This window comes from Pseudomonas sp. LFS044 (assembly GCF_047978245.1).
GTDB lineage: Bacteria > Pseudomonadota > Gammaproteobacteria > Pseudomonadales > Pseudomonadaceae > Aquipseudomonas.
In genome coordinates, this window is the sequence record NZ_JBFPFX010000015.1 from 1 (window position 1) to 57,671 (window position 57,671).

45 protein-coding genes and 3 pseudogenes are annotated in these 57,671 nt (G+C 63.5%); 32 read left to right on the top strand and 16 right to left on the bottom strand.

What is annotated here, in order from left to right; translation table 11 throughout:
* Positions 1–129 precede the first annotated feature (129 nt).
* The 3 genes from leuA to xseA all read right to left on the bottom strand — a co-directional run bounded on the left by leuA (position 130) and on the right by xseA (position 4,334).
* Positions 130–1,803, bottom strand: coding sequence for a 2-isopropylmalate synthase (leuA, locus tag ACNQPL_RS14345; RefSeq protein WP_346611901.1), 1,674 nt, complete (start codon positions 1,801–1,803; stop codon positions 130–132).
* Between the two features lie 320 nt (positions 1,804–2,123).
* Positions 2,124–2,951, bottom strand: a complete 828-nt coding sequence (locus tag ACNQPL_RS14350) for a peptidoglycan DD-metalloendopeptidase family protein (protein ID WP_416467091.1) — start codon at positions 2,949–2,951, stop codon at positions 2,124–2,126.
* 3 nt (positions 2,952–2,954) lie between these two features.
* Positions 2,955–4,334 carry an exodeoxyribonuclease VII large subunit gene (xseA, locus tag ACNQPL_RS14355; RefSeq protein WP_346611899.1) on the bottom strand — a complete coding sequence of 460 codons (1,380 nt, stop codon included), beginning with the start codon at positions 4,332–4,334 and terminating at the stop codon, positions 2,955–2,957.
* A 294-nt stretch (positions 4,335–4,628) separates the two neighbouring features.
* Between xseA and ACNQPL_RS14360 the strand changes: the two genes are divergently transcribed.
* The 5 genes from ACNQPL_RS14360 to tadA all read left to right on the top strand — a co-directional run bounded on the left by ACNQPL_RS14360 (position 4,629) and on the right by tadA (position 10,434).
* Positions 4,629–5,186, top strand: a complete 558-nt coding sequence (locus ACNQPL_RS14360; protein ID WP_346611898.1) for a sugar ABC transporter ATPase — start codon at positions 4,629–4,631, stop codon at positions 5,184–5,186.
* Between the two features lie 86 nt (positions 5,187–5,272).
* A complete protein-coding gene (gene guaB / locus ACNQPL_RS14365; protein ID WP_346611897.1) occupies positions 5,273–6,742 on the top strand; it encodes an IMP dehydrogenase in 1,470 nt (489 codons plus the stop codon).
* A 78-nt stretch (positions 6,743–6,820) separates the two neighbouring features.
* A complete protein-coding gene (guaA, locus tag ACNQPL_RS14370; protein ID WP_387525061.1) occupies positions 6,821–8,398 on the top strand; it encodes a glutamine-hydrolyzing GMP synthase in 1,578 nt (525 codons plus the stop codon).
* A gap of 174 nt (positions 8,399–8,572) precedes the next feature.
* Positions 8,573–9,955, top strand: a complete 1,383-nt coding sequence (locus ACNQPL_RS14375) for a multicopper oxidase family protein (RefSeq protein ID WP_346611895.1) — start codon at positions 8,573–8,575, stop codon at positions 9,953–9,955.
* On the top strand, positions 9,955–10,434 hold the full coding sequence (gene tadA / locus ACNQPL_RS14380) for a tRNA adenosine(34) deaminase TadA (RefSeq protein ID WP_346611894.1): 480 nt from the start codon (positions 9,955–9,957) through the stop codon (positions 10,432–10,434). The genes ACNQPL_RS14375 and tadA overlap by 1 nt, the downstream gene beginning before the upstream one ends.
* 110 nt (positions 10,435–10,544) lie before the next feature.
* On the opposite strand, the gene mltF is transcribed toward tadA, so the two are convergent.
* Entirely contained in the window at positions 10,545–12,002 is a 1,458-nt protein-coding gene (gene mltF / locus ACNQPL_RS14385; RefSeq protein ID WP_346611893.1) for a membrane-bound lytic murein transglycosylase MltF, read from the bottom strand.
* Between the two features lie 303 nt (positions 12,003–12,305).
* Here mltF and purL point away from each other — a divergent pair, with 303 nt between their 5' ends.
* Together purL and ACNQPL_RS14395 are read left to right on the top strand one after the other, a co-directional pair.
* A complete protein-coding gene (gene purL, locus ACNQPL_RS14390) occupies positions 12,306–16,205 on the top strand; it encodes a phosphoribosylformylglycinamidine synthase (RefSeq protein WP_416467092.1) in 3,900 nt (1,299 codons plus the stop codon).
* A gap of 3 nt (positions 16,206–16,208) precedes the next feature.
* Positions 16,209–16,520 (top strand): NGG1p interacting factor NIF3, encoded by a 312-nt coding sequence (locus ACNQPL_RS14395; RefSeq protein ID WP_346611891.1) that lies wholly within the window; start codon positions 16,209–16,211, stop codon positions 16,518–16,520.
* Between the two features lie 12 nt (positions 16,521–16,532).
* Here the strand turns inward: ACNQPL_RS14395 and ACNQPL_RS14400 are convergent, their stop codons facing one another.
* From ACNQPL_RS14400 to tatA, 4 genes are all read right to left on the bottom strand, one after another.
* Positions 16,533–18,650: an HET-C-related protein gene (locus ACNQPL_RS14400; protein WP_416467093.1), complete on the bottom strand. Its 2,118-nt coding sequence runs from the start codon at positions 18,648–18,650 to the stop codon at positions 16,533–16,535.
* Between the two features lie 96 nt (positions 18,651–18,746).
* Positions 18,747–19,496 carry a twin-arginine translocase subunit TatC gene (gene tatC / locus ACNQPL_RS14405; RefSeq protein ID WP_416467094.1) on the bottom strand — a complete coding sequence of 250 codons (750 nt, stop codon included), beginning with the start codon at positions 19,494–19,496 and terminating at the stop codon, positions 18,747–18,749.
* On the bottom strand, positions 19,493–19,783 hold the full coding sequence (gene tatB, locus ACNQPL_RS14410; RefSeq protein ID WP_346611888.1) for a Sec-independent protein translocase protein TatB: 291 nt from the start codon (positions 19,781–19,783) through the stop codon (positions 19,493–19,495). The genes tatC and tatB overlap by 4 nt, the downstream gene beginning before the upstream one ends.
* The gene (tatA, locus tag ACNQPL_RS14415; protein ID WP_346611887.1) at positions 19,783–20,019 is read right to left on the bottom strand and encodes a twin-arginine translocase TatA/TatE family subunit; all 237 of its coding nucleotides are present in this window, start codon (positions 20,017–20,019) and stop codon (positions 19,783–19,785) included. The genes tatB and tatA overlap by 1 nt, the downstream gene beginning before the upstream one ends.
* Positions 20,020–20,164: 145 nt before the next feature.
* Here tatA and gspK point away from each other — a divergent pair, with 145 nt between their 5' ends.
* Complete coding sequence (gene gspK, locus ACNQPL_RS14420) at positions 20,165–21,130, top strand: type II secretion system minor pseudopilin GspK (protein ID WP_416467095.1); 966 nt, start codon at positions 20,165–20,167, stop codon at positions 21,128–21,130.
* A 152-nt stretch (positions 21,131–21,282) separates the two neighbouring features.
* On the opposite strand, the gene ACNQPL_RS14425 is transcribed toward gspK, so the two are convergent.
* Positions 21,283–23,361: a PhoX family protein gene (locus ACNQPL_RS14425; protein ID WP_416467096.1), complete on the bottom strand. Its 2,079-nt coding sequence runs from the start codon at positions 23,359–23,361 to the stop codon at positions 21,283–21,285.
* A gap of 224 nt (positions 23,362–23,585) precedes the next feature.
* On the opposite strand from ACNQPL_RS14425, the gene ACNQPL_RS14430 reads away from it, so the two are divergent.
* The 18 genes and pseudogenes from ACNQPL_RS14430 to ACNQPL_RS14515 all read left to right on the top strand — a co-directional run.
* A complete protein-coding gene (locus ACNQPL_RS14430; RefSeq protein WP_416467097.1) occupies positions 23,586–25,226 on the top strand; it encodes a lipoprotein UxpA in 1,641 nt (546 codons plus the stop codon).
* Positions 25,223–25,648, top strand: coding sequence for a pilus assembly protein PilZ (locus ACNQPL_RS14435; protein WP_416467098.1), 426 nt, complete (start codon positions 25,223–25,225; stop codon positions 25,646–25,648). The genes ACNQPL_RS14430 and ACNQPL_RS14435 overlap by 4 nt, the downstream gene beginning before the upstream one ends.
* 21 nt (positions 25,649–25,669) lie before the next feature.
* The gene (gene gspD / locus ACNQPL_RS14440) at positions 25,670–27,610 is read left to right on the top strand and encodes a type II secretion system secretin GspD (RefSeq protein WP_387525323.1); all 1,941 of its coding nucleotides are present in this window, start codon (positions 25,670–25,672) and stop codon (positions 27,608–27,610) included.
* A complete protein-coding gene (locus ACNQPL_RS14445; protein WP_346612068.1) occupies positions 27,610–29,058 on the top strand; it encodes a GspE/PulE family protein in 1,449 nt (482 codons plus the stop codon). Before gspD ends, ACNQPL_RS14445 begins: the two co-directional genes overlap by 1 nt.
* Before the next feature lie 3 nt (positions 29,059–29,061).
* A complete protein-coding gene (gene gspF, locus ACNQPL_RS14450; protein WP_416467099.1) occupies positions 29,062–30,264 on the top strand; it encodes a type II secretion system inner membrane protein GspF in 1,203 nt (400 codons plus the stop codon).
* Positions 30,265–30,282: 18 nt separating this feature from the next.
* Entirely contained in the window at positions 30,283–30,717 is a 435-nt protein-coding gene (gene gspG, locus ACNQPL_RS14455; protein WP_416467100.1) for a type II secretion system major pseudopilin GspG, read from the top strand.
* A 3-nt stretch (positions 30,718–30,720) separates the two neighbouring features.
* Positions 30,721–31,158, top strand: a complete 438-nt coding sequence (gene gspH / locus ACNQPL_RS14460) for a type II secretion system minor pseudopilin GspH (protein WP_346611879.1) — start codon at positions 30,721–30,723, stop codon at positions 31,156–31,158.
* The gene (locus tag ACNQPL_RS14465; RefSeq protein WP_416467101.1) at positions 31,155–31,523 is read left to right on the top strand and encodes a type II secretion system protein GspI; all 369 of its coding nucleotides are present in this window, start codon (positions 31,155–31,157) and stop codon (positions 31,521–31,523) included. Before gspH ends, ACNQPL_RS14465 begins: the two co-directional genes overlap by 4 nt.
* Positions 31,520–32,110: a prepilin-type N-terminal cleavage/methylation domain-containing protein gene (locus tag ACNQPL_RS14470; RefSeq protein ID WP_346611877.1), complete on the top strand. Its 591-nt coding sequence runs from the start codon at positions 31,520–31,522 to the stop codon at positions 32,108–32,110. Before ACNQPL_RS14465 ends, ACNQPL_RS14470 begins: the two co-directional genes overlap by 4 nt.
* Positions 32,107–33,195, top strand: coding sequence for a GspL/Epsl periplasmic domain-containing protein (locus ACNQPL_RS14475; RefSeq protein WP_416467102.1), 1,089 nt, complete (start codon positions 32,107–32,109; stop codon positions 33,193–33,195). The genes ACNQPL_RS14470 and ACNQPL_RS14475 overlap by 4 nt, the downstream gene beginning before the upstream one ends.
* On the top strand, positions 33,192–33,578 hold the full coding sequence (gspM, locus tag ACNQPL_RS14480) for a type II secretion system protein GspM (RefSeq protein ID WP_416467103.1): 387 nt from the start codon (positions 33,192–33,194) through the stop codon (positions 33,576–33,578). The genes ACNQPL_RS14475 and gspM overlap by 4 nt, the downstream gene beginning before the upstream one ends.
* Positions 33,575–34,234 carry a type II secretion system protein N gene (gene gspN / locus ACNQPL_RS14485; protein WP_416467104.1) on the top strand — a complete coding sequence of 220 codons (660 nt, stop codon included), beginning with the start codon at positions 33,575–33,577 and terminating at the stop codon, positions 34,232–34,234. Before gspM ends, gspN begins: the two co-directional genes overlap by 4 nt.
* Positions 34,235–34,553: 319 nt before the next feature.
* Positions 34,554–38,786: an RHS repeat-associated core domain-containing protein gene (locus ACNQPL_RS14490; RefSeq protein WP_416467105.1), complete on the top strand. Its 4,233-nt coding sequence runs from the start codon at positions 34,554–34,556 to the stop codon at positions 38,784–38,786.
* Positions 38,780–39,196, top strand: coding sequence for an SMI1/KNR4 family protein (locus ACNQPL_RS14495; RefSeq protein ID WP_416467106.1), 417 nt, complete (start codon positions 38,780–38,782; stop codon positions 39,194–39,196). The genes ACNQPL_RS14490 and ACNQPL_RS14495 overlap by 7 nt, the downstream gene beginning before the upstream one ends.
* Positions 39,197–39,406: 210 nt before the next feature.
* Positions 39,407–39,646 (top strand): annotated as a pseudogene (locus ACNQPL_RS14500) (hypothetical protein); the annotation flags it as partial.
* Between the two features lie 323 nt (positions 39,647–39,969).
* Positions 39,970–40,485, top strand: coding sequence for an SMI1/KNR4 family protein (locus ACNQPL_RS14505; protein ID WP_416467107.1), 516 nt, complete (start codon positions 39,970–39,972; stop codon positions 40,483–40,485).
* Positions 40,486–40,615: 130 nt separating this feature from the next.
* Positions 40,616–41,044, top strand: a pseudogene (locus tag ACNQPL_RS14510) (hypothetical protein); the annotation flags it as partial.
* A 3-nt stretch (positions 41,045–41,047) separates the two neighbouring features.
* Positions 41,048–41,101 (top strand): annotated as a pseudogene (locus ACNQPL_RS14515) (RHS domain-containing protein); the annotation flags it as partial.
* Between the two features lie 144 nt (positions 41,102–41,245).
* Here ACNQPL_RS14515 and ACNQPL_RS14520 read toward each other — a convergent pair.
* The 4 genes from ACNQPL_RS14520 to ACNQPL_RS14535 all read right to left on the bottom strand — a co-directional run bounded on the left by ACNQPL_RS14520 (position 41,246) and on the right by ACNQPL_RS14535 (position 48,764).
* A complete protein-coding gene (locus ACNQPL_RS14520) occupies positions 41,246–45,772 on the bottom strand; it encodes a hemagglutinin repeat-containing protein (RefSeq protein WP_416467108.1) in 4,527 nt (1,508 codons plus the stop codon).
* A gap of 27 nt (positions 45,773–45,799) precedes the next feature.
* Entirely contained in the window at positions 45,800–47,479 is a 1,680-nt protein-coding gene (locus tag ACNQPL_RS14525) for a ShlB/FhaC/HecB family hemolysin secretion/activation protein (RefSeq protein WP_416467109.1), read from the bottom strand.
* A gap of 160 nt (positions 47,480–47,639) precedes the next feature.
* Positions 47,640–48,194, bottom strand: a complete 555-nt coding sequence (locus ACNQPL_RS14530) for a L,D-transpeptidase family protein (RefSeq protein ID WP_346611869.1) — start codon at positions 48,192–48,194, stop codon at positions 47,640–47,642.
* An 18-nt stretch (positions 48,195–48,212) separates the two neighbouring features.
* Complete coding sequence (locus ACNQPL_RS14535; RefSeq protein WP_346611868.1) at positions 48,213–48,764, bottom strand: NUDIX hydrolase; 552 nt, start codon at positions 48,762–48,764, stop codon at positions 48,213–48,215.
* A 126-nt stretch (positions 48,765–48,890) separates the two neighbouring features.
* Between ACNQPL_RS14535 and ACNQPL_RS14540 the strand changes: the two genes are divergently transcribed.
* From ACNQPL_RS14540 to purT, 5 genes are all read left to right on the top strand, one after another.
* Positions 48,891–49,490: a CoA pyrophosphatase gene (locus ACNQPL_RS14540; protein WP_346611867.1), complete on the top strand. Its 600-nt coding sequence runs from the start codon at positions 48,891–48,893 to the stop codon at positions 49,488–49,490.
* A gap of 42 nt (positions 49,491–49,532) precedes the next feature.
* Positions 49,533–50,057 carry a gamma carbonic anhydrase family protein gene (locus ACNQPL_RS14545; RefSeq protein WP_416467110.1) on the top strand — a complete coding sequence of 175 codons (525 nt, stop codon included), beginning with the start codon at positions 49,533–49,535 and terminating at the stop codon, positions 50,055–50,057.
* Positions 50,050–50,256 (top strand): DUF1289 domain-containing protein, encoded by a 207-nt coding sequence (locus ACNQPL_RS14550; RefSeq protein ID WP_346611865.1) that lies wholly within the window; start codon positions 50,050–50,052, stop codon positions 50,254–50,256. The genes ACNQPL_RS14545 and ACNQPL_RS14550 overlap by 8 nt, the downstream gene beginning before the upstream one ends.
* Positions 50,257–50,448: 192 nt before the next feature.
* Positions 50,449–50,916, top strand: coding sequence for a preQ0 transporter (locus tag ACNQPL_RS14555; protein WP_346611864.1), 468 nt, complete (start codon positions 50,449–50,451; stop codon positions 50,914–50,916).
* 76 nt (positions 50,917–50,992) lie between these two features.
* A complete protein-coding gene (gene purT / locus ACNQPL_RS14560; RefSeq protein ID WP_346611863.1) occupies positions 50,993–52,174 on the top strand; it encodes a formate-dependent phosphoribosylglycinamide formyltransferase in 1,182 nt (393 codons plus the stop codon).
* Positions 52,175–52,320: 146 nt separating this feature from the next.
* Here purT and ACNQPL_RS14565 read toward each other — a convergent pair whose 3' ends face one another.
* The 3 genes from ACNQPL_RS14565 to ACNQPL_RS14575 all read right to left on the bottom strand — a co-directional run bounded on the left by ACNQPL_RS14565 (position 52,321) and on the right by ACNQPL_RS14575 (position 55,917).
* Positions 52,321–53,619, bottom strand: coding sequence for an MFS transporter (locus ACNQPL_RS14565; RefSeq protein ID WP_346611862.1), 1,299 nt, complete (start codon positions 53,617–53,619; stop codon positions 52,321–52,323).
* 273 nt (positions 53,620–53,892) lie between these two features.
* Positions 53,893–55,098, bottom strand: coding sequence for a transporter associated domain-containing protein (locus ACNQPL_RS14570; RefSeq protein ID WP_416467111.1), 1,206 nt, complete (start codon positions 55,096–55,098; stop codon positions 53,893–53,895).
* A gap of 9 nt (positions 55,099–55,107) precedes the next feature.
* Positions 55,108–55,917: a cytochrome C assembly family protein gene (locus ACNQPL_RS14575; RefSeq protein WP_416467112.1), complete on the bottom strand. Its 810-nt coding sequence runs from the start codon at positions 55,915–55,917 to the stop codon at positions 55,108–55,110.
* A 204-nt stretch (positions 55,918–56,121) separates the two neighbouring features.
* On the opposite strand from ACNQPL_RS14575, the gene ffh reads away from it, so the two are divergent.
* On the top strand, positions 56,122–57,498 hold the full coding sequence (gene ffh / locus ACNQPL_RS14580; protein ID WP_172286731.1) for a signal recognition particle protein: 1,377 nt from the start codon (positions 56,122–56,124) through the stop codon (positions 57,496–57,498).
* Positions 57,499–57,671 lie beyond the last annotated feature (173 nt).

Here is a 57,671-nt window from a genome sequence, read left to right on the forward strand (position 1 = left end):
CCCACAGGTACTCCACGCGTCTTGAAACCTGTGGCGATCCTGTGGGAGCCGGCTTGCCGGCGATAGGGCCAGTACCGGCAATAAAAAAGCCCGCATCATGGATGCGGGCTCTTGATCATCAACAGCAGCTTACGCCGCCTTGGCCTCTTGCTGGCTCAGCGAGCGGTTCAGCGCACTGAACAGTGCCTTGAAGCTGGCAGTGGTGATGTTCTCATCGATGCCCACACCATGTACCGGACGGCCACCGGCCACACGCAGCTCGATGTAGGCCGCCGCCTTGGCGTTGGTGCCGGCGCCGATGGCGTGTTCGTTGTAGTCCATGATCTCCACGGCAATCGGCAAGCCAGCCACCAGGGCTTCCAGGGCGCCGTTGCCCTTGCCGCGCCAGTGCAGGGTGGTCTCGCCTTCACCGGCGACTTCCACTTCCACGGCGCTGTGGCCGTTTTCTTCCTGCAGGCGGTGGCTGACCAGCGCGTACGGGGCGTTGGCCTGCAGGTATTCCTTCTGCAGCAGGCTGTAGATCTGCTTGGCGGTCATTTCCAGCCCCAGGCGGTCGGTTTCGCCCTGTACCACCTGGCTGAACTCGATCTGCATGCGGCGCGGCAGGCTGATGCCGTATTCCTGCTCGAGCAGGTAGGTGATGCCGCCTTTGCCCGACTGGCTGTTGACGCGGATCACCGCCTCGTAGCTGCGGCCGATGTCGGCCGGGTCGATTGGCAGGTACGGCACTTCCCACAATTCGCCATCCTGCTGCTTGGCGAAGCCTTTGCGGATGGCGTCCTGGTGCGAGCCGGAGAACGCGGTGTGAACCAGGTCGCCGACATACGGGTGACGTGGGTGGACCGGCAGCTGGTTGCACTCTTCGACGACCTTGCGCACGCCGTCGATGTCGGAGAAGTCCAGTTGCGGGTCGATGCCCTGGGTGTAGAGGTTCAGCGCCAGGGTCACCAGGTCGACGTTACCGGTACGCTCGCCGTTGCCGAACAGGCAGCCTTCGGCACGGTCGGCGCCGGCCATCAGGCCCAGTTCGGTGGCGGCGATGCCAGTGCCACGGTCGTTGTGGCAGTGCAGGCTGATGATCACACTGTCACGGCGGCTGATGTTGCGGCAGAACCACTCGATCTGGTCGGCGTAGATGTTCGGCGTGGCGACTTCCACGGTAGCCGGCAGGTTGAGGATGAGCTTGTGCTCAGGCGTCGGGTTCCACACTTCAATGACCGCGTCGCAGACTTCCTTGGCGAACTCCAGTTCGGTCGCGCTGAAGGTTTCAGGCGAGTACTGGAAGGTCCACTGGGTTTCCGGCTGCTGGGCGGCGTATTTGACGAACAGCTTGGCTGCGTTCACCGCGATGTCTTTCACGCCTTGCTTGTCCTGGTTGAAGACGATGCGGCGGAACGACGGGCTGGTGGCGTTGTACAGGTGAACGATGGCCTTCTTGGCCCCGCGCAGCGATTCGAAGGTGCGCGCGATCAGGTCTTCACGGGCCTGGGTGAGCACCTGGATGGTGGTGTCGTCGGGGATGTGGCCGTCTTCGATCAAGGTGCGCACGAAGTCGAAATCGGTCTGCGAGGCGGACGGGAACGAGGCCTCGATTTCCTTCACGCCAACCTGCACCAGGGTCTTCCAGAAACGCAGCTTTTTCTCCGAGTCCATCGGCTCGATCAGCGACTGGTTGCCATCACGCAAGTCCGAGCTGCACCAGATCGGCGCTTCGGTGATGGTCTTCGACGGCCAGGTACGGTCAGGCAGGTCGATGGTCGGGAAAGCGCGGTACTTCTTCGATGGGTCTTTGAGCATGGTCATGGAAGCAATCCTTTTGTGTGCGGCCGAGATCGGGCCTGCCGAGCAGTAACGAGATAGAAGGGCGAGGCGACGCGATTCAGCCTGGTAGTCGAGCGCTGACCAGGCAGAGGCTGCGATGTTGTCGGAGCAGGATGAGGGTGCTGAAGGTTTTCATGCCCTAAACCCTAACCAGTGGGGTCAGGGATGGCAAGTGTTCGCGGAAAATTGAGAGGAATGCTTAAAAAGTGGAATCAACCGAGATTTTATTGCTGAATTTTTAAGGGGGCATCTTGTTTTTTGCGCGAGTCTTTTCACCCGCGCAACCCAGTGGCAGCCCATTTTCAGGGCTGGAACGCGCCAATGAAGATGGCCGGATCCACGCGGGCGTCATTGAGGCTGACGTTCCAGTGCATGTGGGGCCCGGTCGCGCGACCGGTCGAACCTACCTGGCCTACCACATCCCCCCGACGCAGCGTCTGCCCCACATTTACATCGATCTTCGACATGTGGCAGAACATGCTGATGAAGCCCTGGCCGTGGTCCACGAACACCGTGCGGCCATTGAAGAAGTAGTCGCCGACCAGGATCACCTTGCCATTGGCCGGCGTCTTGATGGGCGTGCCTGCAGGCACCGCGAAATCCAGCCCGGCGTGGGGGTTGCGTTCTTCGCCATTGAAGAAGCGACGCACGCCGAACTTGCTCGACAGTGGCCCGCTGACCGGCTTGTCGAGGACCAGATTGCTTGGCAGGTTGGGGCTGAAGCTGCGGTAGGCCTTGATCTGCTCGGCCAGCTCGCGGTCGATGCGCTTGAGGTCGGCCGGGTCGGGGTTGACCTGGCGCTTGTTCTTCAGGGTGATGTGCTGTTCCGGGTACTTCTTGCTGCCCACGCTGAACGGCAGGTTGCGCCCACCTTCAGTCAGCACTGCGGTGCCGGGCTTTTGCGTCAGCGGGATGCCGACGATGGCCAGCCAGTTGCCCTGCTCCTGCACCACCAGCACCGGCTTGCCATCGAAGCGCGCGCTGGGGGCGGCAGCCGCAGGGCCCAGGTCGACCACAGCGACGCCGCCGGGTACCGGTTTGTTGAGGGTGCGGGTGATATAGCTGGCCTGGGCGCCGCCGGCCAGCAACAACAGGGAAAGGGCGAGCAGGGGCGCGAACAGGCGGGGCATGTGTCAGTCCAGTAGAGAAAGGGTGACCGGAGTCAGGTGGTTGTCCTCGACCCGCACCTGCAGCTCACCTTCGTTCAGGCGGGCAGTCAGGCGTTGGCCGTTGCGTGTCTGCTCGGCGCTGCGAATGGCTTGGCCATGCTCGTCGAGGAGGATGCTGTAGCCGCGCGCCAGGGTCGCCAGCGGGCTGACCACCTGCAGCGTCTGCAGCTGGGCCTGGAAGCGTTGGCGGCGATCCTTCAGCACGTCGCGCATGGCGCGCGGCAGGCGCTCGGCGAGGCTGTCCAGGCGTTGGCTGAGCAGTTTCAGCGTACGCCCCGGATGCTGCGCGGCCAGCCGCGTGTCCAGGCGTGCCAGGCGCTCGCGGCGCTGGTTGAGGTTGAGTGCGAATGCCCGGCGCAGGCGCATGTCCAGGTCGTCCAGGCGCTGGGCCTGTTGGCGCAGGCGCTCGCCGGGGTGGCGCAGGCGCCGGGCCAGCGATTCCACGCGCAGGCGGTCGTGGCTCAGGCGGTTTTGCATGCGCAGCAGCAGGCGCCGTTGCAGGCCATCGAGGCGTTGCTGCAGGCCGCTGCTGTCGGGGGCCAGCAGTTCGGCGGCGGCCGATGGCGTGGGCGCGCGAACGTCAGCGACGAAATCGCTGATGGACACGTCGGTTTCATGGCCGACGGCGCTGACGATGGGCGTGACGCAAGCGGCCACGGCGCGGGCCACGGCTTCCTCGTTGAAGCTCCACAGGTCTTCCAGCGAGCCACCGCCACGGGCCAGGATCAGCGCATCGAAACCGAGGCTGTCGGCCAATTGCACGGCGCGCACGATCTGCGCGATGGACTCGCGGCCCTGCACGGCGGTGGGGATGAGGCTCAGCTCCACCTGCGGGGCGCGGCGGCCGAACACGCTGATGATGTCGCGGATCACTGCGCCGGTGGGCGAGGTGATGATGCCGATGCGCTGAGGATGGGCTGGCAGCGGTTTCTTGCGTTCGGTGCTGAACAGGCCCTCGGCGCCGAGTTTTTCCTTCAGCGCCTCGAAGGCCAGGCGCAGGGCGCCGTCACCGGCGGGTTCGACGCTGTCGAGAATCAGTTGATAGTCGCCACGCCCTTCGAACAGCGATACCTTGCCGCGCACCCGCACCGCCAGGCCGTCCCGCAGTGCCTGGCGCACGCGCGCAGCGTTCTGCCGGAACAGTGCGCAGCGCACTTGAGCGCCGCTGTCCTTGAGGGTGAAGTACATGTGGCCGGAGGCCGGGCGGGCGAGGTTGGAAATCTCGCCTTCCACCCAGACGCTGCGGAACACGTCTTCCAGCAGTACGCGGGCGCGGCCGTTGAGCTGGCTGACGGTGAGGACCTCGCGGTCCAGGCCGAGTCGTTCGAAGGGGTCTTTGATCATGGGGGCATGATAAGGGGGGAGGGTGAGGGCGCCAAGTGCATGGGGGAGATTTCTGGTTTTGGTGGGGGTAGGCGATGTCTGTGGGCGCACGCCTTCAATTTTTCAGGGCGGTTGAGATCGAGCGCCGCGCGGGCGGCGCTCGATCTTGAGGCCTCTATAAACTTCAAGGCATGCACCTGTTCGCCCACATACAATCCCGCGGCATGCTGGCCAGCCTGGCGCTGATCGGTCGCTACCTGAGCGCGTGAGCGGTAGAATCAGCCGATTACCGCAGTTGGCAGGCCTGTTTGACCCATGAACACCCAGAGCATCATCGTTCCGAAACTTTCCACCGTCCCGGTGCACGAGGCCCGCGCTCGGGCCATCCTGCGCTGGCTGGTGCGCGAAAAGGTGGTCGAGGAGCAACTGACCACATGCGGGCGCACCGGCAACCGCATGGGCCATGCCCTGGCAGAAGGCGCGCGCAAGGTTGCCTTGCACCCTGAAAAGTTGCCGTTTGGCGCACCGGTCAACGGGTTGGAAGTGATGCTCAAGCGCTGCATCTATACCCCAACTGCCGGGTTCCTCGAAGAAGCCGGTTGCCCCGAGTGCCGCCGCGAAGTGGGCGAGCCGTTGTTCGAAAGCCTGGAAGAATGGATGCCGGGGGTGAGCGACAACTTCACCTGCCCGTTGTGCGGCTTCGAAGACGACATCAATGGCTTCATTTACCTGCAGCCATGTGCCTTTTCCAACCTGGGGTTCATCTTCAACAACTGGGGCGAGGCCGGTTTTACCCAAGCCTTTCTCGACAGCTTCGCCGACTGGCTGGACCAGCCAGTGGCAGTGGTGCAGGTAAAACTGCCAGAACGCTGACCGAAGGCCCTTATTTTGCATTGAGCGGCGCGCCGTGGATGAGTATAATGGCGCGCTTCCATTTTTCCCGCCCGGGAGCCCCCGCGATGCTGCGTATCAGCCAAGAAGCCCTGACTTTCGACGATATCCTCCTTGTACCTGGCTATTCCGAGGTACTGCCCAATGAAGTCAGTCTCAAGACCCGTTTGACTCGTGGCATCGAGCTGAACATCCCTCTGGTTTCCGCTGCAATGGATACCGTGACCGAAGCGCGTCTGGCCATTGCCATGGCTCAGGAAGGCGGCATCGGCATCATCCACAAGAACATGACCATCGAGCAGCAGGCCGGCGAAGTACGCAAGGTCAAGAAGTTCGAGGCTGGCGTGGTCAAGGACCCGATCACCATCGAAGCCGACGCCACCGTGCGCGACCTGTTCGACCTGACCCGCCTGAACAACATCTCGGGTGTTCCGGTGCTGGAGAACGGTGACCTGGTCGGTATCGTCACCTCCCGTGACGTACGCTTCGAAACCCGCCTGGATGCCAGGGTGCGCGACGTGATGACGCCCAAAGAGCGCCTGGTCACCGTGCGCGAAGGCGCCGACAAGAACGAAGTCCGCGAGCTGCTGCACAAGCACCGCCTGGAAAAAGTCCTGATCGTCGACGACAAGTTCAGCCTCAAGGGCATGATGACCGTCAAGGACATCGAAAAAGCCAAGGCCTACCCGCTGGCCAGCAAGGACGACCAGGGTCGCCTGCGCGTCGGCGCTGCGGTCGGCACCGGCAAGGACACCGGCGAGCGCGTTGCCGCCCTGGTTGCCGCCGGCGTTGACGTGGTGGTGGTCGACACCGCCCACGGTCACTCCAAAGGCGTGATCGACCGCGTTCGTTGGGTCAAGGAGACCTACCCGCAAGTGCAGGTGATCGGCGGCAACATCGCCACCGGCGCTGCGGCCAAGGCCCTGGCTGAAGCCGGCGCCGACGCGGTCAAGGTCGGTATCGGCCCTGGCTCGATCTGCACCACCCGCATCGTCGCCGGTGTCGGCGTGCCGCAAATCAGCGCCATCGCCAACGTCGCCGCCGCACTGGAAGGCACTGGCGTGCCACTGATCGCCGACGGCGGCATCCGCTTCTCGGGTGATTTGTCCAAGGCCATCGTCGCCGGTGCTTCGTGCGTGATGATGGGTTCGATGTTCGCTGGTACCGAAGAAGCGCCGGGTGAAGTCGAGCTGTTCCAGGGCCGCTCCTACAAGGCATACCGCGGCATGGGCTCGCTGGGTGCGATGGCACAGGCGCAAGGCTCGTCCGACCGGTACTTCCAGGACTCCTCGGCCGGCGCCGAGAAGCTGGTACCGGAAGGTATTGAAGGCCGTGTTCCTTACAAGGGCGCCCTGGCCGCGATCATCCACCAGCTGATGGGCGGCCTGCGTTCGTCCATGGGCTACACCGGCAGCGCGACCATCGAAGAGATGCGCACCAAGCCGGAATTCGTGCGCATCACCGGTGCCGGCATGGCCGAGTCCCACGTGCACGACGTGCAGATCACCAAAGAAGCCCCTAACTACCGCGTAGGCTGAGGCTTCCAGCAACATCAGCATGCGGGGCTGTCACGACAGCCCCGCGTCGTTTCCGATTTCCACTGACGAGATTGAGTCATGGCCCTCGACATTCACGCTCACCGCATCCTGATCCTCGACTTCGGTTCCCAGTACACCCAGCTGATTGCCCGCCGCGTGCGCGAGATCGGCGTGTACTGCGAACTGCACCCGTTCGACATGGACGATGAAGCGATCCGCGAATTCAACCCGCGCGGCATCATCCTCGCCGGCGGCCCCGAGTCGGTGCACGAAGCCAACAGCCCACGCGCGCCGCAGGCCGTGTTCGACCTGAACGTACCGCTGCTGGGCATCTGCTACGGCATGCAGACCATGGCCGAGCAACTGGGCGGCAAGGTCACCGGTTCCGACCTGCGTGAATTCGGCTACGCCCGCGTTGACGTGGTCGGCAAGAGCCGCCTGCTGGACGGCATCGAAGACCACGTCGATGGTGACGGCGTACTGGGCCTGGACGTGTGGATGAGCCACGGTGACAAGGTCACCCAGATGCCGGGCGACTTCCACGTGCTGGCCAGCACCCCGAGCTGCCCGATCGCCGGCATGTTCGACGATGCACGCGGCTACTACGGCGTGCAGTTCCACCCGGAAGTGACCCACACCAAACAGGGCGGCCGCATCCTTTCGCGCTTCGTTCAGGACATCTGTGGCTGCGAAGCCCTGTGGACCCCGTCCAACATCGTCGAAGACGCCATCGCCCAGGTGCGCGAGCAAGTCGGTTCGGCCAATGTGCTGCTCGGTCTGTCCGGCGGCGTCGACTCGTCCGTGGTTGCCGCGCTGCTGCACCGCGCCATCGGCGACCAGCTGACCTGCGTCTTCGTCGACAACGGCCTGCTGCGCCTGCACGAAGGCGACCAGGTGATGGCCATGTTCAAGGAGAACATGGGCGTCAAGGTGATCCGCGCCGATGCCGAGGCCCAGTTCCTGGGTAACCTGGAAGGCGAAGCGGACCCGGAGAAGAAGCGCAAGATCATCGGCCGCACCTTCATCGACATCTTCGATGCCGAAGCCAGCAAGCTGGAAAACATCCAGTTCCTTGCCCAGGGCACCATCTACCCGGACGTGATCGAGTCGGCTGGCGCCAAGAGCGGCAAGGCCCACGTGATCAAGTCGCACCACAACGTCGGTGGCCTGCCGGAGGAAATGAACCTCAAGCTGGTCGAGCCGCTGCGTGAACTGTTCAAGGACGAAGTACGCAAGATCGGCCTGGAGCTGGGCCTGCCGTACGACATGGTCTACCGCCACCCGTTCCCGGGCCCGGGCCTGGGCGTGCGGATCCTCGGTGAAGTGAAGAAGGAATACGCCGACATCCTGCGTCGCGCCGACCACATCTTCATCGAAGAGCTGCGCAAAGCCGACTGGTACCACAAGACCAGCCAGGCCTTCGTGGTGTTCCAGCCGGTCAAATCGGTTGGCGTCGTCGGCGACGGCCGTCGCTACGCCTGGGTCGTGGCGCTGCGTGCCGTCGAAACCGTGGATTTCATGACCGCACGTTGGGCACATCTGCCGTACGAGCTGCTGGAAACCGTCAGCGGCCGTATCATCAACGAAATCGAAGGCATCTCGCGCGTCACCTACGACGTGTCGAGCAAGCCGCCGGCCACTATCGAGTGGGAATAAGTTGAGCCACAAGGGCGCCGCGAGGCGCCCTTGTTGTATCTGGCCGTGACAGACCGCATACCATCCTGCGACAAGACTTCACTTAATCTTTCGCATTTGCAGGTGTATCGTATTCGCCCTTCATCGTCAGCCCTGCTGGCAGCTTGATTGCGCAGAAACGAGGTACCCGCACCGATGTCCTTCACCCGTCGACAAATGCTCAAAGGCCTCACCGGCCTGGTTGTGGTAGGCCTGGGCGCCGGAGGCGCGGCGCGGTACTGGCTGGGCAAGGTCGAGGACGAGAACGCGGGGCACGACTACGAGCTGATCGCAGCGCCCCTGGACGTCGAGCTGGTGCCGGGCTTCAAGACCGAGGCCTGGGCGTTCGGCCCCTCGGCACCGGGCACGGAGCTGCGAGTACGCCAGGGCACCTGGTTGCGGGTGCGCTTCATCAACCACCTGCCTGTCGAGACCACCATTCACTGGCACGGCATCCGCCTGCCGCTGGAAATGGACGGTGTGCCGTACGTGTCGCAGCTGCCGGTCAAGCCGGGCGAGTACTTCGACTACAAGTTCCGCGTGCCGGACGCCGGCAGCTACTGGTACCACCCGCATGTCAGCAGTTCCGAAGAGCTTGGCCGCGGCCTGGTGGGCCCGCTGATCGTCGAGGAGCGTGAGCCTACCGGCTTCCTGCATGAGCGCACCATGAGCCTGAAAAACTGGCACGTGGACGAGCAGGGCGCCTGGCTGCCGTTCAGCATTCCCCGCGAGGCGGCGCGCAACGGCACGGCCGGGCGGCTGATTACCATCAACGGCCAGGCCAATTCGGTGACCGAACTGCCGGCCGGGCAAGTGGTGCGCCTGCGCCTGCTGAACCTGGACAATACCTGGACCTACCGCCTGAATCTCAAAGGCAATTTCGAGGCGAAGATCTACGCCCTCGATGGCAACCCGGTCACTCCGCGTGATCTGGGCGACGAATACTGGCTGGGCCCTGGCATGCGTATCTGCCTGGCAATTCGCATTCCCGAGGCGGGTGAGGAAATCTCCCTGCGCGACGGCTTCGTGCGCCTGGGCACCTTGCGTTCGGTGGCCAGCAACGACGCGCCGAGCGACTGGCCCCCAGCCCTGCCGCCGAACCCGGTGGCTGAGCCGGACCTGGAGAATGCCGAGAAGCTGAACTTCAATTTCGAATGGGTCGGCAAGGTTTCGGTCAACACCGAGAACGGCAAGCCGCCGAGCCTGTGGCAAATCAACGGCCAGGCCTGGGACATTACCGACAAGACCTGCGCCGACCGGCCAATCGCCACGCTGCAGAAGGGCAAGAGCTACATCTTCGAGCTGAAGAACATGACCCAGTACCAGCACCCGATCCACCTGCACGGCATGAGTTTCAAGGTGATCGCCTCCAATCGCCACGATATCGTCGAGCCGTGGTTCACCGATACCTATCTGCTGGGCAAGAACGAACGCGCCCAGGTCGCGCTGGTGGCGGATAACCCGGGCACCTGGATGTTCCACTGCCATGTCATCGACCACATGGAAACCGGCCTGATGGCCGCGATTGCGGTGGTCTGATGCGCCCGCAGATCATCGATCGCAGCCGCGATCAGGAATTCATGCGCCTGGCCCTGGCCCTGGCTGGCGAAGGTGCAGCCATGGGCGAGGTGCCTGTCGGTGCGGTGCTGGTGCAGCACGGCCAGGTGATAGGGCAGGGTTTCAATCGACCCATTCTCGACAGTGACCCCAGTGCCCATGCCGAGATGGTCGCCATCCGCGCGGCGGCGAAATCCGCCAGCAATTACCGGCTACCGGGCAGCACCTTGTACGTCACGCTGGAGCCTTGCAGCATGTGCGCAGGGTTGATCGTGCATTCGCGGGTGGCGCGGGTGGTGTACGGGGCGCTGGAGCCTAAAGCGGGTATCGTGCAGAGCCAGGGGCAGTTCTTCAGCCAGGGCTTCCTGAACCATCGGGTAATGTTCGAGGGTGGTGTGCTGGCTGAAGAATGCGGGCAGATCCTCAGTGACTTCTTCAAGGCTCGGCGGGCCAAGGGTTAGCCTGTTCTGGCCTCATCGCCGGCAAGCCGGCTCCTACAGGGTCAGCGCAAACCCTATGACTTGCGCTGACCCTGTGGGAGCCGGCTTGCCGGCGATAGGGCCGTAAGGGTTTACATCGGCGGCGACTGTTCTGCCGGTTTGTCTTTGTTCACGCCAGGCACATGCAGGTTGCCCTCGGCCACCTGGCCTTCAAGCTGCGGCTGGGTCACCCAGGTGAGGATGTCGTAATAGCGGCGGATGTTGGCCACGAAGTGCACCGGCTCGCCGCCGCGGGCGTAACCGTACTTGGTCTGGCGGAACCACTGCTTCTGCGACAGGCGCGGCAGCATCTTCTTCACGTCAAGCCACTTGTTCGGGTCGAGCTTCTCGCGCCTGGCCAGGGTGCGCGCGTCTTCCAGGTGGCCGCTGCCGACGTTGTAGGCAGCCAGGGCGAACCAGGTGCGGTCCGGCTCCTTGATGCTGTCGTCGAGTTGTTCCTTGATCAGCATGAAGTACTTGGCGCCACCCTGAATGCTCTGCTTCGGGTCCAGGCGGTTGGACACGCCCATGGCCTGGGCGGTGCGCTGGGTCAGCATCATCAGGCCGCGCACGCCGGTCTTGGAGGTGACTTCCGGCTGCCACATCGATTCCTGATAACCGATTGCCGCCAGCAGCCGCCAGTCCACCTGCTCGACCTTGGCGTAGCTCTTGAAGTGCTTTTCGTACTTGGGCAGGCGCTGCTGCAAGTGCTGGGCGAAGGTGTAGGCACCGACGTAGCCAAGCACGTCGACATGGCCGTAGTACCGGTCTTTCAGGCGTTGCAGGGTGCCGTTCTTCTGCGATTTGTCGAGAAACTCGTTCACTTCGTTGAGCAGGCTGTTGTCATCGCCGGGGGCCACCGCCCAACGCTGATCGCGGGCGTCGCCCAGGTCGAAGGCAACCCGCACGTTGGGGAAGTACACCTGGTTCATCGCCAGCTCGTTGGAATCGACCAGGGTCAGGTCGATCTGCCCTTCATCGACCATGCGCAGCAGGTCGACCACCTCGACGGCGTCGGACTCTTCGTATTCCAGGCCCGGGTACCGTCTTTTCAGGTCGGCCAACTGGTCGGCATGGCTGCTGCCCTTGAGCACCATGATCTTCTTGCCGACCAGCCCTTTGGGCTCGGTGGGGCGGGAACGGCCGTTGCGGTAGATGACCTGCGGGGTCACTTCCAGGTACGGGTGCGAGAATTTCGCCTGGGTCTTGCGCCGTTCGCTGCTGACCAGGCCGGCGGCCGCCAGCACCGGGCCGGACGGTTTGCTCAGGTCGTCGAAGATTTCGTCGAGGTTATCGGCGGTCTCGATCTCCAGCTTCACGCCCAGATCATCGGCGAAACGCTTGACCAGCTCGTATTCGAAGCCGGTTTCGCCGTTACGGTCCTGGAAGTAGGTAGCCGGGCTGTTGCGGGTAATCACGCGCAGCACGCCATCCTCCTTCACGCGCTCGAGGGTGCTGGGTTTTTCAACGCAGGCACCGAGCATCAGAAAGAGACCGGTTGCTAAAAGCCATTTGGCGCAACGCTGGCGCAAAGCAGTGTGGGCGAACATAGCTTGCAGTATACGCAAAGGATGGAGCCCGCCATATCTCGACAACTGATAGCTTGTCTGGTAGCGCAGTCTGTGTTGCACCGGCCCCATCGGACCCGCCCCATACTCAAGATTGGCTCAGTCCCTGTGGGAGCCGGCTTGCCGGCGATGGGGCCGGGGCAGGCAAAACAAGTCAAAATTTTTTGACCCGAAAGTCCGGTTCCACCGCCCGGCAGGCTTGGCTTAGAGCAGGTGCCGAAAGCGGTTGAATTAGGCTAGAATGCACGGCCTCTAAGCACACCCCTTCCTGAGGCTGTCCCGACGATGTTGATCCTGCGCGGCGCTCCTGCCCTTTCTGCCTTTCGCCACGGTAAATTACTCGAGCAACTGAGCCAGAAAGTCCCCGCTGTTACTGGTTTGTATGCCGAATTCGCCCACTTCGCCGATGTTGACGGCGAGCTGACCGCCGACCAGCAGCAGGTGCTGGGCCGTCTGCTCAAGTACGGCCCGAGCGTGCCGGTGCAGGAGCCAAGTGGCCGCCTGTTCCTGGTCGTGCCGCGCCTGGGCACCATTTCGCCCTGGGCCAGCAAGGCCAGCGACATCGCCCACAACTGCGGCCTGCAGTCGATCCAGCGCCTGGAGCGCGGCATCGCCTACTACGTCGCCGGCGACCTGAGTGATGCAGACGCCGCGGTTGTCGCCGCCGAGCTGCACGACCGCATGACCCAGCGCGTGCTGGCCCAGCTGGAGCAGGCATCCGACCTGTTCAGCCACGCCCAGCCCAAGCCGATGACCTCGGTCGACATCCTGGGCGGTGGCCGCGATGCGCTGGCCAAGGCCAACATCGACCTGGGCCTGGCCCTGGCCGAAGACGAGATCGACTACCTGGTCAATGCCTTCCAGAACCTGGCGCGCAACCCGAACGACATCGAACTGATGATGTTCGCCCAGGCCAACTCCGAGCACTGCCGCCACAAGATCTTCAACGCCAGTTGGGATATCGATGGCGAGGAGCAGGAAAAAAGCCTGTTCGGCATGATCAAGAACACCTACCAGATGCACAGCGAAGGCGTGCTGTCTGCGTACAAGGACAACGCCTCGGTGATCGTCGGCAGCGTTGCCGGCCGTTTCTTCCCGAACCCTGAAACCCGCCAGTACGGCGCGGTGAAGGAGCCGGTGCACATCCTGATGAAGGTCGAGACGCACAACCACCCGACCGCCATCGCCCCGTTCTCCGGCGCCTCCACCGGCTCCGGCGGCGAGATCCGCGACGAGGGTGCTACTGGCCGTGGCGCCAAGCCCAAGGCCGGCCTCACCGGTTTCACCGTATCCAACCTGCGCATCCCGGGCTTCGAGCAGCCGTGGGAGCAGGCGTACGGCAAGCCGGAGCGTATCGTTGACGCCCTCGACATCATGATCGAAGGCCCACTGGGCGGCGCTGCGTTCAACAACGAATTCGGTCGCCCGGCACTGACCGGTTACTTCCGTACTTTCGAGCAGGCCATCAATACCCCGCACGGTGAAGAAGTGCGCGGCTACCACAAGCCGATCATGCTCGCAGGCGGCATGGGCAACATCCGTGAAGACCACGTGCAGAAGGCCGAGATCACCGTCGGCGCCAAGCTGATCGTGCTCGGCGGCCCAGCCATGCTGATCGGCCTGGGCGGCGGCGCGGCGTCGTCGGTTGCCACGGGCGCCAGCTCCGCCGACCTGGACTTCGCCTCGGTGCAGCGTGAAAACCCGGAAATGGAGCGCCGTTGCCAAGAGGTCATCGACCGTTGCTGGCAGCTGGGCGACCACAACCCGATCGCCTTCATCCACGACGTCGGCGCCGGTGGCATCTCCAACGCCTTCCCTGAGCTGGTCAACGACGGTGGCCGTGGTGGCCGCTTCGAACTGCGTAACGTGCCCAACGACGAGCCGGGCATGGCCCCGCACGAAATCTGGAGCAACGAATCGCAGGAGCGTTACGTCCTGGCCGTCAGCGCTGTCGATTTCGAGCGCTTCCAGGCCATCTGTGAGCGCGAGCGCTGCCCGTTCGCCGTTGTCGGCGAGGCGACCGAAGCGCCGCACCTCACCGTCACCGACAGCCACTTCGGCAATACCCCGGTAGACATGCCGCTGGACGTGCTGCTGGGCAAACCGCCGCGCATGCACCGCTCGGTCAGCCGCGAAGCCGAGCTGGGCGATGACTTCGACCCGAGCCAACTGGACCTGGACAACGCCGTGCAGCGTGTCCTGAACCACCCGGCCGTGGCCAGCAAGAGCTTCCTGATCACCATCGGTGACCGCACCATCACCGGCCTGGTTGCTCGCGACCAGATGGTCGGCCCGTGGCAGGTACCGGTGGCCGACTGCGCCGTTACCGCCACCAGCTTCGATGTCTATACCGGTGAAGCCATGGCCATGGGTGAGCGTACCCCGCTCGCCTTGCTCGATGCACCGGCGTCCGGCCGCATGGCAATCGGCGAAACCCTGACCAACCTGGCGGCTGCGCAGATCGAAAAACTGTCCGACATCAAACTGTCGGCCAACTGGATGTCCGCTGCCGGTCACCCGGGTGAAGACGCCCGCTTGTACGACACCGTCAAGGCTGTCGGCATGGAGCTGTGCCCAGAGCTGGGCATCACCATCCCGGTCGGCAAAGATTCGATGTCGATGAAAACCCAGTGGAGCGAAGAGGGCGTCGACAAGAGCGTCACCTCGCCGATGTCGCTGATCATCACCGGCTTTGCCCCCGTCACCGACATCCGCAAGACCTTGACCCCGCAACTGCGCATGGACAAGGGCGAAACCGACCTGATCCTGATCGACCTGGGCCGTGGCAAGAACCGCATGGGCGCCTCGATCCTGGCGCAGACCTACGGCAAGATCGCTGCCCAGGCACCTGACGTCGACGACGCTGAAGACCTCAAGGCCTTCTTCGCCGTGATCCAGGGCCTGAACGCCGACGGCCACCTGCTGGCGTACCATGACCGTTCCGACGGCGGCCTGCTGACCACCGTGGTGGAAATGGCCTTCGCCGGCCACTGCGGCCTCGACCTGCAGCTCGACCCGCTGACCGACAACCGCAATGACGTCCCCGCCATCCTCTTCAACGAAGAGCTGGGCGCGGTCATCCAGGTTCGCCAGGATGCCACCCCGGACGTGCTGGCGCAGTTCAGCGCTGCTGGCCTGGGTGAAGGGTGTGTGGCCGTGATCGGCAAGCCGGTCAATAACGCTGAAGTGTCGATCAGCCTGAATGGCGAAGTGCTGTTCGACGACGACCGTCGCATGCTGCAGCGCCAGTGGGCCGAGACCAGCTACCAGGTGCAGCGCCTGCGTGACAACGCCGACTGCGCCGACCAGGAATTCGACGCGCTGCTCGAAGAAGAAAACCCGGGCCTGTCGGTCAAGGTCGGCTTCGACGTCAACGACGACATCGCAGCGCCGTACATCAAGAAAGGCGTGCGCCCGCAAGTGGCGATCCTGCGTGAGCAGGGCGTCAATGGCCAGGTGGAGATGGCTGCCGCCTTCGACCGCGCCGGCTTCGCTGCCATCGACGTGCACATGAGCGATATCCTCGCCGGCCGTGTCGACTTCGAAGCCTTCAAAGGCCTGGTCGCCTGCGGTGGCTTCTCTTACGGTGACGTGCTGGGCGCCGGTGAAGGCTGGGCCAAGTCCGCACTGTTCAACGCCCGTGCCCGCGATGCCTTCCAGGCCTTCTTCGAGCGTACCGACAGCTTCGCCCTGGGCGTGTGCAACGGTTGCCAGATGATGTCCAACCTGCACGAGCTGATCCCGGGCACCGAGTACTGGCCGCACTTCGTGCGCAACCGCTCGGAGCAGTTCGAGGCCCGCGTGGCCATGGTCGAGGTGCAGAAGTCCAACTCGATCTTCCTGCAGGGCATGGCCGGTTCGCGCATGCCGATCGCCATCGCCCACGGCGAAGGCCATGCCGAGTTCGCCAGCGAAGAAGCACTGCTGGAAGCCGATGTGTCCGGTTGCGTAGCCCTGCGCTACGTCGACAACCACGGCAAGGTGACTGAAGCCTACCCGGCCAACCCGAACGGCTCGCCGCGTGGTATCACCGGCCTGACCAGTCGCGACGGCCGCGTGACCATCATGATGCCGCACCCGGAGCGTGTGTTCCGCGCCGTGCAGAACTCCTGGCGCCCGGATGAGTGGCAGGAAGACGCCGCGCTGATGCGCATGTTCCGCAACGCGCGCGTCTGGGTGAACTAAGGCGTGTACAAGCTCGCCTTCTTCGTCCCGGCCAGCCATGTCGACGTGGTCAAGGCCGCCGTATTCGCCGCCGGTGGCGGGCGTATCGGCGACTACGACCACTGCGCCTGGCAAACCCTGGGCCAGGGCCAGTTTCGCCCTTTGCACGGCAGCCAGCCGTTCCTCGGGCAAACCGGCCAGGTCGAGGTGGTCGAGGAGTGGAAGGTGGAGCTGGTGGTGGCTGACGACCTGATTGCTCAGGTCGTCGCTGCGCTTCGACTGAGCCATCCGTACGAGACACCGGCCTTTGAGGTCTGGCGCCTGCTGGATTTCTGAAACCGGTGGTTTTCAGCCAAAGGGCGAAGGGCCCGCGTCCGGGCTGTTGACGATGCTCCAGAAGCTCGTATCGGTTATCTGTTCTATTTCCTCGACGTGCTTGACGACAGTCTCCAGCGCCTCCCCTATACCTTTCATTGCTTCTTCCAGCTCATCTGTCTGCAACTGCCTGAGCGTGTCGATGGATGCCCCCTGCTCGATCCTTTCTGGATTGGCGAGTGCCCAGTCCTTGACGATCTGATCGAATCGGTCGGTGTCGTAGGGGTGAACAATCATGCCTTCAGCCACTACACGGGGGTCGCCATGCCCTGCGCTGTTTCCGTGCCAGTGATCGAACATCGCTTGGCCTACATCCTTCACGGCCACTGCCGCCATCTGTACTGCCAGGGTATGGAAAGGATGCGTGTCGTGGTCTTTGGCCAGTTGTGAATGGCTTACCAGGGCGCTGGCATCGCTGTTGGGGTCAGTGTCCAGCAGCGTTTGCAGGGTTGCGACGTGGTCGCCTGCCCATTTGAGCAGCGGCTTCTTGATCAGGCTGGTGGCATAGGCAATCGCCTCGTTGGGCAGCTGAGCGACTTTCGTAACCTGGTTGATCCATTGGTAGATCTCGTTTTTACGTACGTTGTCGCGGGCCTTCAGGTAGAGCTCATAGGCATTGCGCAGCAGAGGGTCCTCATCCTCGAGCAATATCAGCATGACTTGGTCGAAGTCGCTGCGCTCGCCAGGCTCGGGTGTTGGGGACGACTCGTTACCATAGAGCAGGTCGGCCAGCGGGTCGGCGACGCTACCGACGATGTCCAGAGCACCGAACATGCCAGTGACCACAGGCCACTCATGCTTGCTGTCTTCTCTGGCCTCGATCCGCGTGGTCCAGAGCAGCACCTCGTCGTGACCCAGTTTTTTCAAACTGAGCTCGACAAAGTTTGAATGGGCAAAGTAGTCCTCCAGCACATGCAAGGCCTCGCCAAAGTAGCGCATGCCCTTGGCAGTCATGCCCTCCTTCTTGGCCGCCTCCAGCTGTTTGATCATGAATGCGATCGGGCGGCGGATATAACGTTTCATCGAACGCTTGGGCAGCACTGCATTCTGCTTGTCTTCAGGGAACACAAGGGCAGTGAAGTCTTTGTCGATGCTGCGCGGGTCGAAGGCATTGCGGTCCAGCGTGGTCGGATTGTCGATGTGTTCGTGGGCCCGGTAGACCCCAAGCATCATCGGTGTCACCTGATACTGCGCGCGGTCTTCGGGTGTCTGCTGCAGGCTGTGGAATTCCTTGAGGGCAAACAGGTCGACAATGGCTGTCAGCTTTTTGCGCGAGACTCTCGGCAGTTGGCCAGCGGCAATGGCCTGAATGATTTCAGCGGTATTGATGCCTGCATCTTGCACCGGATGAACCAGCTTTGGATCAATCAGTTGAGAGTAGTCCCGCAACCAGTTGCCGAAGTAGATGGCTTTGCGCTGGGCGCTGTCGAAGCCGGCGATCTCCAGTCCGTCCTCGATGGACTCATGGCCGAAGGATCTATGGGATTTCTTGTCGCCTCGACCGGCACCGAATTCTCCAGTCTGCGGTGGCTCCTGGGTCGGGAACGCCATAACCAACGGTGTTTCAGTGCCTGAGTGGATAAAGATTGCGAAGGTCCTACCCGCTTCGATCGGCTCATTGTAGAAAAGCAGCGTCTGGGCAAAGGCTACGCCGAGGTTTTCCCGTGGGGGCTCGATTGCCTGTTCGATGCCTGCAGCGTCCTGGTATCGACAAAGCAGCTGGTGAACATGCAGTGCAAAAACCTGTATCAGCGCCAACATGAACGTGGCGGTGATCTCCGGATCTTCAAGTGCCTGATCTATGACTTCGCGCTGCACCTGGATCTCGTCCGCGTCCGGGTCATAGGCTGACCATGTCTGCAGGCCTGTCTGGACCCTGAATGCGGGGTTGGCCAGCGTGTTGTCAGCCAGATGCCGTTGCAACTCCACAAACACTGCAGGCGCGAAGCCAGTGCCGAACACCGACCTGAACAGGTGAGTGAATAGCTGGGCATCGAGGGTTTTGGCGAGATTGCCCAACTGCTCCAGGGCAAGGCTGCTGCTGAACGTGGTTTCGTCACTGACGTCTGAAGTTTCAAGGGGCTCGTTCATGGTGTTCCTCGCAATAGGATCGGATGAGCGAGCAGCATGTAGACGAGGCTTTACGAAGTTAACGAGGCAGCGCTACCGAATCAGCTGATGCCCATCTCACGTTGAGGGTTCACCTGCCTTGCTGTGGACCAGCGCGCAGGCCACCAGGCCCAGTTCGAACAGTATCCACATGGGCACCGCCAGCATGGTCTGCGAAAACACGTCCGGCGGCGTAAGCATCATCCCCACCACAAAACACCCGACGATCACGTACGGCCTGCTGCGGCGCAACGAGGCCACATCGGCCAGCCCCACCCACACCACGATGAACGTTGCCACCGGGATTTCGAACGCCAGGCCGAACGCCAGGAATAGCGCCATGATGAAATCCAGGTACTGGCTGATGTCGGTCATCATCGCCACGCCATCCGGCGTCACGCTGGCAAAGAAGCCGAACATCATCGGGAACACCAGGTAGAACGCGAAGGCCATGCCGGCGTAGAACAGCAGGATGCTCGACACCAGCAACGGCAGGGCGATGCGCCGTTCGCGGCGGTACAGCCCCGGTGCAAGGAACCCCCAGGCCTGATGCAGCAGCAGCGGCATGGCCACGAACAGCGCGCACATCGCCGTCAGCTTGAACGGCGTCAGAAAGGGCGAGGTGACGCTGGTGGCGATCATGCTGGCGCCTTCCGGGAGAAAGCGCCGCAGCGGTTCCGAGATCAACGTATAAAGCTGCTGGGCGAAGGGGAACAGCCCGGCGAACACCAGCGCTATCAATAGCAGGCAACGCACCAGGCGCTTGCGCAGGTCGCGCAGGTGATCGGTCAGCGGCATGCGTGCCGCTGGGTCCAGGGCGATACTCATGAGCTGCTCTCCCGCGTCACGCTGACTGCTGCTGCGTCATTGGCCGGTTCCACCTTCAGGCTGATGCCCTGGCGGATTTCCTGCTCCAGGCGCTGCAATGGCGCACGCTCGAAATGGGACATATCGATTTCGCGCTCCATCTGCGTACGCAAACCCTGCATCGCCCGGCGCGCCTGGCCGAGCCCCCGGCCCAGGGTGCGCGCCGCCACCGGCAGGCGCTCCGGCCCTAGCACCAACAGGGCGACGATGCCGACCAGCAGCAGTTCGCTGAAACCTACCTCGAACATCAGGCCTGTCGATCCGCGTGGGGCTGTGGCTGCGCCGCAGCCTGGCTGGTCAGCGGTGGCTGTTGTACTTGCGCAGCGCCAGGGGTGTCGGCGTCGCTGTCGCCGCCCATGGACTTGCGAAAGCCCTGGATCGCTTCACCCACGTCGCTGCCCAGGCCTTTGAGGCGTTTGGTGCCGAACAGCAGAAACACGATCAGCAGTACGATCACCAATTGCCAGATTCCGATGCCACCCATTACCACCACTCCTGTAAGGCCATGAAAAGAATGGCTAATCCTGCCTCGCCTTGATGACGCGCAGATGACTGCAAAGTGATTGCCATCTATCTGCAACAACCCCTGTGTTGACTGGCGCCTCGAATCATCAAAAGGATGGCTGCGAATGAGGAACACGCGACAGCAGGGCGCGGCACTGCTGATGGTGATGGTGGTGTTGGCGATGCTCGCTGCGGGGATGGCCTGGTTGGTGGAAGACGGCCGCCGCCAGGTCGATGACGTGCAGCTGTTGCGCCAGCGGGTGCAGGTGAGGGCTATGGAGCAGGCCGGCCTGGCCTATGCCGAGCAGGCCCTGCGCGACCCTGCCTGGCGGCTCAGCCCACTGTTCTGGCAGGTGTTGAGAGGGCAGCCGCTGACTTACGATTTTGGCGCCGGCCAGGCGCAGTTGCGGGTGCGCGACCAACACACGTGTTTTAACGTGAATGCACTGCTGGGCGCCGATGGAGCGCGCGCCGAGCGCCAGCTTCGGTATGTGCTGGGCGACGACATGGCGGCGCAGCGCCTGGTCGATGCGCTGGCCGACTGGCTCGACAGTGACAGCGATGCCCGCCTGCAGGGCGCTGAGAGTGCCCAGTACCTGCGCCAGCAACCGCCACGCCTGGCTGCGAACCAGCCGATGCTCGACACCAGTGAATTGAACCTGCTGCTCGAACCGGATGCCGCGCGCCAACGTCGCTACCCCATGCTCTGCGCCTTGCCGCAAACCACAGGCTGGCGCCTGAATGCCAATGCGCTGGGCGTGGAGCATCTGCCGTTGCTAGATGCGCTGTATGAGGGGCGCTATCCGCGCTCGCTGCTGAGCCGGATCATCAGTGGCCGGCCGGCGTCGGGGTATGAAGATGCGTCGGCGTTGCGCCAGGCGCTGGGGGCGGTGGATGACGAGACGTTCGAGCGCTTGAGCGAGGGGTTGTTGCTCAACAGCGGGCATTTTCTGTTGCAGCTGTCGTTCGAGGAGCAGGGGAGGGTGATGCGTAGCGAGTTTCAGCTGGAGGCATTGGGTGTGGTGCAGTGGCATGCGCGGGTGCCAGCGCAGCAGGTGCGGGTCAAGAGCCGTGAGCCAATTGCCTGGTAAGGGGGGCTGCTGTGCAGCCCAATCGCCGGCAAGCCGGCTCCCACAGACACCCCGCAGTGCTGAATATCAGTGGGGAAGTTGGCGGCCGCCCATACTTGTGGGAGCCGGCTTGCCGGCGATTGGGCCGCACAGCGGCCCTGATGCGAACAGGATCAGACTGTCCCGATCTCCCCGCCATCATCCCGCTGGATCACCACCGTCGAAGCCCGCGGCCGCACCGTGGCCCCCGCCGGGGTAGCATCGGTGGCCTTGTCGGTATACGGCCAGTTCTCCGGGTGCTGAATGTTCACGAACATCGACTTGTTGTCCGGGCTGAAGGCAATCCCGGTCACCTCGCAACCATTCGGCCCGACGAAGAAGCGGCGCAGGTCAACCTGGTTCTGGGCATTGACCGGCACCTGCTTGCCGGTGCCATCCACCAGGTCGGTAGGAATCACCGCCAGCAGCTGGTCGTTGGTGTAGTCGGTCAGGGTGCTCTCACCGTTGTCGGTCTCGAACCACAGCACACCACGGCTATCGAAGCTCATGCCGTCGGGGCTGGCGAACTGGTTGAGTTCGGTCAGGCCTGAGCGGTTGATGTCGGCCGTGCCTGCGGCGTTGGCGCCGAACACGAAGATATCCCAGGTGAAGCTCAACTGATCGTCGCTGTCGTGCCAGCGGATGATGTGGCCGTGGCGGTTCGGGCCGCGCGGGTTGGCTGCGTCGACTTTCTCCGGGGTGCGCGCGCTGTTGTTGGTCAGGGTCAGGTACACATCGCCGTTGAGCGGGTTCACTGCGGTCCACTCTGGCCGGTCCATCGGCGTTGCACCCACCGCATCACCCGCACCACGGGTGTTGAGGATGATGCCGGGCAGGTCACCGTACAGCGCGCCGAGGGTAGTGCCGGCCGCGGTTGGGGTGGCCACGTCGAGCAACAGCCATACGCCCGAGCCGTCGGCATTGAAGCGGGCCACGTAAAGCTTGCCCTGGTCCATGTACTTGGCACCGGTGGCCAGGCGGTCGGCCGGGTTCGCGTCGGCAGCGTCCCACACGGCGGTGGAGACGAATTTGTACAGGTACTCGTTGTTGGAGTCGTCACCCATGTACCAGACCAGCGGCTTGCCCACCACCGGCAGGCCCGGGCAGCAACCTTCGTGGCGGAAGCGGCCAAGGGCGGTGCGCTTGGTGGCCAGGGTGCTGCTGTTGTACGGGTCGATCTCGACGATGTAGCCATAGGTGCTGGCTTCGTTGCGGTAGTCGTCGGTGGCGCTGGCGCCTTTGACGGTCACGTCGAAGCGGGCAAATTCGTCGCTGACTTCGGTGCTGTCACCGGCAGCGCTTTCCCACTTGTACTGGCCGCTGGAGGTGCCGACACCAATGCGGCGCTGGTCTTCAGGGCGTGTGCCCTTGTTGACGAAGATGCCTGGCCAGTTCTCTTCGCAGGTCAGGTAGGTGCCCCACGGGGTGTAACCGTTGCCGCAGTTGTTGTTGGTGCCTCGGCAGTGGGTACCGGCCGCCGAGTACTTGGTCTTGACGTGGTCGGTGCCGCGCAGCGGGCCGGTGATCTCCATGCGCGAAGCCGTGGTGAAGCGGCGGTTGAGCGGGTCGTTGTCGACCACCTGCCAGCGCCCGTTGAGCTTCTGCAGGCGTACCACGCCGGCACCGTGGGCGTTGATTTCCTTGCGCACTTCCTCGGCCGGGCGCTTGCCGCTGACGTCGGTGGTGGGGCCGTTGGGGTGCAGGGCGGCCGCGTCGATGTATTCGAAGTTGATCGCCAGCAGGCCGTCTTCCGAACTGCCATTGATGGGGAAAAAGTGCATGCCGTCATGGTGCATGCCCATGGCATTGGCCTGGTCGGTCGAGGTGTTGCTGCCGTCCGATTTCCACGGGTTGGCGTTGCTGTTGAGCGGCGTGCCCCACGGTGCCAGCACGTAGGCGCTGTAGCCGGCTGCGACGACGCAGGCGTCGGTGCGCGAACCCGGTATGGACTGGAAGCCCAGGGCCAGTTTCGGTTCCGGTTCCGGTTCGGTAACCGGTGGCTCGGTCACAGGCGGCTCGGTTACCGGGTCGTCGTTGTCAGAACCGCCACTGTCAAAGCAGCCGGTCAGGCCGGTACCTGCAATCATGGCGATAGCGGCGCCAAGGCTACCGCGCATCACGCTGCGACGGCTCAGGTAAGCGTCCATGACGCTGGCCATGGGCAGGTTGCCGCTAGCGTTGCGGTCAACGTTGTCGCCGGATTCTCGACTCATCAGGGTGTCCTTGTAGTAGCTGAGTTGAAAGAAACCGCGACTTTAGAGCGCTAGTGTGATGATTCCTTGGCAGAAATGTTAACGGGCCTTTAAAACTGTCAGTTCTTACTTGTGTGTCCGACAGATCAATTTGGAATGGCTGTCGGATTTCTGCCATCAAACTGTAATGCCAACGCCGCAACATCCGGAGCCCAAAGAGAACTCGGATAAGGATGGCGGGCCCGATGGCAAGCAGTGTGCACAGGCGCGAAGTGATCAGCTGGATGGGAATCGGTGCCTTGGCACCGTTGCTCGGCGCCTGTTCTGCATTCCCAGGCCAGGGTGGCGGCAATGCCAGCGTGGACCTGCTCTATGTCGCCGACACCCTCGATGCGCGCCAGCCCGGCCTGCCCGTGGTGCCGGCGACCCGCCTGGGCCCGGTCAGCCACCTGGGCCGTGCGCCGTGGATGACCGGCACCAGCGCCAGCCTGGGGCACCCACACCTTGCGCCGTTGCTCGATGCCAACCAGGCGTCAACGCTGCAAGTGGGCGGTTACGCGGTGCTCGCGGCGTTGTTGGAGCAGTTGCGTGGGGAGGCGGGCCAGAGCAACAGCCTGACCCTGGAGAATGGCCAGGGTTGGAATGGCAGTGGCCTGGCTTACCTCACTCAAGGCGAGAGCGGCCCGCAGGGCAGTCAGCTGCTGGGCAGTGAAGCGCGGGTCAGCAGCGATGAGCGCGTACTTTGGCCGCAGCGCAGCGCGGCCCTTTACCGCCAGTCTTCTGCGGTCACGCTCGGCGCCGGCCTTGCTGACCAACAGCGTATAGCCCTGGGGCTGGAGCCGCTGCACGTATTCGACCGAGGCGGCGTACGCATCGCCGTGGTGGGCGTCACCGACCCTTACGCCCAGGACCAGAAAGCCTCCCTCAAACAGTGGTATCGGTCGCTGTTGCCCACCTTCGAGCAAGCGCGTCGGGAGGCGGACCTGGTGGTGGCGCTGGCCGATGTCGGCACCGGGCCAGGCCTGTGGCTGGCCGAACGGGTGCCAGAAATCGACGTACTGCTCTGCGCACGCGGCCAGGACCTGTGGCCGACCCCCGTGCAGGCGACCCAGGCCAGCGGCCGGCGCATTCCCGTGCTGTTTGCCGGTTGCCGTGGCAGCGGTGCGTTTCGCCTGCGCTGCCAGCAAGTGGCGGGGCAGTGGCAATTCGATGGGCGCTTCTTCCCCGCCGTTAGCCAGCAGCTATCACCTGCCGCGCAATTACGCGCCAGCCAGTTGCAGGCCCAGTTGCGCCAGCAGCGCGCCGGCCATGCCGCGTGGCTCGACCAACCGCTCGCCCGCGCCCCGCAGGCGCTGTGGCGTCGCGACACCCGCGGCGGTAGCTGGGACCGCCTGCTGCATCAAGCCTTGGCGGGTGACAGCAGCCTGCCGGTGCTGTTGCCGGGCCTGCGCTACGACTACCCCTTGGCCGCCGGTGAGCCCATCACCCGCGAACACCTGATCAGCCTGACTGGCGGCTACCCGGCACCGGTGGTCGAGGCCCCGGCCCGGCAGGTCGAACAGGTGCTGGAAAACGCCGCCGAGCAACTGTTCGGCGACCCGCTGCTGTTGGACAACAGCCAGGACCTGCCGCGCTGGCAGGGCCAGGCCTGGGGGGTTAGTTACAGCCCGCAAGGCAAGCGCATCACTGGCCTGGTCCCGGTTCAGGGCCTGTGTCGCACCTTTGGCCTGCAGTTCGAAACCCAGGCCGGTGAGCCGCTGTGGCAGCGGGTCGAGGCCTGGCTCGGGCGCCAGCAACCGGGCTGGCAACTGGCGGCCCTGCAACTGCCCGAGGTGCGCTACGTACAAGGCCACCCGGGTTGGCACCCACGCCAGGTGGTTTCGTGAGCATTGCCTCGCGCCTGTTCACCGGCGGCCTGCTGACCCTGGCCGGCTGGCTGGCCGCCCAATGCGTGCTGCAACTGGGCCGCCAGCCGCACCCGGCCAGCTCTCTCGCAGCCGCCGATACGCCATTGCCGGGTTTATTGGTCGGCCACTGGCAGGCGCCACTCGACGACGGCGCAATCGCGCTCACCCGGTTGCCATTGCAATACCTCGGTGGCCTCAAGGCCCAGCCGCTGTCGGCCAGCGTGGTGGTGCTGCGCTACGGCCAGCAGGTGCGCACCCTCGGCCGCGGCCAGCGGCTGGCGCCGGGGATCGTGTTACAGGACATCGACGCCGATGGCCTCATTTTCGACAACCAGGGGCGGCGTGAGCGCCTGCCCTGGCCGCCACGCCCCGCCGTGACCGGCTTCAAGCGGCAAGGATGAACGATGCTGGTGAGATATTGCGTGGCCGCTGCCTTGAGCCTGGCCCTGACGATGGCCTGGGCAGAAGAACCGGAAACCTTCGATGAAAATGGCACGCCGCTGTACGAAGTGAATTTCGTCGATACCGAGCTGGGCGAATTCATCGACAGCGTGTCGCGGATCACCGGTACCACATTCATTGTCGACCCCCGGGTAAAAGGCAAGGTCACCGTGCGTACTGTCGACCGCCACGATGCCGATGCCATCTACGACATCTTCCTCGCCCAGTTGCGCGCCCAGGGCTACGCCGCAGTGGACCTACCCAATGGCAGTGTGAAGATTGTCCCCGACCAGGCGGCGCGGCTGGAGCCGGTACCGGTGGAGCCGGCTGGCAAGCAGTCCGCAGGCAGTGACGGCGTGGCTACCCGGGTATTCAATGTGCGCAACGCCGCCAGCGAGCAGATGCTCGGCATACTCAAGCCATTGATCGACCCGCGCGTCGGCGTAATCACCCCGTACCCTGCCGCCAACCTGTTGGTGGTCACCGACTGGCGCAGCAACCTCGAACGCATCGACAGCCTGTTGCGCCAGCTCGACCAGGTGAGCGACGAGCCGCTGCAGGTCATGCCGCTGCGCCACGCCAGCGCTGCCGACACCGCGCAGTTGCTGACCCGCCTGCTGGCCCGCGAGCAAGGCGCCGACAGCACCCAGGTGGTCGCCGACCCGCGCAGCAATGCCTTGTTGGTACGTGGCAGCACCGACCGCGTCAAGGCGCTGCTGCGCCAGCTCGACCAGCCCAGCGAAAACCGCCAGAGCAGCAACACCCAGGTGATCTACCTGCGTCACGCCAATGCCGGCGAAGTGGTCAAGGTGCTGCGCGGCTTGAGCCAGGAAGGCGCAGCGCCCAGCGAAGGTGCAAGCGAAGGCGAAGGCGAAGGCAAGGACAAACCGGTGATGGCCGCCGCCAGCGATTCGGGCATCCGCCTTGAGTACGAGGAAGGCACCAACGCCGTGGTCATGGTAGGCCCCGATAGCCAACTGGCCGCTTACCGCTCCATTGTCGAACAACTGGATATCCGCCGCGCCCAGGTGGTGGTCGAGGCGATCATCGCCGAAGTCTCCGACAGCAGCGCCCAGGAGCTTGGCGTGCAGTGGCTGTTTGCCGATGAGAAGTTTGGTGCCGGCATCGTCAACTTCGGCAGCAACGGGGTGAACATCGCCAACATCGCTGGCGCCGCCGCCAGTGGTGACAACGAAGGGCTCGGTGACCTGCTGTCGGCCACCACCGGTGCCACCGTCGGCATCGGCCATATCGGCGGTGGCTTCAACTTCGCCATGCTGGTCAACGCACTCAAAGGCAAGAGCGGCTTCAACCTGCTGTCCACGCCCACCCTGTTGACCCTGGACAACGCCGAGGCGTCGATCCTGGTGGGGCAGGAAGTGCCCTTCGTCACAGGGTCCGTCACCCAGAACAACGCCAACCCGTACCAGACCATCGAGCGCAAGGAAGTCGGGGTCAAGCTGCGCATCAAGCCGCAGATCAACATCGACAACAGCGTGCGCCTGGACATCGTCCAGGAGGTTTCATCGATCGCCGACTCCAGCGCTGCCAGCGACGTGATCACCAACAAGCGCGAGATCAAGACCAAGGTCATGGTCGAGGACAATGGCCTGGTGATCCTCGGCGGGCTGATCAGTGACGAGCTGAGCACCAGCGACCAGCGCGTGCCGTTCCTCGGTGATATTCCGGGCCTGGGCCGGCTGTTCCGCTCCGACGCCAGCAAGAACACCAAGCAGAACCTGATGGTGTTCATCCGCCCGCGCATCCTGCGTGACGGGCCGAGCCTGGCCGGTTTGAGCGAAGACAAGTACCGCACCCTGCAGCAGACCACGCCGCTGAAACTGCCCGACCTGGCACAGGACGGCCAGCTTCAGCGCGTGTTTCCGGCCAGCCGTGCACGCCTCGAAGGCGGTGACTGGTGATGCTGCCCTATCGCCTGGCGCGCCAGGCCGGGTTGGCCATGGCCCCGGCAGAGGCCGGCTGGCAGTTGTGGCTACGCCGCGATGCCGACAGCGATCAGTTGCAGGAACTGCTGCGTGTGCATGGCCGCCCTGTTGCGCTTGCCTACCTGGAGCCTGCTGCCTTCGACGAACGCCTTGGCCAGCTGTACCAGGCTGGCGATGCCGCCACCGCAGCGCTGATCGAGGGCATCGGCGACCAGGTCGATCTGAACAGCCTGATGAGCGAAATGCCGCGCATCGAGGATTTGCTTGAAAGCGACGACGAAGCGCCGGTGATCCGCCTGATCAACGGCCTATTCGGCCAGGCCCTGCGCCTGCGCGCTTCGGACATTCATATCGAGACCTTCGAACAGAGCCTGGTGGTGCGCCTGCGCGTCGACGGGCACCTGCGCGAAGTGCTGCGCCCGCCGCGTGCGCTGTCGGCGATGCTGGTGTCACGGATCAAGGTCATGGCGCGGCTCGACATCGCCGAAAAGCGGCAGCCGCAGGACGGCCGCATCACATTGCGCGCCGCCGGGCGCGAGGTGGATGTGCGCGTCTCGACCCTGCCGGGCATCCACGGCGAGCGCGTGGTGATGCGCGTGCTCGACAAGCAGGCCAGCCTGCTGTCGCTGACCAACCTGGGCATGCCGGCAGCAGTGCTGCAGGGCCTGCGTAGCTGCCTGGCGCGGCCCAATGGGATCGTCCTGTCCACCGGCCCGACCGGCTCGGGCAAGACCACCACGTTGTACGCCAGCCTCAACAGCCTCAACGACGGCAGCCGCAACATCCTCACCGTCGAGGACCCGGTGGAATACGCCATCGCCGGCATCGGCCAGACCGCCATCAACCCGCGCGCCGGGCTGACCTTCGCCAGCGGCCTGCGCGCCATTCTGCGCCAGGACCCGGACGTGATCATGCTCGGCGAAATCCGTGACCAGGAAACCGCGCAAATCGCCGTGCAGGCCAGCCTCACCGGGCACCTGGTGCTGTCGACGCTGCACACCAACAGCGCGGTGGGCGCAGTTACCCGCCTGCGCGACATGGGCATCGAGCCGTTCCTGATCGCCTCGTGCCTGCGCGGCGTGCTGGCCCAGCGCCTGGTGCGGCGCCTGTGCAGTTGCGCCGTGGCGCAGCCGCTGCAGGCAGCCGAGCGCGCGCTGTGGCCGGAGCTTGCAGCGCTGGGCAGCAGCTACCACGCGGTAGGCTGTGAACAGTGCCAGGGCAGCGGTTATATCGGGCGCCTGGGCCTTTATGAATTCATCGAGCTGGACGCGGGCCTGATCGCGCTGCTGTACGACGGCGCCAGCGAGCTGGCGATGCAGGACTACCTGGCCGAGCGCCGCCAGAGCCTGGTGACGATGGCCAGTGACTGCCTGGCCCGCGGCGAGACCAGCCTGGCCGAAGTGCTGCGCGTGGTGCAGGGCTGACCTATGCCGACTTTTCGCTACCAGGCCGTCGACCTTGCCGGCAAGACCCACAAAGCCAGCCTGCAGGCCGACACCGAGCGCCATGCGCGCCAGCTGCTGCGCGAGCAGGGGCTGTTTGCCCGGCAATTACAGCGCCATGACGCCAGCACCCGGCAACCGCGCCGCCAGCGCCTGAGCCGGGCGCAGTTGTGCGAGCTGACCCGTCAACTGGCGACCTTGACCGGTGCCGGCATTGCTCTGGTCGATGCCCTGGCCACGCTGGAACGCCAGCTGCGCCAGCCCGCCCTGCACGGGGTGCTGGTGGCCTTGCGTGGTTCGCTCGCCGAAGGCCTGGGGCTGGCGCCCAGCCTGGCCCGCCAAGGCGCGCCGTTCACCGGTTTGTATTGTGCGCTGGTCGAGGCCGGCGAGCGCTCGGGCCGCTTGGCCCAGGTGCTGACACGGTTGGCCGACCACCTGGAGCAGGTGCAGCGCCAGCAGCACAAGGCACGCACCGCGTTGATCTACCCCTGCGTGCTGATGGGCGTGTCCCTGGCGGTGGTGATCGGCCTGATGACCTTTGTCGTGCCCAAGCTCACGGAACAGTTTGCCCATGCGGGCCAGAGCCTGCCGCTGATCACTTCATTGCTGATCGGCTTCAGCCAGGGCCTTGTGCACGCCGGGCCTTGGCTTCTGGGCCTGGCAGTTCTCGCCACGCTGCAGGCCCGCTGGCTGCTGCGTAAACCGCACTGGTGCCTGCGCCGCGATGACCTGCTGCTGCGCCTGCCCCGCATTGGCGGGTTGCTGCAGGTGCTGGAGAGTGCCCGCCTGGCACGCAGCCTGGCAATTCTCACCAGCAGCGGGGTGGCCCTGCTCGAAGCCTTGCAGGTGGCCACCGAAACCGTCGGCAACCGGCGCATCCGCCTGGCGATGGAACAGGTGCGCCAGCAGGTGCAGGGCGGCACCAGCCTGCACCGGGCGCTGGACGCCTGCCAACAGTTCCCGCCACTGCTGGTGAACATGGTCGGCAGCGGCGAGGCCAGCGGCACCCTGGCCGACATGCTCGAACGCGTGGCCGATGACCAGGAGCGCGGTTTTGCCCGCCAGGTGGACACCGCCATGGCGCTTTTCGAACCCCTGATGATCCTGGTGATGGGCGCCGTGGTGCTGTTCATCGTGCTGGCGGTGCTGTTGCCGATCATGCAACTCAACCAGGGCCTGCAACTGTAGATGACAAGGAGTTTCCCCATGCAGCATCGACGTACCCGCCAGCGCGGCTTCACCCTGATGGAAATCATGGTGGTGATCTTCATCATCGGCCTGCTGATCGCGGTGGTCGCGCCCAGTGTGCTTGGTAACCAGGACAAGGCCATGCGGCAAAAGGTCATGGCCGACCTGGCCACGCTCGAACAGGCGCTGGACATGTACCGGCTGGACAACCTGCGCTTCCCCAGCAATGAGCAAGGCCTGGCCGCACTGGTGAAAAAACCGACACAGCAGCCGCTGCCGCGTGCCTGGCGCAGCGACGGCTATGTGCGCCGCCTGCCCGAAGACCCGTGGGGCACGCCTTACCAGTACCGCATGCTGGGCGAGCATGGCCGGGTCGACGTGTATTCGCTGGGCGCAGACGGTGTGCCGGGCGGTGAAGGCCAGGATGCCGACCTGGGCAACTGGGCGCTGTGATCGATGCGCGGCCAACAGGGTTTCAGCCTGCTCGAGTTGCTGGTGGTGCTGGCGATCGCCGGGCTCATGACCGGGCTCGCCGTGGCCTGGCTCGACAGCGGCAAAGCCAGTGTCGACCAGGCGCTGCAGCGGTTGGCCGCGCACGTCCAGGCGCAGGCTGCATTGGCCAGGCACGCCGGGCAGTTGCGCGGGCTGCGCTGGACCGGCCAGCACCCGCAGTTCGTGCGCCGTGAACGCGACGGTTGGGTGGTCGAAGCGGTCAGCCTGGGTGACTGGCCGAAGGGCCTGCGCCCGGACTGGCCAGCCAGCAGCCAGCCACGTTTGCTGTTCACGCCACAGGGGTGGGCGCAGCCGGGCACGGTCCACTGGCGCTGGGCCGAAGGCAGCCAGCAGTGGGCGTGGGGCCGTGACGGTCAGTTGCGCGTCGGGCTGGCCCCATGAAGCGCCAGCAGCACGGCTTCACGCTGTTGGAAGTGACCGTGGCGCTGGCGATCGCCGCAGTGCTGGCGGTGATCACCAGCCAGGTCCTGCGCCAGCGCCTGGCGGTACAGGACAGCGTGCAACAGCATCGCCTGGGCGTGCTGTGCGCCCGCGAACTGCAAGCGCGTTTTGCCGTCGAGCAGTTCTGGCCGGCGAGCAGCCAGGCCAGTGGCGTGTTGCTCCAGGGTGGCCAGGCCTGCCACTGGCTACTGCAACTGCGCCGCACCGGTGTGCGCGACCTGCGCCGTGGCGAGATGCAGCTGTACGCCGACCGCGACCAGCGCCTGCCGCTTGGCCAGTACACGGTCTTTCTGGAGCGCCCATGAAGCAGCGCCAGCTCGGCTTGACCCTGATCGAACTGATGGTGGCGATGGCGCTGACGGCCTTGCTTGGGGTGATGCTTGCCGCCTTGGTCAATGGCTGGCTGAAGGTCCGCGAACGGTTGCAGAGCAGCCAACAGGAAACCCGCGTGCTGGAGTTCTGCCTGGCCCTGGAGCGGCGCTTCGACAGCCCGGCACTGCGCCGGGTGTACGAGCAGCGCCTGCCACTGGCCAGCCGCTGGCTCGACTGGCAGGCGGGCCGTCAGCAATTGCTGTGGGTGGCAGCCACGGCGTTGCCCGAAGCCGAGGGCGGTTCGCGGCTGCAGCGCCAGCGCCTGCGTTTCGACGCCCGCGAGCAACGCCTGCTGCTGGAAACTTCGGCAGACCTGTACGCCGCCAGCGAGCCGCGCTGGGTCTTGCGAGAGCAACTGCAGCAGGTCAGTGCCTTCACTGTTCTTTATCACCAGGGTGGCCGCTGGCTGCCCTGGCCCTCCGATCAACCTGCGCACCCCGGCCGTGGCGTGCGTGTGGAACTGCAGCGCGATGGAGCTCCTTATGTCTGCACCTTCATCCTCCCGTGGGGGCGTTCATGAAGCTTGAATGGCGGCGACGTACGCCGGCCCGGCCGTGGCTGCTGGTGCGCCCGGGCGAAATCTGGGACTGGGTGCTGGTCGAAGATGGGGTGGCACAGCGTGAAGGGCAGGGCGAGCCGCCCGCGAACCTGCAGGCACGGGTAGCGCTGATCATCCCGGGCCCGCTGTGCAGCCAGTTTCAGCTAGCGGCACCGCCCGGCCTCAAGCGTGACGAGTGGCCATTGCTGCTGGAAGACCATTTGCTGCAGGGGGCGCAGGAGGTGCAATGCGCCTGCCTGTCTCGCCAGGCCGGGCAGCTGCGCCTGTTGGCGGTAGCACGGCAGCACCTGGATGACTGGCGTGGGCAATGCGCCGAATGGGGGCTTGAGGTTGAACGCTGCTGGGCCGAGTTCCAGTTGCTGCCCACAACGGAGCCGGGTGCGGCCTGGCAGTGGCAGCGGGCGCCTGGCCTGAGCCTCTACCGTGGGCTCTGTGACGACAGCCGTGAACATTGGCTGGCGTGGCCGGACGCACTGGGTGATTTGCCGCAGCAGCCTTGGAGCGGGCTGCACACAGTAGCCTTGGCCGGTCGCTGGCCGTTAGCGCTGGCGCCGCTGGACAACCTGCCAAGCCTGTTCGAACGCTCACGTTCGGTGCGCGCGCTACCCGGCGTGCCAGCGCCCCAGCGGCGCTTGATCGTGGTCTGCCTGCTACTGGCTTCGGTGTGGGGCGCGTTGTGGTCAAGCCAGCAATGGCGCCAGGTTCAGACATGGCGAGGGCAAGTGCTGGCGGTGACCGGCGCCCAGGCCACGCCAAGGCACGCGGCGCAGGCCCTCAAGCGCCTGAGGGAGGCCGATGTGCAACAGCAACTGCGCATGCGCCAGCTGGACGACCTGCAGACACGTTTGCACGCCTGGCTGCAGGACCACCCAGCCTGGCGTCTGCAAGCAGTGCGCTTTGACGGCCAACGCTGGCACCTGCGCCTGGACGGCGAAGGGCGCGCGCCGCCATGGCAAGAAATGGCCAGCGCCGCAGGCGCAGCGGTGCAGGTGCAAGGCACCGCGCCGTCAACGCAGGTGGTGTTCGATCTGGGGGCGGCAACATGACCCGAGAGTGGATTCAGCGCTATCGCCTGCCGCTTGCGTGGTGCCTGATCGGCGCATTACTGGCGTTCGTGGTGCTGCGCGAAGGCCTCTCGCAGTGGCGCGAGCTCAGGCAGTGGGGTGTTCTGGCAGAGCAGGCTGGCGCTTTGCACAGCGGCCCAGGGGTAAGCCTGGAGCGGTTGCGCCAGTCTGCCCAGGCCAGACAGATCGAGCTTGTCGACGTCGAGGCGCAAGGCAGCCACTGGCAACTGCGCGGCCAGGTGGCCGATGAGCGTGTGCTGCAAGGCTGGATGCAAGCCTTGCAGGCAGAAGGCGCCCGGCCGCTGCAGTGGGGCCTGGAGCAGGATGCCAAGGGCCTGCGTTTCGATCTGGTGATGCAACCATGAGGCGCTGGTGTTGGTTGTGGGCTGGGCTGGTCTTCAGCCTGACCTTGCTGATAGAGCTGCCTGCCGCCTGGGTGGTACGCGTCGCTGGCCTGCCGCTGCACGATGTCAGCGGCAGCCTGTGGCACGGCCAGGCCCGCCAGTTCGGGCCTGTCGGCCCCATGACCTGGACGCTGCAGCCCTGGCGCTTGCAAGCCGATGCGCAGCTGGGTTTTCAAGGGCAGGGCTGGCAGTTGCGCGCGGAAGGTTGGCCATGGCGTTGGCAGCTCGACGCTACCGCGTTGGGTAGCCAGCCGACGGTGCTCACCGACTTCCGGCTGGCCGGGCAATGGCAGGGGGCGCTGCGCATGCACGGCGCGGGGCGCCAGTGTCGAGGTAGCCAAGGGCGGGTAAGCGTAACCGACCTGGCTTTGAGCGAACCGTGGTCGCTGGGGTTGGGGCAGGGCTGGGTCGAGGTGGATTGCCATGCTGGCTGGCACCTTCGCGGGCAACTGGCGCAGCAGGGCGAACAGGAACTCAAGCTGGATGCCGACCTGCTGGCGCGTCGGGCAACAGTGGTATTCGATGTGCAATCGGATGCTGGTCTGACTGCCTTGTTACGGAGCATGCAGTGGTTGGGGCCGCAGGCGCTGTCTGGGCGGAAGGAGATCAACTGGTAGCGATTGTTCCTACGGACGTTTCTGAAGTTACAAAAACAGGCTTTCAAACGAAGTGCCTACCGCTCGCTCGGGACGCCCGATTTCTTTGAGGTATGGCTTTCTGATATCGCCTCTGGCCCACTCTAGCCCGCGCCGGACAATGCTTGCGCCCGGTTGACAGGGCAACGCCCGAAACTATTTACTTCGCGCCTTTCACGGATGATCACACGGCAATTGGATTGAGACGTTTACCGTGCATTTCAGGGAGATGCTGAGGTCAATGGATCGGCGCGACAGGGTCGCAGGCTATGCCGTATCTGGCGAACGGGAGTAACCCGTCATGTTCGAAGCAGCCAGGTTCGGCGACGAGATTTCACATACGGGCGCATTGGGCGGGTTCGTGCTGGGTGCTGCCTTAGGCATCGCGCTGGTGGCCACGGTGGCCATCGCCACATTCACTTGTGGCTTCGGCGTGGCGTTGCTGGCCGGCATCGCGGCAGGTGTCGGGGGCAGCCTGCTGACCGCTGCCGGCGAGGCGCTGGGCAGTCTGTTCAAGTCCCCCTGTGGGACGATAACGACGGCTTCACCCAACGTCTTCATCAACAACCGCAAGGCCGCGCGGGTTGAAAAGAGCATCGGCGCCTGCACCAAGCACCCCGGTCCGATGCAGATCGCCGAAGGCTCGACCAATGTTTTCATCAATGGCGTGGCGGCCGCGCGCAAGGGCGACAAGCTGACCTGCGGCGCGGGCATTTCCGGTGGTTCGAACAACGTCTTCATCGGCGGCGGCACGTACCGCTACCTGCCGGTGGATGACGAAATCCCACAATGGCTGCGCACCACCGTGGATGTACTGATGGCCGTCGCCGGTGCCGCCGGTGGTCTCGCCAGCGTGCTGAAGACCGGCACCCAGGCCGGCCTGAAGGCCGCCATGCCGTGCGCCATGAGATTCACGGCGGGCTTCGTGGCCGGCGAGGTGGCTGCCCGCTATGTGGTCGAGCCGGTGGCTCGCAGGGTATTGGGCGGTATGGCAGGTAACCCAGTCGATCTGACCACAGGCCGCAAGTTGATCCCCGACGAAGTCGACTTCAGCCTGCCGGGCCTGATGCCGATCGAATGGTCACGCTTTTACGCCAGCGACCTCACCGTCGAAAGCGTGCTCGGCCGCGGCTGGGTACTGCCGTGGGAGCAAAGCCTGCGCCGCAGCGGCTACTTCGTCTACCTCACCGACAACCAGGGCCGCGAAGTTCCGTTCGTGGACATCCCGCCGGGTGAGCGCATCTACAACCCGCACGAGCAGGTGTACCTGGTGTGCACCGAAGGCGGCCACTACATCCTGCAGACGCTGGACAACCTGTTCTTCTACTTCGGCGAGGTGCCGGACACCAATACCGACGTCCCGCTGCAGCGCATCGAAAACGCCTTCGGCCACTTCCTGCACTTCACCCGCACCGAACAAGGCACGCTGACCGACATCAGCGCTACCGGCGGCACACGCGTGCACCTGCACTACGACAACCCCCTGGGCCGGCTGACCGACATCAAGCGGGTGGTCGACAACCAGGCTGTCGAAACGCTGACCCAGTACCGTTACGACGAACACGGCCAGCTCAGTGCCGTGGTCAACCGCAACGGCGACACCGTGCGCAGCTTCAGCTATGCCGACGGCGTGATGGTGGCCCACAGCAACGCCATTGGCCTGGGCTGCCACTACCGCTGGGAAACCCTCGACGGCCAGCCGCGCGTGGTCGAACACTGGACCAGCGACGGCGAGCACTTCCACTTCCGCTACGACTTCGCAGCGCGCACCAGCTGGGCCACCGACGTGCTGGGCCGTGAGCTGGAGATTCACTACAACGAAGACTACCGCGTCATCGCCAGCCGCGACTACGGCGGCGAACGCTACGCCATCGACCTGGACGATTATGGCAACATGGTCGGCCTGACCCTGCCGGACGGCAACCAGTTGCACTTCAAGTACGACGAGTTCGCCCGCCTGCTCGAAGAAACCGACCCGCTGAGCCGCACCATCGCCTACGAATACCACCACCTGACCACCCTGGTGACCCAGGTCACGTATCCCGACGGTAGCACCTGGCGAGCGCGTTACGACGCCCAGGGCAACCTGCTGGCCGAATTCGATGCACTCGGTCAGATGACCGAATACTTCCACGGCGAAGATGGCCTGCCGCACACCATCGTCGATGCCACCTACAGGTCCAAGTACCTGTGGTGGAACGCCCACGCCCAGGTCGAGCGGTATCAGGACTGTTCGGGCAAGAGCACCTACTACCGCTATGACGAGCGGCAGCACCTGGTGGCGGTGACCGATGCGCTGAACCAGACCACCACGCTTGAACGCAAGCCGAACGGCGAAGTGCTGCGCATCAGCCATCCGGACGGCACGGCGGAGGCTTTCACCTACAACGACGTTGGCCAGGTACTCAGCCACACCGACGGCAAAGGCCAGACCACCCGACTGTTGCGCACGGGCCATGGTTTGCCAAGCCTGCGCAGCGACCCGAAAGGCGGGATGGTGCGCTACGAGTACGACAAGGCGCTGCGCCTGACCGCACTCATCAACGAGAACAACGCCACGTACCGCTTCGCCTACGATGCCTCGGACCGGCTGGTGGAAGAAGTGCGGGTGGATAACCTGACGCGCCGGTTTACCTACAACGACGGCGGTCATCTGACCCGGCTGGACGAAATCGGCTACGGCGAGCATGGCGACCAACCGGAGCGCCATACGCTGTTTGAACGCGATCCGATTGGCCGCCTGGTCGCCAAGCTCAACCGCGATGCCCGCCAAGACTTCACCTATGATCAAATCGACCGGTTGCTGAGCATCCAGCGCCAACCCACCGGCATTGGCAAGCAGCATGGTGTGACTGAGGAAACGCTGGAGTACGCCTATGACGTGTTGGGTCGCTTGACCCAAGAGACCTCAGCACAAGGGATGTTGGGCTACGACTATGACCCGCTCAGCAACTTGACCACATTGACCTTGCCGGACGGTCGCCAGGTCAACCATCTGTACTACGGTAGCGGCCACCTCCACCAGCTGAACCTGGATGGCCAGGTCATCAGCGACATGGAGCGTGATGACTTGCACCGCGAGGTGTATCGCACCCAGGGCAAACTCACCAGTTGCTTTGGTTACGACGCCATGGGGCGCAAAGCCTGGCAGTTTGCCTCGACCTTGCCGGCCGACAAGCTGTCGCAGGTGCACAATACCGGCATCAACACTTCACTGCTGGTGGAGCATGCCTACAACCCCATCCACCGCCGTTTCCAGTACGATCCGGCGGGTGAATTGGTGCGCACCCTCGATAAACTGCGTGGCGAAATCAAATACGAGTACGAAGCCAACGGCCAGTTGCGCAGCCGCGATACCGGTTCCCTCGTAGGTAGCGAAGAGTTCCGTTATGACCCGGCAGCCAACCGCTTGGACTTCAATGCGCGAAAACTGGAGAAGGTCAAGGACAACCGTATCAAGCGCTGGCGGGATCAGGAGTATCGCTATGACCCGTGGGGCAACCTGATCGAGAAGCGCTCAGGGCATAGCAAACTGCAGAGCTTTAGCTATGACTGCGAAAACCGGCTTGTGCGTGCCGAGACGCTGGTAAATGGGCAACAGCACAGCGTCGGGACTTATCGCTATGACAGCTTGGGGCGACGCATTGCCAAGAGCGCTGAAATCGCCGGCGAGACGGAGCTGAAGCACTTCTTCTGGCAAGGGCTGCGGATGTTGCGGGAAGAGACGCCGCGGCAGAGCATTCTGTATTTGTATGAGCCGGGTAGCTACGCACCGCTGGCGCGGGTGGATCAGGAGGAAGGGGCAGGGCAGAAGGTCTACTACTTCCATACCGATCAGATTGGTACGCCGCTGGAGCTGACGGATAGCGAGGGTGAGATCGTCTGGCAGGCGACTTATCGTTCGTGGGGCTCCGTAGAGCAAATGACGGTCATTGAGGTCGAGCAGAACCTACGCTTCCAGGGCCAGTACTTCGATAACGAAACTCAACTGCACTACAACACGTTCAGATACTATGAGCCTGAAATAGGACGGTTTATTAGCCAAGACCCAATTGGTTTGGGGGGTGACTGGAATCTATACCAATACGTAGCCAACCCAACAGCTTGGGTGGATCCACTTGGGCTGGATGCATTAAGCATACTTGCAGAGCGCGGGTATTCCGGTGTAACGAAGACGCTGGGGGGAGGATTAGATTATTCTGGCAGTAATGCCCTCTATGCGAAGAATCCTAATGTCAGTCCTATAGTGACAATAGAATACACGGGTGACTACATTAAAGATTTTGAGGCAGCGAATAAGGTCGCTGAATTGAATCAGAAAACGACCCCGCGTGGCTATGTTTGGCACCATCTGGATGACTATGAACCTAAAACTAACAAGGGTACTATGCAGCTAGTGGAGCAAAGAGCACACCAAGGCGTTCCTCATAAAGGAGGAGTGGCCCAGTACAAGGCAGCCACCGGGAAGTCATATACATTCCCTGCCAGGAAACCAGCGGCAGCGAAAAAGGTAGGAGGAACTACTGCATGTTAGATCTAGAAGAGTCTGAATCGGCTATTGATATAGGTGATTTCTCCCAGATTGAATATTTGGCAGGAGGAAAACTTCCGCCTCTATTTAAGAAGATTTATCTGAAGAATAATGGCGGCTTTCCCGAAGCGACCGAGGTCGAAGGTGATGAGTATGTGTTTAGCATAAATGGTTTCAACTCAATTAAATTTGGTAATCTGCCGATTGAGAAATTAATGCAGGAGTATGCAAGTCAAGACAGTATTCTTGTTGGTTGTGTTCCTTTTGCATATGATGATGGTGGGAACAGCTTTATGCTTTCTTTGAAAAGAGAAGATGCCGGGGTGGTATATTTGTGGCTTCAAGATGAAATGCGTTTGGAAAGGGTTTGTTCGAGTTTTGATGATTTTATTAGCTCACTTCGTGGAAGCTAAAAAATTTATCTGCCAGATATTGCTGTCGGTAAGTCGCTTGCGGTGAGGGGTGGTTGTGAGTTGGAGTGGCGTGGTGGGCTAAGTGTACGCCGCCTTTAGTAATTATGGAAAGTTTATACATTGCGCCGCCACAATAGGCGGGCGGCTAAATTTATATAGATAATTGATAGGTCGTGAAACCAAAGCTGGATATAGATCACCCTGTTCTTTGGCCAGGTGCTCACCACCGACGGCAAAGGCCAGACCACCCGCCTGCTGCGCACGGGCCGTGGTTTTCCAAGCCTGCGCAGCGACCCGAAAGGCAAATGGTGCGCTACGAGTACGACAAGGCGCTCCCGCACTCATCAACGAGAACAACGCCACGTACCGCTTCGCCTACGATGCCTCGGCCCGTTGGTGGAAGAAGTGCGGGTGGATAACCTGACGCGCCGGTTTACCTACAACGACGGCGAAGTCGCCAGCCGTTACGTGGGCGAACCGGGCGCCCGCCGGGCAATCGGCGGCCTGACCGGCAGACCTCACCAGCGGGCGCACAATGAACCCCGACGAAGTCGACTTCAGTTTGCCGGGCCTGATGCCAATGAATGGTCACGCCGGTGGCGACTTTGGTATATCGGATGCGCTAGCGCCTTAGGGAAAGGCGGATTGTTGAGTACTTTGCATCATTATGAAAGTATGAGGACGATGCGATAAATTCCTAGGGAATGTATAAGAGATTTACGCGCTCCGGTGGCGTCAAAAGCATGAAGGCTACTTGTTAATTAGGTGATAATATGCCGATAGTATGTAAGTCTGGCTTGAAGGATTCTGAGGTGAGTGCTCTTGAGTCTGCTCTAAACTTACCGCTTCCGAGTAAGTATAGAAATTTTTTAAGAAGGATGAATGGTTGTTATCTGGCTGAGCCAGATTATGGCCAGCTGCCGCTGCCAGCTATTGATGACGGGGTCATAAGCTTTGATCGTCTTTTTGGGGTCGTCCCTGAAGAGCAGTGTAACGATCTCGTGAGCTTTAATAATGAATTCATTGGTGAGTTGAGTTTTATAGGGAGCGTATTGGCTATCGGCGAGGACGGAGGCGGAAACCCCTATGTACTAATATGTGAGGCAGGCCGGGAAGGCATCTATTATTGGGATCGAACTCATTTGCATGAGTCTGATTCAGTGAATGGGTATGACATAGCTGAGCAGAATGGCTGCGGCCATTTGTATGCCATTGCTGAAGATATTGATGATCTTTTGGTTGGTCTGGTCTCCGCACTTGGTGGAGGTGTGGTTATGATTGAAGAGTGATCTTGCAATCATTATTTATGCGTTCGCTGGGGTGGTGTTTCTTTTAAATGTAATCCGCTCCGGCGTCGTAGGGTGCCAGTTTAGGTGTAAGACGTCAGTGATTTAAGCTAGGTTTTCGCCGCCAGTTCTGGACGGCCGCATTGTCAACCACCTGTACGGCAGCGGCCACCTGCACCAGCTGAACCTGGATGGTCAGGTCATCAGCGACATGGAGCGTGATGACTTGCACTGCGAGGTGTATCGCATCCAGGGTAAACTCACCAGTTGCTTTGGTTACGACGCCAGCTATGACTGCGAAAACCGGCTTGTGCGTGCCGAGACGCTGGTAAATGGGCAACAGCACAGCGTCGGGACTTATCGCTATGACAGCTTGGGGCGACGCATTGCCAAGAGCGCTGAAATCGCCGGCGAGACGGAGCTGAAGCACTTCCTCTGGCAAGGGCTGCGGATGTTGCGGGAAGAGACGCCGGGGCAGAGCATTCTGTATTTGTATGAGCCGGGTAGCTACGCACCGCTGGCGCGGGTGGATCAGGTGGAAGGGGAAGGGCAGAAGGTCTACTAATTCCATACCGATCAGCTTGGTACGCCGTTAGAACTGAGCAATAAGCGAGGGTGAGGTCGCTGCCATTAATCTCGGCCCCCTCGGGGGGGCCTGCTCTACTATCACCCGCTGTGGGCCACCTTAGTTAGCCCAAGGAAGCCCAAGCGGATTGCCGGACTTGGAAAGCGACGTCCAGTCGAAAGCGTTTTTCAGCCTCGGTTAGTTCGCTTTCCCTTTTATGCTCGAAGCCCACTGCTCACTGCGGCTATGCCCGCTGGTACGCAGCAGCCCCAGGTCCAGTGCATTTTCCCCAGCCGCCGCACCCTTGTTTTTGGCCACCTGGGCTATCGCGGTGCCCAGGTCTACCGGCGAATTGGAGGCATCGATCGACACATCCCGGCGGTAGTCGTTGCCACTGAGTGAGGCTTGGGTTACCGCGTTGGCCTTAAGGGCGACGTCACCCTTCGCCGACTGCAACCTCGCAGCCACCAGCTGAGCATCACCACCGACCGTCAGGTCAATTCCGTCGCTGCCCTTGAGTACCGCCTGCTGGGCCACGCTGTTGCGCTGCTCATGCGATACATCCAGGCTGAAGGTTGGCGAGAAGCCGGGGTCTACCTTGCTTGCGGCCGAGCCGGCCTTGTCGCTTACCTTGCTGCCCAGCGGGGTGGTAACGGAGCTGGCCGCGTTGGCGTAGCCCTGCGGGTTCTTCTCCTGGCTCAGGCGTACATCACCCTTGACGGTGAGGGTGTCCACCTTGTCCATGCGGCTGGCAATGTGCAGGTCGCCATCGATTGCGCCGCTGATTCGGCCGGCCTCCAGGCTGACGCCTTCGATGCGCATGTCACCGCGGCTTTGCAGGTCGATGTTTTCGGCGCGCAGGTTGCCGGCGTTCGAGGTGTGGTTGTCGCGCTTGTCCAGGTCGACCTGCGCACGGCCATGCAGCCCGCGGGTGTCGGTCGCGCCTTTGGACAGGTTGAAACCGGCACCGGCGGTGATGTCCAGGTTGTCGCGGCGCTCGAGGTTGGACGACGCCTCGACCAGCACGCCGCCATTGGCGGCCTGAATGTCGATTTGCTGCGCCGAAGCCTGCAGGCCTGCCAGGTGCACGGCGATCTCTTCGCGAGCACGGCTGCCGAGGGTCAGTTTGCCGGTGCTCTCGATGTGCGCGTCGACCGCCTGGCGGGCGTCTTCGTTCTGCTTGCCGTGGTTGAAGTGGCCACCAATGGCCCCGCCCTGGGTGTTGCCGGTCTTGACGGCCAGCTCCATGCCGCCACCGAGGCTTGCGCCATTGGCTTGCTGGGTATTGTTGGCCGCTTTGACCTGCAGCCCACCGCCACTTTCCACGACTGTATCGCCGACCTTCGCCTCGCGGCTGCCAATGCGGGTGCCTTCGAGCAGCAGATCACCCTCGCTGAGCAGGCGCACGCCACCCTTGGTATCGATCTGTGCCACGTGCGCCGTGGTCTGCATGGCCTGTTGCTGACGATGGTCGAGGTAGCCACGGCCATCGACGCCGGTGCTGCCAGGCCGGTTGCCAACCTTGGCCCAGGCGTTGCCGTCGAGCTGGCGCGATACCTGCTGAGCATGATCGCTGGCCTGGGTCATCGACAGCGTGCCGGCGCTCTGGACGACCACGTCGCCGTCACCACCATCGATGTGCGTGCCCTCGTAGCGGCCATCGCTTCCCAGCTGCACCTGAATGCCCTGTTGCCCATACAGGCTGCCTGGCACGGCGGTGCTGGCGGTTTTCTGCGTGTCCAGCGAGCCGCCCTTGCCAGAAGCGCGGACGTTCAAATCCTGGCCGGTGCTGGTGTCCACGCGCAAGTCGCCACCGTAGGCAAGGCGCTGCAGGGTGGCGTCCTCGGTGTTCTCGGCGGCGCGCACATGATGTTGCTCGGCCTCGATCTTCAGCTCACCGGCATTGGCGCGCCAGGCTGTGCCGTGGTCATCGATGGTATCGGCCTTTACCTCCACCGCAGCCCCGGCCAGCTCGCTTACCTGGGCAACGCCGCGGCGCTGGTTTTCCAGGCGCTTGAGGTGGTCGATGGTCATGTCGCCGCCAACGCTGGGCGCCACCATCGCATCTTCAGGGGACGCTTGCTGGAAGCGTGCGGCTTCCTCGCCCAGCACCAGGCGCTCGATCGGCCGGGTCAGGTCGCGATACTCCAGGCTGGCACCGACGCTGCCCGACCAGTCGTTGCGCTGCTCCTCACGTTCGTGGGTGTCCATCACGGCACGGTTTTCAATGTGTTTAGCGGTGACCTTGAGGGTATTGCCAGCCTTCACGCGCGCGGCTTCGGTGACCAGTTCGTCGGCGCGGATGTTCAGACCCCCGCTGGCCTGTAGCTCGCTGCGTTGCGCCTTGCTGTCGCGCTCGGTGACCGCCTCGACGTTGTGATGGCCTTCGAACAGGCTGCCCAGCCGATCGATGCCACCCGTGACGGTCAGGCCGCCGCCGCTGCGGGCAGTGCTGCTGGATGATTCGTTTTCGTTGCGGGTCGCGCCCAGGGTCACCTGCCTGGCCTGGACGTTCAAATCGCCCGCGGTGGCCTGGACGTTGGACCCGTTGACCTGCAGGTGGGCACCACTGTCCAGGCCAACGGTTGCGCCCATCAGCTCACTGGCCTGCTGGGTAACCTTGTGCGCTTTACCCGTGCTGGTGACAACGTCGTACGCCACGCCAGCGGCGTATTGCCGCGACTCGGGTTTGCCGTCCTCGGCTGCCTGGGTCTGCTTGGCGCTGGCCGTGAAATGACGCTGTTGGCTACGAGTTTCGCTGTCGATGACCGATTGCCCGCTGTCGATGGTCAGGTCACCCTTGGCCTCGACCTGCAGATGCGCACCCGCCTCGACTTTGGAACCGCGGATGCGCATTTCCTCGGCGCTGGCCAGGCGCAGGTTGCTGGACGAGCTCACGTCGCTGACCAGCACCTGCTGGGTGCGGTCCGTGCGCTCATGTTGGCTGCCGATCAGGCCAAACAGCTTGCTGTTGCTGTCCCGCTCGGTGGTGGTGGTGCTGCCGTAGTCCGCCTCGATCGCCAGCGCGCCTTTTTCGCTGTAGAGCACCGCGTCTTGCGTGCCGTGAACGGTACTGCCTTTGATGCTGACCTGGTCGGCGGTCATGTTGAGTAGGCCATCTGCCGTAACGCTGCTGCCGGCAAGGCTTTGGCCTTGAGTGTCGTTACCTTTGCGGTCACCGAAGAACGTGCCGGAGACCAGGTCGCCCCGGTAGTTGCGCCGGGTGCCCTGGGCCTGCAGCGCCGTGGTGCCTATTTCAATGTGTTCGGCGTTCATGTCCATGTCGCCTGTGCTGTGCAGCTTGCTGCCACTGACAGTGAGCGTGTCGTTGGCCTTGATCGTCATGCGCCCGGCATTGAGGTTGCTGCCTTTGGCCGTTTCGTTGTACTGCGTGGTGTCCGAGTCGCCGCGCCACAGGTCTTTGCGGTGGCGGACTGCTTCACTGCTGCGTTTGCTCTCGATGCCTGCGACGATGTCCAGGTTGGCGCCGCTGTCGACGGTCAGGTCGCCACCGGCATTCACGTCGGCCGCTACCAGGCGCATGTCCGCGCCGGACTGCAACAGGGTGCTGTCAGCGCTGTTCAGTTGTGTGCCGCGCAGATGGCTGTCGGTGGTGGTGCGCTCCCGGCTGTAGGTCTCGCGGGTGACGAACAGGAACTTTTTTTTCCAGTCCTCGCGCTCGTGCGCGATTTTTTCGCGGCTAGCGGCATCCAGAGTGAGCTTCTTGCCCGCCTTGATTTCGATGCGTTCGGCGCGACCGTCGACGGCCGTCAGCGTCAGGTCATCGGCGGCTGTCAGCAGCATGGTGCCGTGCTCGCTGATCAACTCGCCCGCTAGGTCGGCACTGCCACTGACCTCTAATGTACCGGCCGACTGAATGGTGATGCCTTGATCGGCTTTGACCTGCACCGGCCCCACCCGCACCCCGGCACCCTCGGCGGTGCTGACCACACGGATACGCCCCGCGCGCATGGCGCCGAACAGGTTGGCGTCGATGCTCGAAGGGGTACCGGGCAGATGCTCGATAACCTGCCCGTCGCTGTAGCCGATGCGGTTGCGGCCAACGGTGACGTTGAGGTCTTGCCCGGCCAGCAGCAAACCTTTGCTGTCGATTTTCGGCGCGATCAGTTCGAGCGCACCTTCGGCATTGCTCTGGCCCCTTTGGAGCACTTGCAAAGTGCCGCTGGCGTTCAAGGTGTCGAGATTTTTCAATTGTTCCTCCTGCAGCTCCGGCGTGCCCACCAGGAACCCTGCGCGGGTGGTATTGATGAAGCTGCCACCGTTGAGGGTGATGCCGTTGGGGTTGGCCAGGATGTAGTCGGCGGGGCGGCCGAAGATCTCTTGCGGGCCTTCGATCAACGATGCGTTGCGGCTGACCACCTCGTTGAGAATGGTCGAGGCTGCCTGGCCCTGGAACTGCGGATTGGCAGCAAGCGCGCCAGCCAGTTGCGACTGGCCGGCTTGCACGGCGTTGTTCAGCACCACGCCGGCGCCGGCAACGTTGTAATCGAGATACTGGTTGTGCGACAGCCCGCTGGGGTTGGGGGCGACGATGTCGATGACCGGCACGCCGTGGCCGTTGTTGATGACGGGAGTACCCCCAGGGCCAGCGGCTGCTTCCAGGCCGCCCTGAGCCAGCGCGGTAGAGGGGCCGAGCAGGGCTAGGAATATCTTCCAGCGCAAGGTATCGGGGCGGGTAGACGGTATCTGCGAGAGTGTCTGCATGTTCTCGTTCTCTTTGTTGTGGGTGAATCAGATGTTCAGGGCGCACTCCAGCACCCAGAAGCCGGGCTCAAGGCCAGAGCGGTGCAAGTCGTTGGTGTAGAGGGCGCGTTGGTAATCCAGGCGAAAGCGGCCATGGGGCAGGCTCAGTTCCACGCCTGCCGCTGCACCGGCAAGGCGCTGGCCAGGCTTGCCTTGCGCCACGCGAGCCGCGCCCAGGTCCACGCCCAGATAAGGGCGCACCTGCACGGGGGCGGCCCAGGCCATGGGGAGTGCCTGGCTGAAGGTATTGCGCCAGACGGCGGCGCTGGCCCCGGCGTAGGTGCGCTGGCGAAAACCGCGCACGGCCGAGTCATCGCTGGCCAGCAGTTGCTCGACGGCGGGCAGCACATCGCTGCTGTACTGCAGGGCAAGTTCACTCTGCCAACGCCAAGGCCAGTTCGCCGGCCCCTGGCGCAGATGCAGCACGCTGGCGCGGTACTTGCGAAAGTCGGGGCGCGGCGCATCCGCGCGCTGGGCTGGCTGATCGGCGTCGAACCAGCCCATGCCTTGGGCGACGCCCAGGTGCGCGCTCCACAGGCCGTCGTCCAGCCATAGCATATTGAGGCCAGCCTCGACGGTGGTCAGGTTATGGCTCTGTACGCCTATGACAGCTTTGCCGGCGCGGTTGACCAGTTGCTTGCGGTCCACTCGGGCACTGGCGCTGAGCATGCCGCGCTGGTTGCGCCACAGCACCCGTTCGGCGCTGATGCCCTGAAAGCTGCTGCTGCCGTTGCTGCGTTGGCTGTATTGCGGGATCGGCGCGTCATAGCTCAACTGGCTGGCGTTAAGCGCGAACGTCCATGGCCCATAGGGCAGGCTGTAGTACAGCGTCACGCCCTGGCTGCGCCCGGGCGCATCGATGACGGTGGTTGCCAGCGATAGGCGCAGGTCATCGTTGAGGCCGAGCGGGCTGTCTACGCCGAGGCTGAGGTTCAACCTGTGCCGCCCGGTCAGGGCGCTGCCGCGGTTGTCGAAGCGGCTGTCCAGGTGCCAGCGTGAAGCCACCTGGCGAGATTGCACCAGCACCCGCGTGCCGCCTTGCATCTCGCCTGGCAACAGCTCGGCATTCAGCTCATAGGCGCGCAGCCGGTTGAGTTGGTCCAGCCCTTGCTCGAGGTCTGGCAGGTACAGGGGGTGGCCCAGCAGGTCGGGGAATGCACTGTGCAGGGACAGCGGCAGGTCGGCGCTGAGCTCGACCGACTCGACGAAGCCTTCGATGATGACGACATCCAGGGGCGCGTCATGCTGTGGTGGCTGGCGCAGGTAAGGGCGGCTGGTCGGGTAACCGGCTTGCACATAGCGCTGGGTGATGGCCTTGAGCAGGCGGTTGATGTCGTCGATGCCCATGCAGGGCTTGAGTGCAGGCAGAACGGCCGCTTCAAGGGCCTGCGCAGAGAGCCGCTGGTTGCCGGCCAGGGCCACCCCCTTGACGTTCCAGCAATGGCTGTCGCTGGGAACGCCCGGCGCCAGGTCATCGTTGCGCTGCAACGCCGGGCCTTGCTGCCAGCGCTGCAGCCGTAGCTGTTGCTCCAGCTGCCGCAATGTCTGCTGTTGGTCACGCAGTTGCTGGCTGGCAGGGTCTTCGGCCAGGGCCTGTGGCAGGCCCAGCATGGCGGGCACAAAGCAGGCAAGCAGCCTGCTGGCGATGCAGCGAAACCCGGACGGCATTGAACAACCCCGCAAATGGCGTACGGCATGCGTACTCGTTTGCGTGGATGCTAAGAATTTTGCCAGTCAGTCGGATGCAGTCTGCTGCCTACATGGCGGTAGGGCAAGTGTGCAAGGGCGGTGGGAAGGTTCCTACAGCCTCAATGGGCATGCAGGACTATCAAGGGCGAATCTCAATCAAGGTGCCGTCCCGCACCAGATCCCAGACCTCGCGCATGTCGGCGTTGCGCATGGCAATGCAGCCATCGGTCCAGTCGAGCGTATGGAAGTACCACTCCGGGTAATCGTCGTTCAGCGGCGTGCCGTGGATCATGATCATGCTGCCGGCACTGACGCCTTCACGGGTGGCACGGGCGGCATCGCTGATGTTCGGGTAGGTGATGTGCATGGACAGGTTGAAGCGGTCGCTTTCCTTGCGCCAGTCCAGCCAGTACAGGCCCTCGGGGGTTTTCTTGTCGCCCTCGCGCTCCTTGGCGCCTTTGGGCTGTTTGCCCAACGAGATGCGGTAGGTTTTCAGCGGCTCACCGCGGCTGATCAGTTGCAGACGGCGCTCGGACTTGATCACCAGCACCTTGTCGATCAGCGGCTGCATGGCCGCCTGCGATTGCGATTGTAGCGGCACCGGTGGTTGCGGCTTGCGAATGATGGTTTCGGTGAAGGCCGCCTGGGACACCGAGGTAACGCAAAGGCAGAGGAGGGCGAACAACCAGCGCATGAAGCAGCACCTGCAAGCTTAAGTAGTGGGCGAAACGTTCATCGGGGGCAGGTACTCATGGCCTATGGGGTAGTGCTGCCCGATGCGGTCGCGATAATAGCATTCTAGTGTGCGCGTGACGGTGCGGAAAGCCAGCTCGTCCCACGGTATCTCGTGTTCTTCGAACAACCGCACTTCCAGGCTTTCGACACCGACATCGAAGGCCTTGTCGGCCAGTTCGGCGCGGAAGAACACATGTACCTGGTTGATGTGCGGCAGGTCGAACAGCTGATACAGGGCCATGGGGCCTACCCGGGCGCAGGCTTCTTCGACGGTTTCACGACGGGCGGCCTGGTCGATGGTTTCGCCGTTCTCCATGAACCCCGCAGGCAGGGTCCAGTAGCCGCGACGCGGCTCTATCGCACGCCGGCACAGCAGCACCTGGCTGCCCCAGGTCGGCAGCACACCGGCGACGATGTTAGGGTTCTGGTAGTGGATGGTCTGGCAATGCTCGCAGACATACCGCAGGCGGGTGTCGCCCTCGGGGATCCGCTGAATGACTGGCTGGCCGCACGCGCTGCAGAATTTCATGCTTTTCTTCCCTTGTGATCGGGCTATCTTGGCGCGCCACGTGGGGCTGCCGCAAGCGTACAGGGCTTGGGTGCTTCGCGGCTTTGGTGCATCATGCAGGGCAGGCCTTGGAAACGAGAGTGCGCAATGCTGGACGAGCTACTTCGCCGAATGAGCAACCACCAACCTGCTTCACTGGAAACCGACCGACGGTTCCCCGAGGCCGCGGTTCTTTTGCCCATTACCCGCAGCGAAGCGCCCGAGCTGGTTTTGACCCTGCGTGCCCAGGGCCTTTCGACCCACGGTGGCGAAGTTGCCTTCCCCGGCGGGCGGCGCGACCCGGAAGACCCTGACCTTGTATTCACCGCCCTGCGCGAAGCCGAAGAAGAAATCGGCCTGCCGCCGGGCCTGGTCGAAGTACTCGGCCCACTTAGCCCGCTGATTTCGCTGCATGGCCTGAAAGTGACGCCATTCGTCGGGGTTATTCCCGATTTCGTCGAATACCGCGCCAACGATGCGGAGATCGCGGCAGTATTCAGCGTGCCGCTGGAATTCTTCCGCCAGGACCCGCGTGACCACACCCACCGTATCGATTACCAGGGCCGCAGCTGGTATGTGCCCAGCTATCGCTATGGCGAATACAAGATCTGGGGGCTGTCGGCGATCATGATCGTCGAGCTGGTCAACCTGCTGTACGACGCAGGGATCAGCCTGCATCACCCCCCCGAACGCTACATCGAAATCTGAGCGGGGCCCACCCCGCCGCCGTTGCTACCCTGAGGAGCGAACATGAAATACCGCCTGGGCGACCTGCGGGTCGAAAGCCATCCCACCAGTTGGGCTGCACCCAACGCCATGCTGATTGGCAAAGTGCGCCTGCAGGCGCGTGCCAGCGTGTGGTTTGGCGCCGTGCTGCGCGGCGACAACGAGCTGATCGACATTGGCGAAGACAGCAACGTCCAGGACGGTACCGTGATGCACACCGACATGGGTTCACCGCTGACCCTGGGCAAGGGCGTGACCATCGGCCACAACGCCATGCTGCATGGCTGCACGGTTGGCGATTACAGCCTGATCGGCATCAATGCGGTCATCCTCAATGGTGCGCGGATCGGCAAGCACTGCATCATCGGCGCCAATGCGCTGATCCCTGAAGGCAAGGAAATACCCGACGGTTCGCTGGTGATGGGCTCGCCCGGCAAGGTGGTGCGCGAGCTGACCGAGCAGCAGAAGCGCATGCTCGAAGCCAGTGCCGCGCACTATGTGCACAACGCCCAACGTTATGCCCGTGAGCTGGTGGTCGACGATGAGTGAGCTGAGCGCCGCCGAACGCCCGGTCGCCTCGCCGTGCGTGAGCATCTGCGCGCTGGACGAGCAGGATATCTGCACCGGGTGCCAGCGTACCGTGGCCGAAATCGGCCGTTGGGGGCGGATGGACAATACCGAGCGCCGGGCGGTGCTGAAGCTGTGCCATGAGCGCGCAGTGGCAGCCGGTTTGATCATGGGCCAGTGATTGCTGCATAGGCCCTGTCGCCGGCAAGCCGGCTCATACCTCGAACGCATCGGCTTCAGACCCTGTGCGATACCTGTGGGAGCCGGCTTGCCGGCGATGAGGCCGGTGGCCACAGCACACCTCAGAGCCTGGTTGGCTGCCATTGACTCGAAAATCAAGTAATCTGTGCGGCTTGCCCGACGGTCATTGCCCATGTTCTTTCTCATCGCTTACATCAGCAGCGTTGTACTGATCAACTTCGCCTTCTCCAGTGCCCCGCACCTGGACGTGATCTGGTCCGCCTGGGGCGGGCTGGTGTTCATCCTGCGCGACATGGTGCAGACCCGCTACGGCCATGGCGCGCTGATTGCGATGCTGATGGCCCTGGTGCTGTCCTACGTGACCTCGGAGCCGGCCATCGCCCTGGCCAGCGCCACCGCGTTCTTCATCTCCGAACTGATCGACTGGCTGGTCTTCAGTATCACCCGCAGGCCTCTGCGTGACCGCCTGTGGCTGAGCTCGGCGCTGAGCATCCCGGTGGATACATTCATCTTCTTTGGCATGATCGGCGCGCTGACGCCGGCCGTGATCGGCACTGCGATGGCCTCGAAGTTCGCCGGTGTGACTGCGGTGTGGCTGGCCATGGCATTTCGCGCGCGGCGGGCTGCCGTCGCCGGCTGATGGTGTAGAATACGGGTCCTTTTTCAGCGGGCGGCGCTAAGCCTGGCGCGGCCCCGGACGCCTTCGAGGACCTGAAATGACCCGTATCGGAACCCCATTGTCGCCTACCGCGACCCGTGTACTGCTCTGCGGCTGTGGCGAGCTGGGCAAGGAAGTGGTGATCGAGCTGCAGCGGCTGGGCGTCGAAGTGATCGCCGTGGACCGCTACGCCAATGCCCCGGCCATGCAGGTTGCGCACCGCAGCCACGTGGTCAACATGCTCGATGGCGTCGCGCTGCGTGCGGTGATCGAAGCTGAAAAACCGCATTACATCGTCCCTGAAATCGAAGCCATCGCCACCGCCACCCTGGTCGAGCTGGAAAACGAAGGCTTCACCGTGGTGCCGACCGCCCGCGCCACCCAGCTGACCATGAACCGCGAAGGCATCCGCCGCCTGGCCGCCGAAGAGCTGGACCTGCCGACCTCGCCGTACCACTTTGCCGACACCTATGAAGACTACGCCAAGGCCGTGGCCGACGTTGGCTACCCGTGCGTGGTCAAGCCGGTGATGAGCTCGTCGGGCAAGGGCCAGAGCCTGCTGCGCAGCGATGCCGACCTGCAGAAGTCGTGGGACTACGCCCAAGAAGGCGGCCGTGCTGGCAAGGGCCGGGTAATCATCGAAGGCTTCATCGATTTCGATTACGAAATCACCCTGCTGACCGTGCGTCACGTCGGCGGCACCACTTTCCTGGAGCCTGTTGGCCACCGCCAGGAGAAGGGCGATTATCAGGAGTCCTGGCAGCCTCAGGCCATGAGCGCAAAAGCGTTGGCCGAATCGCAGCGCGTGGCCAAGGCTGTCACCGATGCGCTGGGTGGGCGTGGCCTGTTCGGCGTCGAGTTGTTCGTCAAGGGCGATCAGGTGTGGTTCAGCGAAGTCTCGCCGCGCCCACACGATACCGGCCTGGTTACGCTCATTTCCCAGGACCTGTCGCAGTTCGCCTTGCATGCCCGCGCCATTCTCGGCCTGCCGATTCCGGTGGTGCGCCAGTTCGGCCCGTCGGCCTCGGCAGTGATCCTGCCTGAAGGCCAGTCGCAGCAGGCCAGCTTCGCCAACCTCGGCGCGGCCTTGAGCGAGCCGGACACCGCGATCCGCCTGTTCGGCAAGCCGGAAATCAACGGCCAGCGCCGCATGGGCGTGTGCCTGGCTCGTGACGAGTCGATCGAAGCGGCGCGGGCCAAGGCGACCCGTGCAGCGCAGGCGGTCAAGGTCGAGTTCTGATCTGAGATTGCCGGGGCCGCTTTGCGGCCCTTTCGCCGGCAAGCCGGCTCCCACAGGTATGGCGTCAACTGCTGGCATCAAGCGTTGCGCAGGATCCCGCGGGAGCCGGCTTGCCGGCGAAAGGGCTGCAAAGCAGCCCCGATCACTCACAGTTCGGTATGGCGAGTCTCTTTAAGGCACAGCACCGCAATCAAGCTGATCACCGCTGCCACCGACACATACCCACCCACCCAGCTCAACCCGCCCATGCTCACCAGCTTTTGAGCAAAGAACGGCGCCGCCGAAGCCCCCACGATGCCACCCAGGTTATAGGCCGCAGACGCGCCGGTGTAGCGCACGTGGGTGGGGAACAGTTCGGGCAGCAACGCGCCCATCGGGGCGAAAGTTACCCCCATCAGGAACAGCTCGATGGCCAGGAACAGCGCCACGCCCGTGGTCGAGCCCGAGGTCAGCAGCGGCTCCATGGTAAAGCCCGAAGCCACCGCCAGCAGGCCGCCGACGATCAGCACCGGTTTGCGCCCGTAACGGTCGCTGAGCCAGGCTGACAGCGGTGTGGCCAGGGCCATGAAGACCACGGCGAAGCACAGCAGGCCGAGGAACGTCTCGCGGGTGTAGCCCAGGGTCGTGACCCCGTAGCTCAGCGAGAATACCGTCGAAATGTAGAAGAGCGCATAGCACACCACCATCGCTGCGGCGCCCAGCAGGGTCGGCAGCCAGTACTTGCTGAACAGGTCGACCACCGGCATTTTCACCCGCTCATGGCGGGCGACGGCCTTGGCGAACACCGGGCTTTCTTCCAGTTTCAGGCGCACATACAGGCCCACCAGCACCAGCGCGGCGCTGAGCAGGAACGGAATACGCCAGCCCCACTCACGGAACTGCTCGTCGCTGAGCGTCAGGGCCAGTGTCAGGAACAGGCCATTGGCGGCCAGGAAGCCGATCGAAGGGCCAAGTTGCGGGAACATGCCGAACCAGGCGCGCTTGCCGGCTGGCGCGTTTTCGGTAGCCAGCAACGCAGCGCCACCCCATTCACCGCCCAGGCCCAGGCCTTGGCCAAAGCGCAGCAGGCAGAGAATGATCGGTGCCCACACGCCAATGCTGTCGTAGCCCGGCAGCACGCCGATCAGCGTGGTGGACACGCCCATCAGCAGCAGCGAGGCAACCAGGGTGGACTTGCGCCCGATGCGGTCGCCAAAGTGGCCGAACAACGCCGAGCCCAGCGGGCGGGCGAGGAAGGCGATACCGAAGGTAAGGAACGCCGCGAGCATTTGCGCGGTACCCGACCCGGACGGGAAGAATACCGGGCCGATCACCAGCGCGGCAGCAGTGGCGTAAACGTAGAAATCGTAGAACTCGATGGCAGTGCCGATAAAGCTGGCGGTGGCCACCCGTGCAGGCGAGTTGACCGGCGCGGCAGGCGCTTCGGCATAGGTGCTGGTGGTCATTGAGTAGGTCCCTGACAGTCTTGTCGTGCTCCATGGCTTGATCCACACAGCAGCGCGCTGAACAGGCCAGGCACGGTTGCGCAGACGCCGGAGCGTATTGTTCTTTGCTCGCCCGACTGACGATAGCCCAAGGGGGATAGGGGCGGGAGCAGGCACTGTTCGGGGTGTTGAAGCAGGACTGCGGGGCGTGTCAGTGGAGCGGACTGGCCGTGGGGCGCCGGGTGCGGGTAGCAGGCGGGACGGCGGGGCTGGGTAAGCGTGACCCGAGTATAGCTAGCGGGTCACGGTCCACACCAGTACCTTGCTGGCGCAATTGTCCTCTGTTTCGAGGATTTCCAGGCGATAGCGGCCGATCTTCAGGCAAACGGCGCTTTCCGGGATGCTCTCCAGTGCTTCGGTGACCAGCCCGTTGAGGGTTTTCGGGCCGCCGTCGCAGGGCAGGTGCCAGCCCAGGGTGCGGTTGATCTCTCGCAGCGAGGCGGTGCCTTCGATGACGTACGTGCCATCGGCTTGCGGGTGCACGTGCGGGTTGTCCAGGCTGTGTTCTTCCTCGAACTCACCGACGATCTCTTCGAGGATGTCTTCCAGCGTGACGATGCCCTGCACCTCGCCGTATTCGTCCACCACCACGCCCAACCGTCGCTGCTGCTTGTGAAAGTTCAGCAGCTGCAGTTGCAGTGGCGTGCTTTCCGGAACGAAGTAGGGCTCGTAGCACGCGCCGTGAAGCTTCTCCAGGGTCAGCTCGGCCTTTGGCAGCAGGTGGCTGATCAGCTTGGTATTGAGGATCGCTTCGACCTGGTTGATGTCGTTGTGGTAGACCGGCAAGCGCGTGTGGCGGCTGACGATGAGTTGCTCGATGATGCGTTCGATCGGCTCGTCGAGGTTGATGCCATCGACTTCGTTGCGCGGCACCAGGATGTCGTTGACGGTGATCTTGTCCAGCGACTGCAGGCCGTCGAGCAGGCCGTGGCGCGGCATGTCGTGGTCTTCATCTTCGGTGAAATCATCATCAGCCTGCGGGTGCAGGGCCACCGCTGTGGGCTGCGCACGGAATGGCCGCAGGATCAGCTTGGCGATGCCATCCAGCAGGCAGGCCACAGGCTGCAGGAGGGCGAGGGGCAGCTTCAACAGGCTGGCGCCCAGGCTGATGAAGGCCAAAGGGTTGCGCCGGGCCAGGCGCCTTGGCAGGTATTCGGCAAACACCAGCAAGGCCAGGGTGGCCGCCAGGCCGGCCAGCCAGAAGCCATGCTCGCCGCTGTAACGCTGGCCGATCAGGCAGGCCAGGCCCAGCACCAGCAGCTTGCCCAGGCTGGCGCACAGCACCAGGGCCTGGCCAGGCAGTGGCGGCAGAGGGTCTTCGCCACTGCGCAGCGAGCCATTGAGCTGCAGGCGGGCGGCATCCACTGCCGAAAACAGCGCCGACCACAGCAGCGCCAGTGCCAGAGTGCCGAGTAGCGGAGCGTACGGCAGGGTGTCCATGGGCGACCGTCAGATATGCAAGATGAATTCGCGAACCAGCTTGCTGCCGAAATAGGCCAGCATCAGCAGGCAGAAACCGGCCAGCGTCCAGCGGATTGCCTTGTGGCCACGCCAGCCCAGGCGGGTGCGGCCCCACAGCAGTACGCTGAAGACCACCCAGGCGACACAGGCCAGCAAGGTTTTGTGCACCAGGTGCTGGGCGAACAGGTTGTCGAGGAACAGCCAACCGGAGATCAGCGACAGCGACAACAGGCACCAGCCGGCCCAGAGGAAGCCGAACAGCAGGCTTTCCATGGTTTGCAGCGGCGGGAAGTTGCGGATCAGGCCGGACGGGTGTTTGTTCTTCAACTGACGGTCCTGCAGCAGCAGCAGCAGCGACTGGAACACCGCGATGGTGAACAGGCCGTAGGCCAGGATCGACAGCAGGATATGCGCGAGAATCCCCGGTTGCTCATTGATCAGCGGTACCGTGCCTGGCGGGGCGAACTGTGCCAGCAGGGCGGTTATCGCGCCGAGCGGGAACAGCAGCACCAGCAGGTTTTCCACCGGTATGCGCAGGCACGCGAGCAGGGTCAGGGTAATGACCGCCACGGCAATCAGGCTGGCGGCGCTGAAAAAGTCGAGGCTCAAGCCCAGCGGGGTAATCAGCTGAAAGAACAGCGCGCCGCCCTGGGCGACCACGGCCAGGGCGCCAAGCAGGCCGAGCAGCCGCTTGTCGGCTTTGCTCGATTGGGCCAGGCGCGAGCCCTGATAAACGGTCGCTGCTATATAAAGGCCGGCGGCGATCAGGTTGGGGATGAGGCTGGGTGAGGAGAACATAAGTCCTGGTGGGCGAGCCTTAAAGACACGGAGTTTGGCATAGATCGCGCTGTGCAAGGAAGACTGCACATTGCCGCTGGGAAGCCGAGGTGTGCGCAGCGCCCGCTCTTCGCTATAATCGCCGGCTTGCTGTGCCCAGCGCGTGTGCATTTTTACCTGGGCGCCTGACAAACCTCGGCTTTTACTGGGCCTGAAAGGATCACCATGTTCGAAAACCTGACCGACCGCCTGTCACAGACGCTGCGCCATGTCACCGGCAAGGCCAAGCTGACCGAAGACAACATCAAGGACACGTTGCGCGAAGTGCGCATGGCCCTGCTCGAGGCCGACGTTGCCCTGCCGGTGGTGAAGGATTTCGTCAACAGTGTCAAGGAACGTGCGGTCGGCACCGAGGTGTCGCGCAGCCTGACCCCGGGCCAGGCGTTCGTGAAGATCGTTCAGGCCGAGCTGGAAAGCCTGATGGGCGCGGCCAACGAAGACCTCGCGCTCAATGCCGCTCCGCCCGCCGTGGTGCTGATGGCCGGCCTGCAGGGCGCGGGCAAGACCACCACCGCCGGCAAGCTGGCGCGCTTCCTTAAAGAGCGCAAGAAGAAAAGCGTGATGGTGGTGTCGGCCGACGTCTACCGCCCAGCAGCGATCAAGCAGCTGGAAACCCTGGCCAACGACATCGGCGTGACCTTCTTCCCGTCCGACATCAGCCAGAAACCCGTGGCCATTGCCGAAGCGGCGATTCGCGAAGCCAAGCTCAAGTTCATCGACGTGGTCATCGTCGACACCGCCGGCCGTCTGCACATCGACGCCGACATGATGGACGAGATCAAGGCGCTGCATGCCGCGGTCAAGCCGATCGAAACCCTGTTCGTGGTCGACGCCATGACCGGCCAGGACGCCGCCAACACCGCCAAGGCCTTTGGTGAAGCCCTGCCGCTGACCGGTGTGGTGCTGACCAAGGTCGACGGTGATGCCCGTGGCGGTGCCGCGCTGTCGGTACGTGCCATCACCGGCAAGCCGATCAAGTTCATCGGTATGGGAGAGAAGACCGAGGCCCTCGAGCCATTCCACCCCGACCGTGTTGCCTCGCGCATCCTCGGCATGGGTGACGTGCTCAGCCTGATCGAGCAGGCCGAGCAGACCATCGACAAGGCCAAGGCCGACAAGCTGGCGAAAAAGCTCAAGAAGGGCAAAGGCTTCGACCTCGAAGACTTCCGCGACCAGTTGCAACAGATGAAGAACATGGGCGGCCTGGGCGGCCTGATGGACAAGCTGCCGAGCATCGGTGGGGTCAACCTGTCGCAGATGGGCAATGCCCAGGGCGCGGCGGAGAAGCAGTTCAAGCAGATGGAAGCGATCATCAACTCGATGACCCCGGCCGAGCGTCGCGACCCTGACCTGATCAGCGGTTCACGCAAGCGCCGTATCGCCCTCGGCTCTGGTACCCAGGTGCAGGACATCGGCCGGCTGATCAAGCAGCACAAGCAAATGCAGAAGATGATGAAGAAATTCTCTGCCAAAGGCGGCATGGCCAAGATGATGCGCGGCCTGGGCGGCATGATGCCTGGCGGCGGCATGCCCAAGCTGTAAAACCCATTCAGGCCAGTGGCGGCAACCCCGCCGCTGGCCGGAACCCGCTTCGGCGGGAACACTGCCGCCTCCATTGACAGGCGGCTTAATAGCAGATCAGCAGGCTGGCCTTTTTATTTGAAGTAAAAAGGCATTTGCAAATGTCCGGATATTCCTTGAGAATGTGCGGCCTT

Bases quoted from the DNA above. Each gene is read 5' to 3' on its own strand.
- leuA (WP_346611901.1), bottom strand. From the start codon at position 1,803: ATGACCATGCTCAAAGACCCATCGAAGAAGTACCGCGCTTTCCCGACC.
- ACNQPL_RS14350 (WP_416467091.1), bottom strand. From the start codon at position 2,951: ATGCCCCGCCTGTTCGCGCCCCTGCTCGCCCTTTCCCTGTTGTTGCTG.
- xseA (WP_346611899.1), bottom strand. From the start codon at position 4,334: ATGATCAAAGACCCCTTCGAACGACTCGGCCTGGACCGCGAGGTCCTC.
- ACNQPL_RS14360 (WP_346611898.1), top strand. From the start codon at position 4,629: ATGAACACCCAGAGCATCATCGTTCCGAAACTTTCCACCGTCCCGGTG.
- guaB (WP_346611897.1), top strand. From the start codon at position 5,273: ATGCTGCGTATCAGCCAAGAAGCCCTGACTTTCGACGATATCCTCCTT.
- guaA (WP_387525061.1), top strand. From the start codon at position 6,821: ATGGCCCTCGACATTCACGCTCACCGCATCCTGATCCTCGACTTCGGT.
- ACNQPL_RS14375 (WP_346611895.1), top strand. From the start codon at position 8,573: ATGTCCTTCACCCGTCGACAAATGCTCAAAGGCCTCACCGGCCTGGTT.
- tadA (WP_346611894.1), top strand. From the start codon at position 9,955: ATGCGCCCGCAGATCATCGATCGCAGCCGCGATCAGGAATTCATGCGC.
- mltF (WP_346611893.1), bottom strand. From the start codon at position 12,002: ATGTTCGCCCACACTGCTTTGCGCCAGCGTTGCGCCAAATGGCTTTTA.
- purL (WP_416467092.1), top strand. From the start codon at position 12,306: ATGTTGATCCTGCGCGGCGCTCCTGCCCTTTCTGCCTTTCGCCACGGT.
- ACNQPL_RS14400 (WP_416467093.1), bottom strand. From the start codon at position 18,650: ATGAACGAGCCCCTTGAAACTTCAGACGTCAGTGACGAAACCACGTTC.
- tatC (WP_416467094.1), bottom strand. From the start codon at position 19,496: ATGAGTATCGCCCTGGACCCAGCGGCACGCATGCCGCTGACCGATCAC.
- tatB (WP_346611888.1), bottom strand. From the start codon at position 19,783: ATGTTCGAGGTAGGTTTCAGCGAACTGCTGCTGGTCGGCATCGTCGCC.
- tatA (WP_346611887.1), bottom strand. From the start codon at position 20,019: ATGGGTGGCATCGGAATCTGGCAATTGGTGATCGTACTGCTGATCGTG.
- gspK (WP_416467095.1), top strand. From the start codon at position 20,165: ATGAGGAACACGCGACAGCAGGGCGCGGCACTGCTGATGGTGATGGTG.
- ACNQPL_RS14425 (WP_416467096.1), bottom strand. From the start codon at position 23,361: ATGAGTCGAGAATCCGGCGACAACGTTGACCGCAACGCTAGCGGCAAC.
- ACNQPL_RS14430 (WP_416467097.1), top strand. From the start codon at position 23,586: ATGGCAAGCAGTGTGCACAGGCGCGAAGTGATCAGCTGGATGGGAATC.
- ACNQPL_RS14445 (WP_346612068.1), top strand. From the start codon at position 27,610: ATGCTGCCCTATCGCCTGGCGCGCCAGGCCGGGTTGGCCATGGCCCCG.
- gspF (WP_416467099.1), top strand. From the start codon at position 29,062: ATGCCGACTTTTCGCTACCAGGCCGTCGACCTTGCCGGCAAGACCCAC.
- gspG (WP_416467100.1), top strand. From the start codon at position 30,283: ATGCAGCATCGACGTACCCGCCAGCGCGGCTTCACCCTGATGGAAATC.
- gspH (WP_346611879.1), top strand. From the start codon at position 30,721: ATGCGCGGCCAACAGGGTTTCAGCCTGCTCGAGTTGCTGGTGGTGCTG.
- ACNQPL_RS14465 (WP_416467101.1), top strand. From the start codon at position 31,155: ATGAAGCGCCAGCAGCACGGCTTCACGCTGTTGGAAGTGACCGTGGCG.
- ACNQPL_RS14470 (WP_346611877.1), top strand. From the start codon at position 31,520: ATGAAGCAGCGCCAGCTCGGCTTGACCCTGATCGAACTGATGGTGGCG.
- ACNQPL_RS14475 (WP_416467102.1), top strand. From the start codon at position 32,107: ATGAAGCTTGAATGGCGGCGACGTACGCCGGCCCGGCCGTGGCTGCTG.
- gspM (WP_416467103.1), top strand. From the start codon at position 33,192: ATGACCCGAGAGTGGATTCAGCGCTATCGCCTGCCGCTTGCGTGGTGC.
- gspN (WP_416467104.1), top strand. From the start codon at position 33,575: ATGAGGCGCTGGTGTTGGTTGTGGGCTGGGCTGGTCTTCAGCCTGACC.
- ACNQPL_RS14490 (WP_416467105.1), top strand. From the start codon at position 34,554: ATGTTCGAAGCAGCCAGGTTCGGCGACGAGATTTCACATACGGGCGCA.
- ACNQPL_RS14495 (WP_416467106.1), top strand. From the start codon at position 38,780: ATGTTAGATCTAGAAGAGTCTGAATCGGCTATTGATATAGGTGATTTC.
- ACNQPL_RS14505 (WP_416467107.1), top strand. From the start codon at position 39,970: ATGCCGATAGTATGTAAGTCTGGCTTGAAGGATTCTGAGGTGAGTGCT.
- ACNQPL_RS14520 (WP_416467108.1), bottom strand. From the start codon at position 45,772: ATGCAGACACTCTCGCAGATACCGTCTACCCGCCCCGATACCTTGCGC.
- ACNQPL_RS14525 (WP_416467109.1), bottom strand. From the start codon at position 47,479: ATGCCGTCCGGGTTTCGCTGCATCGCCAGCAGGCTGCTTGCCTGCTTT.
- ACNQPL_RS14530 (WP_346611869.1), bottom strand. From the start codon at position 48,194: ATGCGCTGGTTGTTCGCCCTCCTCTGCCTTTGCGTTACCTCGGTGTCC.
- ACNQPL_RS14535 (WP_346611868.1), bottom strand. From the start codon at position 48,764: ATGAAATTCTGCAGCGCGTGCGGCCAGCCAGTCATTCAGCGGATCCCC.
- ACNQPL_RS14540 (WP_346611867.1), top strand. From the start codon at position 48,891: ATGCTGGACGAGCTACTTCGCCGAATGAGCAACCACCAACCTGCTTCA.
- ACNQPL_RS14545 (WP_416467110.1), top strand. From the start codon at position 49,533: ATGAAATACCGCCTGGGCGACCTGCGGGTCGAAAGCCATCCCACCAGT.
- ACNQPL_RS14550 (WP_346611865.1), top strand. From the start codon at position 50,050: ATGAGTGAGCTGAGCGCCGCCGAACGCCCGGTCGCCTCGCCGTGCGTG.
- ACNQPL_RS14555 (WP_346611864.1), top strand. From the start codon at position 50,449: ATGTTCTTTCTCATCGCTTACATCAGCAGCGTTGTACTGATCAACTTC.
- purT (WP_346611863.1), top strand. From the start codon at position 50,993: ATGACCCGTATCGGAACCCCATTGTCGCCTACCGCGACCCGTGTACTG.
- ACNQPL_RS14565 (WP_346611862.1), bottom strand. From the start codon at position 53,619: ATGACCACCAGCACCTATGCCGAAGCGCCTGCCGCGCCGGTCAACTCG.
- ACNQPL_RS14570 (WP_416467111.1), bottom strand. From the start codon at position 55,098: ATGGACACCCTGCCGTACGCTCCGCTACTCGGCACTCTGGCACTGGCG.
- ACNQPL_RS14575 (WP_416467112.1), bottom strand. From the start codon at position 55,917: ATGTTCTCCTCACCCAGCCTCATCCCCAACCTGATCGCCGCCGGCCTT.
- ffh (WP_172286731.1), top strand. From the start codon at position 56,122: ATGTTCGAAAACCTGACCGACCGCCTGTCACAGACGCTGCGCCATGTC.